This is a genomic window from Nocardia pseudovaccinii (assembly GCF_050942345.1).
Taxonomy (GTDB): domain Bacteria; phylum Actinomycetota; class Actinomycetes; order Mycobacteriales; family Mycobacteriaceae; genus Nocardia; species Nocardia pseudovaccinii.
Genome location: NZ_CP192074.1, coordinates 2,521,639 through 2,579,309, shown reverse-complemented (window position 1 = coordinate 2,579,309; position 57,671 = coordinate 2,521,639). Strand labels below are relative to the sequence as shown.

Genomic DNA, 57,671 nt, shown 5'->3' with positions numbered 1-57,671 from the left:
CGCAGGTGCCCGGCACACGCACTACGCGCCAGCAGATGACGTCGGTCGGTATCAGCGCTGGGACGCGGCATCCCTTGTGCCCCACCGGGCATCGCCCAGAAGCGAAAGGGCGCCCCCCGAAGACGAAGGGCGCCAGTGGAATTGGGCAGGTTACTCGAACGGGCCGATCCCGGTCAGCGGGTTGCCGCCGTGGAGCCAGTACCACGTGCCGATGGCGGCGGCCACGGCCAGGATGAGGACCACGAAGGAACCGTAGGCGGGGCGGGTGGCCCAGCCGCGGTTGCGGTCGAAGGACAGGCGGCCGGGTCCGGTCAGCAGCAGGACGACGGCGGTGCCCACGAGGATGGATTCCAGTTCCACACCGCTCTTGACCGAGGACTTGTACTGGAGGCCGGGGATCATGCCCTGCTTCCACAGCCACGCGTCGATGATCACCGCGAGCACCGCACCCGCGGCGAGCGGAGTGGCCAGGCCGAGGACAAGCAGTCCGCCGCCACCGACTTCACCGGCGATGACCAGGATGGTCGACAGGGTCGCGTGGTCCCAGCCGCCCGACGCCATCATGTCGCGGGTGTTGTCCAGCCCCTGGCCGTGGAACCAGGTGGTGAGCTTCTGCAGGCCGTGGTAGATGAAGGTGCCGCCGACGACGAGGCGCAGCACGAACAGGCCGAGGTCGAGAGTGCCGCGGCGGGCGTCGCCGTTGCGGCGGCGCAGCGGGCGGCTCGGCTCACCACCGGACGGGCTCACGGCGGGCGGAATGCTGGCATAGGAATAGGACGCGGCTTCGTTCGCCCTGGTCTGTTCACCGACCGAGGGGATCTCCGGATCGAGGCCGAGTTCCTCCTCGGTGCGCGGCACATCCTTGGCCGAATCGGGGCTGAGCGATGGGATATCGGAGGGCAATCTGGGCAGCACGCCCGTGGGTGAATCGTAGGGACTGGTCACGCCACGACCGGTGGACGACACCGCCGACTGCTCATCCGTGGGCGACGCCGCCCCCTCGGTTTTGCGCGCGGATGTGTCTTTGGGCTCTTCGGTCACGGTCGATACCCTATGCGGCCTTGCGCCCGCGTGGGCGGTCTCGATGCGACGGCGTGTCCGTTTATCGACCCGGAGCGGCACATCGGCCGCGGTTTCCGTAACGTCTGAACCATGAGTTTGGTTGTCGCGGGGCGTATCGCCCTGAGCCTGGCGCTCGGCTCCGTCCTGCTGGTCGGCTGCGCCCGATTCGACGATTCCGCCTCCAGCCCGTTCACACCCGAACCGACCTTCAACCCCGCCGAACCCAAATCGCCGCAGCAGAGCCCCTCGCAGCGCCCGCGCCCGACCGGCCCGTGCATCGATCCGGATCCGAATGTGATCACAACCTGCCTGGATTCCACCGCGGGCATCATCTCGCTCGGCGAGGATGCGCTGGTCACCGAGCGGCGCACCGGACGCATCTACAAGACCGTCGCGGTGGATCCGAGTGATCCGCAGTCGCCGCCGATCCTGGTGGGCCAGGTGGACGTGGACGGCTCCGGTGACGGCGGCATCTCCGATATCGCCCTCTCGCCGACTTATCGCGAGGACGGACTCATCTACGCCTACATCACCACCGGATCCGATAACCGGGTGGTGCGCATCGCGGAGAACGGGCCGCCGAAGACCATCCTCACCGGAATTCCGAAGGGGTCGGTCGGCAATCACGGTGCGCTGGAATTCATTTCGCCGACCGAACTGTTGGTGCTGACCGGCGATGCGGGCAATCCCGGTCTGGCAAGCGCGCCGTCGTCGCTGGCGGGCAAGGTGTTGCGGATCAATTCGCCGTCACCGGGAGCCAATGCGGAGGTCGTGGCGTCGGGCCTCGGCACGGCGGGCGATCTGTGCGACGACGGTAAGGACAGCGTCTGGATCACCGATCGCACCCCGACCGAAGATCGGCTGCAGCGCCTGGGCCGGGACGGATCGATCACCACCGCGTGGACTTGGCCGGATCGGCCCGGCGTCGGCGGCTGCGCGGCCGGACCCGATGTGGTGGCGATCGCGATGTCGGGAGCGAAGGCGATGGCGATCGCGAATCCGGATGCGAATACCCACGCGATCACCGCCACGCCGACGTTCACCGTGCAGGACAAATACGGCAGGCTCGGCGGTGCGGCAGCCGGTGCGGACGGCACCATCTGGGCGACCACCGTCAACAATGACGATAATCACGGACCGTTCGACGATCGGGTGATCAAGATCCCGCCGCCGTCGCAGGGCACCGGGCCGGACTAACCGCGCCGACAGCAAAGTGGGCGGGTTCCCTGGGGACCCGCCCACTGCGGCTCGTCGGGAAACCGCCGGTGCGGACCGAACTCAGGCGCAGGCCTCGAGCACGAGCTCACGCACGCGAGCCGCATCGGCTTGGCCGCGCGTCGCCTTCATGACGTCACCGACGATCTTGCCCGCGGCCTGTACCTTGCCCGAGCGGATCTTCTCGGCGATATCGGGATTGGCCTCGAGCGCCTTCTGCACCTCCGCCTGCAACGCGGTCTCGTCGCTGACCATGCCGAGGCCCTTGGTCTCGACGATCTTGGCCGGATCACCCTCGCCCGCGAGCACGAAGTCGACGACCTGCTTGGCGACCTTGTTGTTCACCGTCTTCGATTCGACGAGCTTGATCACCTCGGCCACCTGGGCGGGCGTGATCGGCAGTTCCTCCAGGGAAACCTCGCGCTCCTTGGCCTTTTCGGTGAGGTAGGCGACCCACCACGAGCGGGCCTCGTTGACCGGAGCGCCCGCATCGACGGTCGCGATGATGAGATCCAGCGCACCCGCGTTCACCAGGTCGCGCATGACCTCGGCGGACAGGCCCCAGTCGGACTGGATACGAGCGCGGCGCAGCCACGGGTACTCCGGGATGGTGGTGCGCAGCTGCTCTACCCAATCCTCCGCGGGCGCAACGGGTTCCAGGTCCGGCTCGGGGAAGTAGCGGTAGTCCTCGGCGGTCTCCTTGCGGCGACCTGGCGAGGTGGTGCCGTCGCTCTCGTGGAAGTGCCTGGTCTCCTGCACGATCGAACCGCCGTCGGCGAGAATGGCGGCCTGGCGGCGCATTTCGAAGCGAACCGCGACCTCGACGCTCTTGAGCGAGTTGACGTTCTTGGTCTCGGTGCGGGTGCCGAATTCCGTCGCGCCGATGGACATCAGCGAAACGTTGGCATCGCAACGCAGCGAGCCCTGCTCCATTTTGACGTCGGAGACCCGCAGCGACTCGAGGACCTCACGCAACGCGGTCACGTAGGCGCGCGCCACTTCCGGTGCCCGCTCCCCCGCGCCGGTGATCGGCTTGGTAACGATCTCGATGAGCGGCACACCCGCCCGGTTGTAGTCCAGCAGCGAGTGACTCGCGCCGTGGATGCGGCCGGTCGAGCCACCGATGTGGGTGGACTTGCCGGTGTCCTCCTCCATATGCGCGCGCTCGATCTCTACACGGAAAGTACTGCCGTCGTCGAGAACCACATCGAGGTGACCGTTGGTGGCGATCGGCTCGTCGTACTGGCTGATCTGGTAGTTCTTCGGCTGGTCCGGGTAGAAGTAGTTCTTGCGCGCGAACCGGCCCCACGGGGTGATTCCGCAATTCAGCGCCAGCCCGATCCGGATCGCCGACGCCACGGCCTGCTCGTTCACCACCGGCAGCGAGCCGGGCAGACCGAGGCACACCGGGCACACCTGGGTGTTCGGCTCCGCGCCGAACTCGGTCGGACAACCGCAGAACATCTTGGTCGCGGTGTTCAGCTCGACGTGAACCTCCATGCCGAGCACCGGCTCGAACCGGTCGATGACATCGGCATAGTCCATCAAGTCGACGGTGGGTGCACTCATAGTGATCAGTCTATTGACCCGCCCACCGCCCTCGCCAAGCGACCGCACCCGTCGACCGCCGTGTCTCGTCGGGAGCATCGGCTGGGCTGTCGCATCGCCGGAGCCGACCTCGCCAGCTGTGCGACACGGGACCAGCTGTGCGCACGAGACGAGCGGGACGACACGGGACCAGCGGGGCGGTTCGGCTAACGGGGTTGGGTGTGCTGGGTGAGCCAGGTGGTGGTGTAGGTGAGGACGTCAGGGGCGATGGTGGTTTCGATGCCGGTGTATTCGCTGGGCAAGCCGGAGTTGGCCGGTTGCATGAGGTGGTTGAGGTCGGGGAAGACGTGCACGGTGACGTCCGGGTCGGCGGCCAGGCGGTCGCGCATCGGTTGTTCGTTCTGGGTGGCGAGGACCTGCATGTCCTTGGTGCCGAAGAAGGCCAGGACCGGGATCCGCAGGGCGGAGAGGGCGGGGGCCGGGTCGTAGGTGATGAAGGACGCCATGTACGTGGTGTTGTAGGCGTCGAGGGTTTCCGCGGAGGCGCGCTGGTTCGGCGGGAGGGATTCGTTGTGGCGGTAGGCGAGGTCCTTTGCCGCGGCCAGGTCACCGGCGCGGATCAGGTTGGTCCAGTCGGTGATGTAGGCGACCTGATCATCGATTCGGGACTGCGTTGCACCCGCCGCGCTGGGCAGTGCGCGGTTCTGCTCGATCAGCACCTCCCAGCCCGGTACCGAGGGGCCCGCCATCAGGATCGCGAAGGCAACGCCGCTGTCCGGGCGCGATGCCACCAGGGGTGCGAGATAGCCGCCCTCGCTGTGGCCGAACAGTCCGACGCGTGCCGGGTCGATATCCGGGCGGGCGCGTAGGAAGCGCACGCCGGCGGCCGCATCCGCGGCGAGATCGTGGTAAGTGGCGTCGTCGAGTTTGCCGCTGGTACCGCCGACGCCACGATCATCGGTACGCAGTACGGCATAACCCGCGCGGGTGTAGGTGTCGGCCAGCAGCAGAAAAGGCTTGTGGCCCATGAGTTCTTCGTTGCGGTCCTGGGGGCCGCTGCCGGAGATCATCAGGATTGCCGGGAAGGGGCCGTTGCCCTCGGGCAGGGTCAGTGTGCCCGCGATGGTGATATCGCCGTTGCGGTAAGTGACGTCCTCGGAGCGGTAGGGGTACGGCGGTTTCGGCTCCTGTGGATGCGCGGACGTCCCGATCTTGCCGCGCTCGAGCGTCAACGGCAGGCTCTGGCCCGCTTGCCGGAACTCACCACTGATCCGGTTGGCATCCTTGTCCGATTTGCCGTCGAACACCGGATCACCCGGAGTGTCCGGAATCGTGAACGCCACTCGATCCGGTTCGGCGGAAACATCTTTCAGCGCCGCGCCGTTCACACCTTGCGACGGGATGTCGATGGTGGCGCTGCCGTTATCGGCGAAACTCACCCCCACCGCCAACGGCGCGCCGGGCACCTCGATGGACCCATGCCAATCCCCGGTCAACGACCGGGTCCGGCCCTTATCCGATGACGAACACCCCGCCACCAACGCAACGATCAGGACCAGAACCGAGACGAGCCATCGCCCAGTGCGCATGTCACAACATTACCGATCCGCGTGGACAATCCGGACGAACTCCGGGGCGCGCGGCCTCGCGGTCACGCCCGCCACACCGGCGCACGACCGCTCAGCGAACCGGCATCGTTGCGCGGCAACAACCTCCGCCCGCGCCTCGAACCGGCGTGACAATCGCTGCCATTCGCCCGAGCAACCGCCGCCCCGATCGCTCCCGCCAGCGGAACTCCGGGACGTAGGTTCAGGCCCCGCGGGCGTATCGAACTGCGGCGGCGATCGCGTCCATGTCGAGTTCGAGGGTGGGGTCGTCTTCTTGTGCCTCTTGGAATTCCAGCATGGCGTCCGACATGCCGCCGCGGCGCGCGATGGCGAGCAGTTCACGGCGCACGTATGCGCCGAGCGGGAGTTCGGCGGCGCGGGCGCGGCGACCGAACATGCCGAGGGCGTCGGCGGGCAGATCGTAGACCTGGATGAGGGTTACCGCATCGGAGTCGAATTGCGGGGTCAGATCGCGGCCCTGGGCTTCCAGGAATTCCACGATCGTGTCCACGGAAGTTCGCCGACGCGCCATTGCGATCAGTTCCTGACGGACCTGAGCTTCGATCGATATGCCCGCGATGCGAGCACGGCGGCGGAATACGGCGACAGCATCGGTGGGCAGGTCGGATACCTGGAGTTGAGCCACGACGACCAGAGTAGCTGTGCGACAAGGAATTCGGCAGGTCTCGATTGTGCAACAACCGCCGGAATCAGCCGAAAAATGCCTCGGCTTCGCGGTAGCGCTCGGCGGGCACCCGCTTGAGCTGCTTGGTGGCCTCGGACAATGGGACCAGATCGATGGAAGTGCCGTGCAGAGCAACCATTTGGCCGAATTGTCCGGCATGTACGGCTTCGGCGGCATGCAGACCGAACCGGGTCGCCAGCACCCGGTCGTACGGGGTCGGGCTGCCGCCGCGCTGGACGTGACCGAGCACGGTGGTGCGGACCTCTTTGCCGATGCGGCGTTCGATCTCGGTCCCCAGTTGCTGCGCGACACCGGTGAACCGTTCGTGGCCGAATTCGTCGATGCCACCCTCGAGCAGAGCGAATCCGGAATCCGGGGCCGGATGCGCACCCTCGGCGACCACGCAGATGAAGTGCTTATCGCCGCGCTGGAAGCGGCGCTTGATCATCGAGCACACCTCGTCCACGTCGAAGGGCACCTCGGGAACCAGCGTGAGGTGCGCACCCGCCGCCACGCCCGAGTTGATCGCGATCCAACCCGCGTGGCGGCCCATCACCTCGACCAGCATGACGCGCTGATGCGATTCCGCGGTGGTGTGCAGCCGGTCGATGGCCTCGGAGGCGATGGACAGCGCGGTGTCGTGGCCGAAAGTGACATCGGTGCAGTCGATGTCGTTGTCGATGGTCTTCGGCACCCCGACCACCGGGACACCCTCGTCGGACAGCCAACTCGCGGCGGTGAGCGTGCCCTCGCCGCCGATCGGGATCAGTGCCTCGATCCCGTTGTCGTCGAGGGTGCGTTTGATCTGGTCCAGTCCCGCACGCAGTTTGTCGGGATTGGTGCGAGCGGTGCCGAGCATCGTGCCGCCCTTGGTGAGCAGGCGGTCGGTGCGATCGTCGTTCTGAATGGTGATCTTTCGGTCTTCGAGTAGCCCGCGCCAGCCGTCCTGGAAGCCGATGATCGCGTCTCCGTAGCGTCCGTTCGCGGTGCGAACGACGGCACGGATGACCGCGTTCAGTCCTGGACAGTCGCCGCCTCCGGTCAACACTCCGATGCGCATGGCGCATATCTTGCACCGCTTCGCGCGATCGCGCGGTCGCACCCCCGTGAACACCGGGTAACGGCTACGACTCAATACACATAGACGATGGCGTTCTCGCCGCCGCTACAGGTTGCGAACTGATCACCTGCCGTGCAATTCATCGTGTAATCCCGATTGTTGATCGGGCTGTGCGCCATGACCGACCGATCGGTAATAGTGCTGTCACCACCATTCGCGTACGCCTTACGCACCTCCTCGGCGAAGGCGCAACTGGTGACGGTGGTGCCGATCGCGGACGAGGTGAAACGGCCGAGCGCCGGATACAGCTGGGCGCACGGTTTCGCACCGGCGGGCAGGTGCGCGGGCATGGTCGTGGTCGTCGGCCGACCGGAATGTTCGCTTGCGTTGTGCACCTGCCAGCCGACAATCCCCCCGATCGCCAGGACTACAAGCACCGCGCCGATCCAGACGATGCGCATCGATCGACGCGCAGGAATGGGTGTCGGATCCGGTGGATATGGTGCGTCGGATCGGGGCATCGGCATTCCGACGGTTCTCGACAGCGCCTCGGTGGTCGCGTCATGCGGCGGAATATCGCGGCGTATCGGATCCGATGAGTGCCGGGGCACGAGAGTCGGCTCGAGTCCGGTGATCTGCTGCGGCCCGCTGGTGGAGTGTGGCCCGATTTGCGATTGAGATCTGTTCGATTGTTGCGAACCGCTCCCTTGTGGCTGGCCGCCCGACTGCAGCCCACTCTCCGATGCCGGACTGCTCGTCTGCGAACCGCCCACCAATTGCGAACCGCCCGGCGACTGCGGTCCGCTCGTCGATTGCGAACCCCCGGCCCACTGCGATCCACCCGCACGCAGCGAACCACCTACCGATCGCGGCCCACCCGACCGGGAACCACTCGCCCGCGGCGAACCGCCCGACTGCTGCGAACCGCCCGCTTGATGCAGCCCGCCTGCCGACCGCGGACCAGCTGGCTGTTGCGCCCCGCCTGCCTGCGGCGCACCGCCCGCCCGGGGCGGGCCACCTGCCTGCTGCGGTCCACCAGACTGCTGCGATCCACCAGACTGCTGCGGACCCAGCTGCGAACCGCCTGGCTGCTGCACACCACCAGCTGACTGCGACCCGACCGACTGCCGCGGACCACCTCCCGGCAGCGATCCACCCGACTGCTGCGGGCCGCCTGCTGATTGCGACCCGGCTGACTGCTGTGGCCAGTTCGGCGACTGCCGATCGATCGTCGATTCCGGTCCGAAGGTCGGGAAGATGATGGTCGCTGGGGCGGGTTGTGGGTTGGCGATCTGGGCGGTGGGCAAGTCCGAGTTCGGGACGGACGATGTGCCCGATACCGCAGCTCTGGCTGCCGAGGCGAGTGCGCGGGCCGTTGGGTAGCGGTCGGCGGGTTCCTTGGCCATGCCGCGGGAGATGACCTCGTCCAGCGCGCCGGGCAGTCCGGCTCGTTTGGTGGTCGGACGGGGTGGTGGCGTCGAAAGGTGGGCTCGGATGAGCGAACTCATTCCGTCGGCAGGAAAAGGTTGTGTACCGGTGAGGCATTCGAACAGCACGCAGGCGAGGGAATAGACGTCGGCGGTGCCGCCGATCGGGGCGGTGTCGAATCGTTCCGGTGCGATGTAGCTGTAGGAGCCGATGGCTTGGCCGGTCGCGGTGACGCTGGGGTCGCGCTCGGAGCGGGCGATGCCGAAGTCGGCGAGGTACGCGAAATCCGAAGGGGTGACCAGGATATTGGCGGGCTTCACATCACGATGCACCAAACCCTCGGCATGCGCGGCATCCAATGCGGCCGCCACCTGTTCGATGATGCCGACCGCACGGGTGGGGCTCAGCGGTCCTTTGTCGCGCAGCACCGAGCGCAGATCGCTGCCCCGGACCAGCCGCATATCGATATAGAGCACACCGTCGATCTCGCCCCAGTCGTGAATCGGGATGACGTGCGGTTCGGCCAGCCGCGCGGCGACCCGGGATTCGTGCCGGAATCGCTGCTGGAACCGCGGATCGTCGGCCAGCGCCATGGGCAGCAGTTTGACCGCGACCACCCGATCCTTGACCGTGTCGTACGCCTCGTAGACCTCCCCCATCCCGCCGCGGCCCAGCAGTGCACGCAATTCGTAGGGTCCGAATCGCGTACCGGCCCGCGACTGCGTTTCATCCACCCCGTTACCTCCACCTCGCCGAACCGCGCCACGGTCGTGGTCCTGCGATCTCACCCGTTAGTCGGGATTCTCGGGTGCCACCGTTACCCGGTCAAGTGTGCGCGCCCACGGGGCCGCCGCGCGAACCCGCGGGCGCCGACTCGATCGGGATCAGGAACAGCTGCCGCCGGAGAATTCGTCGAGGTGCTGGGAGATCACGGTGGCGAGCCGGTCCAGGATGTTCGTTCCCTCGGAGAGGCTGCCCGAATCGGGTTGGATGGCAATGGCGATCGCGATCTGACCGCCCGGTCCCTGGATCAGGCCGAATTGGCGGACCAGATAGGAGCCGGAGGTGTCGGGCCCCCAACCACCTTTGAATTGCGCGCCCTTGAGTTCGCCGAGGCCCCAGCGCTGACTCGACGTGATCTGTTCCATCAGATCGATCACGTCCGAGCTCTGCGATAGGCATGGCAGCCGGGAGGCGAACCGAACCTGTTCGGTGAGCGCCCAATCCGCCTGTCCGAATGCGGAGGCATCGGAGCGCGTCTTGGTGGCGGGCACCGTGGTCTTGGTATCGCCGCCCTCGCGCAGCACTGCCTCGACCGCCTTGGCCGCCTCCTGGCCGGTGCCGAGCGACTGCCAGAGCGTATCGGCCGCGGCGTTGTCGGACTGGGTGATCGCCGCCGTCGCCGCGTAGCTCGAACTCGTCGAACTCTTGCGCTGCGAAGCGATGACCAGCGGTACCTTCATCGTCGACCAGGCGGGTCCGGTGGTCCAGTCGCCGAAGGTCACCATCTTCTCGCCGCCGACCGGCATGATCGCCATGCCCAGCTTGCCGTGCACACTCAACTGCAGTTCCTGGAAACCGGCGGCCAGTGTGCCCGGCACAGTGACGGATAGGTGCTGCTGATCGGTGTGCGCCGCGGCCGCGGTGATACTGGGCTCCGCAGAGTACTTGTCGGCGTCCGTGCCGCATCCGGCCACCATGAGGAGTCCGGCCAGCGCGGTAACGCCGACCGCTTTTCGCAGGCGCCGGGATAGCTCAAAATACATACTTCGACACATTCTCGTTTCGAACTCCCCCGCGTTTCGATGTCAACACGGCGTCCCGACACCGTACTTGGCATCGACACCGACCGCCCACCGCAACCGCGCCCACGCCGCCGAACCCCGAACAGCGACAACGGCTTACAGCGTGGTCAACCGGCATGTACACCGTAATGCGTCCGCTTTGCGCCACTGGTAGTCCATGACCGCGCGCTGCCACCCTCATCCGCGAACTCCTTGTGTTCATCGCCTCGCAACGTACTCGACAAATCCGACACCGCCCACTTTTCCTGGTACCAGGGGTACTGCGCGCCTTGAAGGGACGGGCGTGTCACCCTGGCGCAGGGGCTCGAATGCGGCGCAGGATAGTTCGATGGAGCTGACTTCGGTACACATCGATAAGCCGGACGATCTCAACGTCATCATCGGGCAGGCCCACTTCATCAAGGCGGTCGAGGACCTGCACGAGGCACTGGTCGGGATCAGTCCGCATCTGCGGTTCGGATTGGCATTCTGTGAGGCGTCCGGGCCGCGGCTGATCCGGACCTCCGGCAATGACGACGATCTGACCGAGCTCGCCACCAAGAATGCCGTCGCGGTCGGCGCAGGACATTCGTTCATCGTGTTCCTGCGCGAGGGCTATCCGGTCAATGTGCTCAATGCGGTACGGCAGGTCCCCGAGGTCTGTGGAATATTCTGCGCCACCGCAAATCCGGTCGAGATATTGATTGCCGAGACCGAATCGGGACGCGGAATTATCGGAGTCGTCGACGGGGGCGCACCGCTCGGCATCGAAAGCCCCGCCGACAAAGAAGCCCGCAAAAAACTACTGCGCCAAATCGGATACAAGCTGTAATACCCGCCGCCTCGATAGAGGCTGCCCGCCCTCGCCTGCGGCAAGCTTGGTCCTGGGATCTGGACACTCGATCACCATGTATCGGTGGCGGCAAATCTCGCCGAGAGCGCCCCGCCACCAATACATTCTCGGCTAATTGTCAGTCGGGGGACCGAGGACGCAGTGGGTGCGGGTGTAGATGGTGGGCATGCATTCGTTGCCGTGGAACCACGAGCATCGGATTGAGCAGGGAGCTGCCCGCGGTGAGTTCCAACGCATCCAGTGCGCCGTCCGATTCCAGCCAGGCGGCCACCTGAAATGACTCCGGGAGTGAAAGACCGTCGCGCACACCGTCTTCCATATTCAACTTCGCGGTGACAGCCAAGTGGTCGCCGACGGCTTCGCGCACCGCTACCGCGACCTCGCGGCCAAGCCGGGCGCGGTCGGCCGGGGATCCGCCGTAGCGATCCTTGCGCCGGTTCAGTAGGGGGCTCAGGAACGAACTCACCAAGTAGTTGTGGCCGAAGTGGATTTCGACCGCATCGAAACCCGACTGCCCGGCGAGCCGGGCGGCATTCGCGTAATCGACTATGACCGAGGCGATTTCGGACAGGTCCGGAACGTGCATGGGGCGCATACCGAGACATCGTCGTACCGCTCGGTCAACAAGAGTCGCTCGGCCGCCAGCAATCGCCGCTCGCGTGTGGCCGCCGCAGCTGCCTGTTCCACAATGATTGCAGTCAACCCCGTTCCCAGCATCGGTTCAATCATTGATTGAACCGATGATTGCCGACTACGGGAGGCCTAGCATGGGAGCTACCTCTAGAGCTCCACGCGAGGAGAAGTGACCAGCTCAGGACGGGAGCATGATGAGCCAGCGCGTCACCTACCGGAGAATCTATGAAACGCCGATTCCGTCGGATGGCACCCGCGTGCTCGTCGATCGGGTCTGGCCGCGCGGGATCCGCAAGGAAGACGCGCACCTGGACGAGTGGATGCGTGACATCGCACCGTCGACCGAACTGCGCAAGTGGTACGGGCACCAGCCCGAGCGCTTCGCCGAATTCCGTCGCCGCTATCTGGCCGAGCTGCGCGATACTCAGCACCGCGACGCCGTCGCGCAACTACGCGACATCGCCCGCGAACATCCGGTGACGTTGTTGACCGCCACCCGCGACGTAGACCACAGCCAGGCCGCCGTCCTGGCGAACTGGATTGCGGCAGAGGCGAATTCGCCGGACTGACGCGTCTGGACCTAGCCGGCGTTACGGGCGGTGCCGCGGTGAGCGGGCATGCTGGTGGGATCCTCCGGCCACGCGTGCTTGGGGTAGCGACCGCGCAGGTCGCTGCGGACCTGCGGCCAGCCGGTGCGCCAGAACGAGGCCAGATCCGCGGTGATCGCGACGGGGCGTTGGGCGGGTGAGAGCAGATGCAGCACGATCGGCACTCGCCCGTCGGCCAGCGACGGTGTCCGCGTCCAGCCGAAGACCTCCTGCACCTTGACCGCGAGCACCGGCGGGTCGGTCGAGTAGTCGAGACGGACGCGACTGCCGGATGGCACCGGCAGGCGCTCCGGCGCGAGTTCGTCCATGCGCGCGGCATCGGGCCACGGCAGCAGGCGACGCAGTGCCTGTCCCGCGTCGATGCGTTCGAGGTCGGCGCGGCGTCGCGCCGTCGCGAGTTCGGGGCCGAGCCAGGCGTCGGCATCGGCCAGCAGTGATTCGTCGTCGACCGGCGGCCAGGGGGCGCCGAGTGTGCGGTGCAGGAAGTCGAGGCGCTGGCGGTGGACTACTGCATCGGAATCCCAGTGCAGCAGAGTGAGTCCGGTCGAATTCAGGCCGCGTCGCACTGCCGTGCTGAGCAATTGGCGATCGGGATCACGAATCTGCCGCTCCGACAACATGATCGCGCCCAATCGTTCGACCCGCCGGGCAACCACATCACCGTCTACCCAGTCCACCTCGTCCGCAATCTGCAGCAGACTCGATGCCGCACGCCGGGCGAGCTTTTCGTCGGCGACCGCGGCCGACCGGATCCGCCCGTCGGAACGCCCCGGATCGCGTGTCGCGACCGCGACGGCCAGCCATTCCGCATCACCCAATCCGGAACCCGGCGGCAGGGTCACCGCCGTGCCACCCGCCATCAGATAGCTCGACGAGCCAGGACCACGTCGCCGTGCCAGTCGTTCCGGATGTGCCAGTGCGACAACGAAAGCCGGATCGTCGTCGCCATCCGTCGCGTCGACCAACCGCGACAGACGCTCGACCTCCCGCCGCCAGCGCGGCGGACGCTCACGCCGCAACGCGCGCAGACCGGCCACGAGATCGACACCGGGCACGAGGGTGTCGTCGTCGAGTACCGCGACAACTTCCGCCGCCGCCCGGGTGCCGACCTCGGCGGCACCGTCGAGCAGCGATCGCGCCAATCGGGGATGCAGTCCGACTCGTGCCATGTGTCGGCCACGCTCAGTGACCTCGCCCGCTCCGGTCACAGCTCCCAACGCGCGCAACACATCTCGGCCAGCGGCCAATCCGCCCTGCGGCGGTGCATCCCACCACGCCAGGCCATGACCATCGGGGGTGCCCCAACACGCGAGCTCCAATGCGAGACGCGTCAGATCCGCCGTGCGAATCTCCGGCTCCGGATAGGCAGGCAGGGTGCCGTTCTCGTACTCCGGCCAGCAGCGCCATACCTTTCCCGGAGCCTCGCGTCCCGCGCGCCCAGCCCGTTGTTCGGCGACAGCAGCCGAAACGCGAACTGTCGCAAGGCCGGACAACCCGCGTCCCCGATCGATGCGCGGTACTCGAGCCAAACCCGAATCCACGGCGCGTACCCCCGGCACCGTCAAACTCGATTCGGCCACAGCGGTGGACAACACGACGCGCCGCCGCGAGCCCGGCCGCAACGCAATATCCTGCCCGGCAGCGGAAAGCCTGCCGTGCAACGGAACCAGATCCACGTCTACATCCGCCAAAAGATCCATGGTCCGGCGGATTTCGGCTGCTCCGGGCAGGAAGACCAGCACGTCCCCGTCGCCCCCGCCGAGCGCCGCCCGCGTGGCGCGGGCCACCTGCGCTTCGCGCCGTTCCCTCGGCAACGACGGAACATACGTCGTCTCCACTGGATAGGCCCGCCCCTGCACTTCCACCACTGGCGCACTACCCAGTAGCGCCGAAAGACGTTCGGCCGCAACCGTTGCCGACGTAGCGAGCACCCGCAGATCCGGCCGCAACCCGGCCCGCGCATCCAGCAGCAACGCCAACAGCAGGTCCGCGTCGAGATGCCGCTCATGACATTCGTCGAGGACGACGACATCCGCGCCCGCCAACTCGGGATCGCCCTGCAACCGCCGCACCAGCAACCCGGAGGTGACGACCTCGATCCGGGTCCGGGCACTGACCCGCCGATCTCCCCGGACCGAATACCCGACCGTCTCCCCCACCGACTCACCCCAAAGCGCGGCCATCCGCCCCGCCGCCGCTCGCGCCGCCAAACGGCGAGGCTCGGCCACCACCACTCGCCCGAGATTCGCCAACGCCAGCGGCACCAATGTCGTCTTCCCAGTTCCCGGCGGCGCGACCAATACGGAGGTACCACCCTCGGTCAATGTCGCGACAACGCGATCGAGCGCGTCACGCACGGGCAGATCAGGAAGCTCGGGCAGTTTCATTGCCAACCAGTCTGCAGCCCGGCACGAAGGGACCTGAACCTCGCCCCGTGGGCGGTGCCGCGCAGCCATCGGTGCACGACGAACCCGATCGGGAACCGGGAATTCTCGACGCGAGCACCTGCGCTGACGAACACGCGCCGACCAAGCACGCGCCTGCAACGTGTTGTGCTGGGATTACGGCGCCCTCAGCATCCAGACGCCCAGCCGGATCCCTTACCGATGCCCACACCCACCGCTCCAACGGCGCATTTTGGTCCGATTCCGACGAAATACCTTGTGCGGCAACACTACCAGCGCTCACATAGGGGTTCGCTACGATAGAGATGTGCGGATCGGAGTAGGGCTCTCCACCGCGCCGGGAGCGTGGCAGGCAGGAGCGGAAGCCGCAGCGCACGCCCGCGATCAGATCGCGGGCGAGACGCCGTCGCTCGCTGTGCTGCTGGCTTCACGTGCGCATACCGACGATGCCTCGGCGGTCCTCGCCGGAGTCCACGAGACGGTCCAGGTGCCCGCACTCGTCGGATGTGTGGCGCAGGCGATCGTCGCCGGCCGCCGTGAGATCGAGGACGAGCCAGCGGTGGCGGTATGGCTGGCATCCGGATTGCCCGCCGCCGAGACATTCCAGCTCGACTTCGTCCGCACGGCGACCGGAGGGGTACTCGCGGGCTACCGCTTCGACAAGGCCGCACGCGACTTCCACCTGCTGCTGCCCGACCCGTTCTCGTTCCCCGCCGACATTCTGCTCGAGCACCTGAACGCCGAGCTGCCCGGTACCACCGTGATGGGCGGGCTGGTGAGCGGCGCGCGGGGGCCGGGCGGCTGCCGACTGTTCCGCGACCGCGATGTGGTGACCTCCGGCGCGGTCGGCGTGCGGCTGCACGGACTGCACGGTGTCCCCATCGTGTCGCAGGGCTGCCGACCGATCGGCTATCCGTACATCGTCACCGGCGCGCGTGGCGCGCTGATCACCGAGTTGGGCGGCCGACCGCCGATCGTGCGGTTGCGCGAGATCGTCGAGGTGCTGCCACCCGACCAGCAGGAACTGGTGACACACGGGTTGCAGATCGGCATCGTGGTCGACGAGCATCTGGCAGTACCCGGGCAGGGCGATTTCCTGATCCGTGGTCTCCTCGGTGCCGACCCGTCGAGCGGCGCGCTCGAGATCGGCGAGCTCGTCGAGGTCGGCACGACCGTGCAGTTCCAGGTCCGCGACGCGGTCGGGGCGGACGAAGATCTGCGTGCGGCCCTCGTCCGAGTGGGTTCGGACCTGCCAGGACACCCGGCGGGTGCGCTGCTGTTCACCTGCAACGGACGGGGGCGCCGGATGTTCGGGGTCGCGAACCATGACGCCGCCCTGATCGAGGACCTGCTCGACGGCATACCGCTCGCGGGCATCTTCGCCGCGGGCGAGATCGGTCCCATCGCCGGCCGCAATGCGTTGCACGGATTCACGGCATCGATGGCGGTATTCGTCGAATGAGCGTCGACCTGCGGGTCTACGCCGAGCTGAACGATTTCCTACGGCCCGACGAGCGGTACACGGTGCTGCGTCGACCGTTCCGTCCGCACCAGAGCGTAAAGGACGTCATCGAGGCGGCCGGCATCCCGCACACCGAGGTCGACCTGGTTCTGGTCAACGGGCAACCGGTCACCTTCGGCCAGCGCCCCCGCGAAGGCGATCGGATCACCGCCTATCCCGTATTCGAGACACTGGACATCGGCCGGGTTACCAGGGTGCGCCCACACCCACTGCGCGAGCCGCGCTTCGTCGCCGACGTGAATCTCGGCGGCCTCGCCAAGCTGATGCGGCTGATGGGCCTGGACGTGCACTGTCGGTGGGACGCCGACGACGCCGCACTCGCCGAGCTGTCGGCGGCCGAGCACCGGACCCTGCTCACCCGCGACCGTGGACTGCTGAAGCGGCGCAACGTAACTCACGGCGTGTACGTCAGATCGGACCAACCGGTCGATCAGACCGTCGAGGTGATCCGCCGGTTGGATCTCGTCGAGCACTTGGCGCCGTTCACCCGCTGCCTGCGCTGCGGTGGCGCCGTTGTCGCGGTCGCCAAAGCCGAGGTCGAAGATCGGCTGCAACCGCTCACCCGCCGCCATTACGACACGTTCCGGAAGTGCCGCACCTGCGGGCGGATCTACTGGCAGGGCTCGCACCAGGTCCGGCTCAGCGCCACGGTGCAGGCGATCCGCAGCCGCCTGCACCAATCCTATCTGTGTCAATAGACCGAAATCAGCTCCGAGGCAACCTGTTTCAGTTCGGAATGGCCGATCTGCTCGTCCGGCAGCTCGCGCACTGGAACCGGCCGAATGCTACTGGGTCTTCAAACCAACGAATTGACAAAGACGACCGGACTCGGCTTCCGGAGAGTGTTGCGGTGGCTGGTTGCGGTTGGCATTATTGGCCACCGTATGCCGTTGGTTTCCGATTCCGCGTATCACAGCCTCGAGGGCTTGTCCGTTGGTGATGCGCTGGGCGCTCAGTACTTCGTACCAGGCCACTCCGTCACCGATCTGCTCGCCGGACGAACACCGGCGGCGCCGTGGCAGTGGACCGACGACACCGAGATGGCCTGCTCGGTATACACGCAAGTCCGCGGCCGGGGCTGTGTCGACCGGGACGCGCTCGCAGCCACCTTCGCCGATCGCTGCGAACCCTATCGTGGCTACGGTGGCGGCACAGTCGTTGTGCTGCACGAGATCCGCGACGGACGCCCCTGGAAAGAAGCAGCCGCAGCCGCTTTCGGCGGACGCGGATCATGGGGAAACGGGGCCGCGATGCGGGTCGCCCCACTCGGGGCGTACTTCGCCGGAGACCTGCCCCGAGCAGCAGCACAAGCCGCGCTGTCCGCCGAGGTCACCCATCGGCACCCGGAAGCGATCGTGGGTGCGATGGCGGTCGCCGCCGCGGCGAGCCACGCTGCGGCAACTCACGGAAAAGGCTGCACACCAACTGAATTACTGCACGTCGTAGAGCCGTATCTGGTTGACGGGCGGACCGCGGACGGTATCCGGCGAGCTCGAAAGCTGCTCGGCCGATCGGTAGCCGAAGCAGCCTACGAACTCGGCAACGGCGCACAGGTCAGCGCCCAGGACACGGTGCCGTTCACGCTGTGGGCCGCCGCCACGTTTCTCGATGACTATCCGGCCGCTGTCACCGCCTGCATCCAAGCCGGAGGGGACGTGGACACCACAGCCGCGATCGTCGGTGGAATCGTGGCAGCACACACAGGGATCGGAAATCGAGGCTCGATACGCGGAATACCGCAACAGTGGTTGTCGGCGCGTGAGCCGCTACCCGCATGGGCGACAGACTAACGCCGGTCGACAGCGACGTGAGCCGCCCGGAGATGCTGGCAAGCTCTGAAAGGCGCCATCGGACATGCTGCGAATTCGACCTGATGGTCCGATCTGCAGGCAGCTCGGCGAGCGCTACACCTACTGGGGCCGCGGCCCATTCACGCGATACGCGGCGGTTGCTGTCTGCACGAACGACCGGATCAAGGGGTTGGTGTCACCTTCGTTCCAGACGACCACCACGCGGCTCGGCGCCATATCGACCAGCGGGACTACGGCCAGTCCCTCGGGCATGGTGTGCCCGAGGGGGGTCATGCCGACGGTGCCGTTCCAGAGCACGGCCTGCACGCATTCCTGGACGACCCGCACCACCGGGCCCGCACGCGTCTTGCCTCCATTCCAATAGGTCTGCCAGATGGGGTCGGTGCCGTCGGGGAACTGGAACCAGCGGCGGTCGGTCAGGTCGGCCAGCTTCAGGTGATCGCGGTGGGCCAGCGGATCGTCGGCGCGCAGGACCGCGCCGACCGGGTCGGCGCGCAGGACACGTGCGGCCAAGGCGGTTTCGTCGAATGGTGCACGGGTCACCGCAACGTCGACCAGTCCGGCCTTCAGCCCGCAGGTGGGGTCGGTGAGATCGGTGTCGCGGATGCGGATGTCGACACCGGGGTGCTTTCGGCGGTAGGCGGCGGCCAGCCTGGTGACGCCGGGGTCGGTGCCGTCGCCCAGGATGCCGACGGTGAGGATCGAGGCTCCGGCCGCCGCGGACACCCGCGCGCTGACGCGGTCGGCCTGATCGAGCAGGGCGCGCGCCTCGTCGAGCAGCACCGCCCCGACTCGGGTGAGACCGACGCCGGTGGGTGATCGGTCGAACAGGGAGGCGCCGACTTCTGTCTCCAACTGCTGGATCGCGCGGCTCAGCGGCGGTTGGCTCATGTGCAGCCGGACGGCGGCACGACCGAAGTGGCGCTCCTCAGCGACGGCTACGAAGTAGCGCAGAGTACGTAGCTCCACGCTGGCACGATACCCGTTCGGTATCGGCATCGCGGAACAGGTCCACCTGACCGGCGAAGATCACAGGGTCACCCTCAACATCACACTTCTTCTCCTAGCCGCCGTGAGCATTTGGCTGGCGACCATCTGGGTGTGTTTTCCAGCGACGACGCAAAGTGGTGACAGATCGCTACGTGACCGGTCACCACCGCACGAGCGATGAGCGAACGTCTCTGGGACTGCCCGAGCTCAACGTTCTCCGAGCGTTTCCACGAGGGCCGAGGCGATGAGGGCCACGGCCCGATCATCGTCGTGCGCCAGTTGCCGCAGGGTGTCCAGCGCGATGGTTCCCGGCATCTCGGCGAGTGCCTGGGTCAGTCGGATCCGCACCGCCGAGTCCGTTGTGTGTGCGGTGAACTCGTCGACCAGCGCTCTCATGATCCGGTCCGCCCACTTCGCGTCCCGCGCCAGCGTTCCCAAGAGCTCGGCCGCCTCGACATCGTTCGGACCCTCGACCACCGTGCCGACAAGTTCCGGCACGGCCCGGGTCACACCCCGCGCACCCAGCGCGAGCGCAGCATGTCTACGGACCGTCGCGTCCATGTCCCCGAGCGCGTCCGTGAGCACCGCGGTCGCCTCGTCGCCCGGCAGCTCGGCGAGCGCCAGGACCGCGCGCCGCCGGACGTCTACATCCTCCGAGACCATGCCGGATGCCACGCTCGCCACACCGTCACCGCCAGCCCGTGCGAGGGCCCACCGCAGGGCCCCGGCAACGTTCGGATCGGATTCAGTGAGTACCGCCTCGGCCAACAGCTCGGCGGGCACGTCCTCGACCGAAGCCAGGACGGCCTGCTGCCGCCGGGCGGCACTCTGCGAACCGAGTCCGTGCAGCAGCTCGACGATGCGCAAGACGTCTTGCCAGTCGGCGGGCTCGGTCGCATCGACCGTACGGAGCCGGTCGAGGAGTTCTCGCTCCCGGTTCAGTCTTTCCTCGGTCTTTCGGATGAGGTCGCCGACCAGTCCGGACGGGGTGAATCCGGGACCGTCGAGAGCGCGTCCGATCTGACTCAGTGACAGCCCCAGGGACCGCAGCCCCTCCACATGGAAGATCCGCCGGATGTCTTCGGGAGAGTATTCGCGGTAGCCACCCACGGTGCGACCGGTCGGTCGTACCAGACCGAGGGAGTCGTAGTGCCTGAGCATCCGGGCGCTCACCCCCGAGCGACGCGCCACCTCGCCGATCAGCACGCAGTTGTCTCCGCCCGGTCCGGACCGAGCGCGACGACCCGTCTCGCCGCACCGACGGCGAGGTCGAATCCGGCATCCGGGTCATGCAGGAGTCGCTCCGTGGCGCTCGCGTGCGCACGCACCGTCGGGTCGTGACTTGCCAGCGCCTTTAGGAGGACCGGCTCGACTACCTCGCCGAGCGCAATGAGGGCACGGCTCAGACTCAGTCGTACCTCCCGGTCACCGCGGCCGAATTGCGTGGCCAGCTCCGCGGCCAGCCCCAGCTCGTCCCCGTCGGGCACGAGAACGACAGCGGCGCGCCACGCACTCCGCGCGACCTCGTCGTCGGCGTCGTGCAGCAACGACCGTGTGATTGCGGGCCATGCGTCCCTGTCCCCGATCTTGGACAGCGTATGCAGCGCTTGGCTCCGGGCCGGTGCGCGTTCGGAACGGAGTTCCGCGCGGAGTTTCGGAACCGTGATCTCCGGCGGCAGACGGGTCAGCGCCCATGTGAGCATGTCGCGCACAAAGAAGTCCGGCTCGATCGCGCAGCGTTCTACGAGCGCGTCGACGAAACCGGGCTCGGGATGCGTGCCGACTGCCAGAGCCGCCTCGAGCCGCGTCGACGAGTTCGCAGCCGCCAATGCGTCGAGCAGTCGCGTGTCCTGTGGGTTCCTGTGTGTCGAGTTGATGGGGACCACCTCCGACAGCCAGTGAAGGCCTTCACACAGTGACAATGTCAAGTTCACGGGCGATACGGGCAGCGGGGCGGTACGTCGACGCACCATCAGGTCGGCACCGATGGCTGGTACGCGGCCGTCGCGGCAGCGAACACGGCCAACAGCGATCACCTGGCCGAGGAAGAACGCGAGGGCCGCACCGACTTTCGCCGACTGGCCGGGCTGCCGCGCCGCCATCAGCTGGCCGTCGCGTTCGCCGCTTACGAGGCGCGCAACTACGCAGGCGTCCAGCCCGTGGACAGGGATCCCGTCAGCTACGTCCGCGAAGCGGAGAAGAAGCCGCGGACCGCTGCGAGCGGATCGCTGAGTGTCGGCACCCTGAAGCGGAACTGACCCGGAACACCGGCCGTGGGCTCGGTCGTGCCCGCTGGACAGCTCTGTTTCTCACCGGAGGCCGAGCGCTGCCGAGCACCCTGCCCAAGGACCCCAGCCTCGAGCGGCGAGTACCTGCTCGGCGACGGCGATCTGCTGCTCACGGGTTGCTTTGTCGGCAGTCTGCGCATACGCGGCACCGCCGTATGCAGCCCATGTGCCCGGCGAGAATTGCAGGCCGCCCTGAAACCCGTTGCCCGTATTGATACTCCAATTACCGCCCGATTCACACGCGGCGAGGCTGTCCCATTCTTGATCGGTGGCGGCGGAAGCTTGGCCGACATATGCCATACCGGCTCCGCCGATGATCGCGCCGGTGGCGACGATCTTCTTGAGTGGGGTGCCCAGAGAGCTCATATCGCAGTTCCTTTCGAGTCAGCAAACCTATACAGGTGTCCAAGCATGAAAGGTGATCACTGGATCTTTTGGGGCCGTTCGAGTGTGGGCTGGGCATGGTGAGTTGTAGTGATAGTCCTCGATATCGTGTCCACATCGAAATACAGACCGATACGTAAACCTATTGGCAGCTGTCGGTCGGTCGAAAAGCTGTGGCGACCGACCGGATGAATGATGGTGCGCACGCGCGGAATGCCGACGACGGGTCACGGGCCATAAAATCCCTCCATTGGCAATGGATCGAACAACAAGTTCACGAAATTATCGGAAACCCGCTACAGGCCACGAAATCCATTCAGCCGCAACAGGTCGAACCAAAAGATCGAAATTGACAGGTGTCCGACGATTACCTACGGTTCAATCGTCGATTCTCACCGACCGCATTCGAAACCGTACGAGACAGGTGGCTGTCCGGGACTGCTCGCGCAACATGCATTCGGTGGTGGCGACGCGGCGCACGATCAATGGGCGACCACGTCCTCGCCGAGGAATCCACCTGACTGGTACCGCCACAGCTGCGCGTAGGTTCCTTCCGCGGAGAGCAACTCCTCGTGTGTCCCCTCCTCGACGATTCGCCCCTGGTCGAGCACCACCAGCCGGTCCATTCCGGCCACAGTGCTCAGCCGATGCGCGACGACCAGCGCCGTACGCCCTTGCATCAACTCCCAGAGCGCTTGCTGCACAAGCAATTCGCTTTCCGAGTCGAGGGCGCTGGTGGCCTCGTCCAGGAGCAGGATGGGCGCGTCCCGGATGATGGCCCGAGCCAGCGCGACCCGCTGACGCTGGCCCCCGGACAGTTTCACGCCGCGCTCGCCGATGAGCGTTTCCATACCCTGCGGCAGCGCGTCCGCGAACTCGGTGACGTGCGCGGCCTTGGCGGCCCGCAGGATCTCCTCGTCCGTGGCGCTCGGGCGTGCGAACCGGATGTTCTCGCTCAGGGTCCGGTGAAACATGGCCGGATCCTGTGGCACGTAGGCGATCAGACTGCGCAGATCCGCCTGCCGCAACCGGGCTATGTCCTGCCCGCCGATGCGTATCGTGCCGGATTGGATATCTATCAACCGCAGCAGCAGTTGGGTGATGGTGGTCTTGCCACCACCGGACTGTCCGACCAGGCCTACTTTGGTGCCGCTGGGCACGTGCAGATCCAATTCGTGGAACAGCTGTCGCGCACCCTCATACGTGAAGTTCACTGTCTCGAACCGCACGTCGAAGCCCTTGGGCCGCAGTGGTTCCGGATGTTCGTTATCGATCACCTTCGGTTCGTCCAGAAGCAGTTCGGTAAACTGCGCCGCCTCGGTGAGCACGGTCTCCAACCGCCGGTAGATCTGGTTGAACCGGAACATGATCCCGGTGGCGTTGAAGTAGTAGGTGAATGCCACCACGATGGCCTCGACCCCCGCATCCCCGCCGCTGAGGCCCAATGCGATCAGGAGGCCGATCACGTTGGTGAGCGCCACCAGCGGCGCCACCAGCGTATCTATCCGCAGGTTCGCGTAATCCCAGGAGCGCAACGACTTTCGCCGCGACGAGGCCACTCTTCGCTGATGCTCGGCCGCCTCCTGTGGTTCGGCAGCGAAGGCGCGCACCACCTGCATATTGGCCAAGCTGTCGGCCAGATGCCCGGAAACCAGCGCGATGGCGGCCTCGCGGTCGTCCACCAGCTTCTGGCGGCGCTGGATCAAGGGCATGATGACCAGCGCGGTCACCACGATCATCCCCATCAGCACGGCGACCAGGGCGGGGTTGTAGCGCCACAACACAACCGAGGCGAACAGCAGCGGCACCAGTGCCGCCAGAATCTCGAAGGCGAGGGTGTCCACGAACTGTTCGAACCGAGCCGCGAAGCTGAGCGAGCGCTTCGTCAGCGAACCGGCGAAGTTGTTGTGGAAGAACTCCGCGTCCTTGGCGAGCAACTCGTCCATGGCAAACACATACAGGTGCTCGATTCCGTAGGCGTCGACTCGGTTCAAGCAGTGAATCCCGATGCGCCACAGCAGTTCCGCGAGCAGCAGGGTGCCGCCGAAGGCGAGGGTATACGAAGCCAGAGCCCCGAAACCCGTATCCCCGGTCACCGCGACCCGGCCGACCATCATGGCGACGATCAGCGGTGCGATGTACAGGTTGCAGATATTGCCGAGCGCTGGCCCGAGCAGCGCCGGAATCGTTATGGCCTTGCGAGAGGCCATTTCTCGGCCATAGAAACGCAGCACCAGCTTTACCGCCGTCGCGCGTGAACTCATGCTCCCCCTCGTCTCGAATTGAACGAGCGACACAGGTGATCAATGATCCCGCGTCCAGGCGGATTACGGCCAGCGAATATTCGCTGCGGTCTCCGTGTCAGTGGACGGGACTGATGCGGGAACACGTACTGTCCCAGGCCGTCGGGTTCTCCACCGGCATCAGGCCGATACGATTTCCCTCACGGCCCTGATCCGAGCCGGCCCACCCCACAGTCACGACAGTCGGTGGCGTCCGCCGCCGAATTGGGGAACCATTGGTCTCAGCGCTAGCACGACCCTTCAGGTGTGGCCCGTCCGCAATCGAAGGAGGAGTCATGGGCAGGGAACGGAACCACAACGGTCAGCCAGATTTCGAAGCGCTGTACCGTGACGCGTCGCCGGAGCAGGATGCTCCCGAGTTGATCCCCTGGGACATCGGCGGCCCACAGCCGGTGGTGCAGCAGTTGGTGGCCTACGGCGCTGTGCGGGGTGAGGTGCTCGACCCCGGAACCGGCCCGGGACATCACGCGATCTACTACGCATCCAAGGGCTACTCGGCCACCGGGATCGACGCGTCGCCGGCGGCGATCGAGCGGGCCGAGCGCAACGCGGAGCGCGCCGGGGTGAGGGTGGACTTCGAGGTGGCCGATGCCACCAGACTCGAGGGCCTGGAGAATCGGTTCGACACTGTCGTCGACAGCGCCTTCTACCACGTGTTCCTCGATGACGAACAAACCCAGACCCAGTACGCGCAGGCCCTGCACCGGGCCACTAAACCGGGGGCGCGACTGTTCATGTTCGAATTCGGCCGCCACAACGTCAATGGCCTTCAGCCCGAGGGGTTACCGGCGGAGAATTTCGACCGGGTGCTTCCCGCCGCCGGGTGGCGCATCGACCACCTGGGAACCACCACTTACCAAGCCACCTTCAGCCCGGAGACGTTCACCCATCTCACCAAGGAGATGAGCGGCGACTCCGGATGGGCCGAGCGGATGAAGCCGATGCAAGAACAACTCCAGATCATCGCGCCGTTGCTGAAGAACAACCGGGTGCACCTGCCCGTATGGGCCGTGACCGCCACCCGCCTCGACTAGGTTCCGTGCCGAAGTGATGAGGGCGTAGCCGTCACCCCGGGGACAACCGTGGTTCATACGGGGTGTCCAGGATGTGCGGTGTGGCGGGAGCGAACGGACACAGCCTGGCGGGCAGTATCGCCTGTGCCGTGGTGTCTGCGGTGCTGTTCGCCGTCGCTGCGGCATTGCAGCATGGCACCGTACGGCAGGCGGCGACCGCGGAGCCGAGCGGCGTGCGCGTACTGGCGGTGGGTCCGCTTGCGCGCCGGATACTGACCAGCCGGCGAGGACAGCCAGCCCGGCGGGGTGAAACCCGTTGTGGTCAGGCCCATCTCGTTCATGACCGTGATGGCCTGCCGAAGTCGGGCGTCGGCCGCGGCGACGTCGAGCGCGGCGAATTCGGCGGCGCCGCGTGCCACCATCCGGGCGACCGCGCGGCGGGCGAACGAACCCTCCTTCGGGGCCCGGTGTTCCCAGCCGTGCAGCATGATCTCGTCGCCGTGAGCGCGGCGCTCGCGCAGGAATTTTCCGTAGTCGGGCGCGTCGGCCAGGCTCGCACCCCGCCATGGACCCGGGATCACCAGGATCGACACCGGGATGCCGAAGGCGTCGGCGTCGGCGCACCAGCGCGCGGTTTCCCGCTCGGAGGCCGGAGCAACATCATGGACACTCACCACCAGTCGTGCAGGCACGGGCGCAGGTTAGCAACGAACAGTTGCGGCCAACTGAACAGCAGGGATGCGTTGCCAGGCGAATCGGGACCTGTGGTGATCATCGGGTGCGAACACAGATACGCGGTCCTGCGGTGCGACGCTACGCGACCTTCGTATAGGTCAGGTCGAAGTCCGTCTTCCAGGTCCCTCGGTCCTCGGCCAACTCCCAGCGACCCAGGATCGTCGCACCGTCGTCGGAAAATCTGCCGGTAAATCGCTGTGCGAAGGGCTCGCCGTCGCGCTGCAACGTCCAGATGCCGTCGGTCAGGGTCATCTCGTAGATTCGCTGAACGTCCCGGTCGTCCGTGTAGAGCTGGTAGTAGGTGTCGCTCATTCCATCGCAACCGATGACTGCGACACCGTCGGGAGCCTCGGGCAGGTCGATATGCCAGCGCTGAACCAACAGCGGTGTGCCCGTGAGCCATTCGAAGGTGACCCGGCCCGCACCCGGCCACGGCGGCCCGCCAGGAGGTCCGGCCCGCATCGTCCATTCCCCGACGAAGACCTCCAGGCGCCTGCGTGCCGATTCGTTGGTCGACTGGTTCATAACGCTCTCCTCTCCGGTGGATCACTGATGTCGACGCCGCGAGATGCTCGATCTCATCGGTGATCCAGGCGGCAGATGAAAGGAGTCGAGGGACGAGCGCTCGGGCGTGCGGGCATCGGACTGTGACGACAATCACAGATGTCATGGTGTCGAGAATATTGCGCCAGCTCCGTCCCAGGGGCACGAGCGGCCACGACGGGCCGCCTGACGCAGGAGGAACGATGATCTACCGGATGGATCACGTCGGCGTTGTGGTCGAAGATCTCGCGGCCGCCATCGCGTTCTTCGTCGAATTGGGCCTGGAACTGGAGGGCGAGACAGCAGTCGAGGGTGAATGGGTGGATCAGCTCGTCGGGCTGGACGGCGTTAGAGCGGACATCGCTGTCGTGCGGACCCCGGACGGCCACGGCCGGGTCGAGCTGTCGACGTTCCACGCACCGGTGGCCACCAGCAGTGCGCCGAAGGCGCCGATGAACACCCCGGGCATCCCTCGCCTCACTTTCGTCGTCGACGCCGTCGACGACACCCTCGACCGCCTGCGCGCCCACGGCGCCGAACTCGTGGGCGAGGTGGCGCGGTACGGGGACAGCTACCGGTACTGCTACGTTCGCGGCCCCGAGGGCATCATCATCGGGCTGGTCGAGGAGCTCAACTGACGTAGGCTCCAGATGGCGCGGATCTTCCCGCTTTACGACGAGTACGCACGGAAGACCGAGCGCGAAATCCCGGTCGTCCTGCTCACTCCGCAGGACTGACCTTGGCAACCGCCGCGAACGCCAGTTCGATCATGGGTGGCGTTGTGGCGGTTCGTGGTGGTGCTCATCGCGGCGGCGGCACTGTTGTGTTCGCGGACATCAGAATTGGGCTAATCGACCTCGTTCAAGTGCACTGTCACGCTGACGCGGCCCCTGTCATCGCGGCGGGCAACAGCATGCCCGGACCTTTCGACGCCGTCCAGCTTCAGCGAGATGGGGCCACCCGCGCCGAGAAAGTTGCGCCACCACCTCTTCTGGTCCGGCATAGCGACCGCGATGGTGACCTCGTCACCAGAACGTCGAAAGCCCACCGGTGTGCTGATGGTGCGTCCGGAACGTCGGCCGACATAAGTGATCTCGGTGATCGCCCGGCTCACCCGAGGCCCGATCCATGGCGCCTTGGTCAACGCCATGACACCCGCGTTGAATCCGGCCGCGACAGGCCCCAACACCGCTTTGAGCTCCATCGCATCTCCTGATCGCCGAACGGGTATCGCCCACCAAACTAGCGGACCGCCGCGCGCTCGGCAGGGCAGCGATGGCGGCACGAAGAAATGCGCAGCACTGAATCCCACTGCGGCACTGATGAAATCACCGTAGTTGAAACGTACGTCGGCGTCGATTCCGCCGCCGCAGTTGTACCCGGCGGCATAGAGCATGTTGGCCGGAACCACTGTCGTCGTCGGCGTCGTCGCCTCCTGGATCACCGCCGCCATCAGCGACGTCGCCGCCGGCGTCGTAGCGATCGCCAGCAACACCGCCGGAGTGCTGGCATCCTCGCCCAGCTCAGTGCTGGATCAGGCCGCCGACTGGAACAGCAGCGACGTGGCCAGTTGCCGGAACAGTCCGAGCCAAGGCAAGACCGATGTCGACCAGCGATGATCTGCGCAGATGAGCGACGTCGGGGATAGGTGTCCAGACCGACTCGGCGGTCTCGCCGTCGGGCTCGGGCCGCAACCGGCCGCCGATGATACGAACCCCGTAGAAGATGCCGACATTCTGGTGTGGCAGCGGTCCGGGCACACGGCATTCCGCCGCTGGGATAACCCTCGAGTCCACACCCAGCAAGCGCTCGACCACCGCGTCACAACCGGTCTCCTCCCCGACCTCCCGGGTCACCGCGTCGAACGGATCCTCCCCGTGCTCGACTCCACCGCCGGGAAGAGTCCAGTTCGACTCGCCCTCTGGCGGTACATAACGCGCCAGCAGCACCCGCCCGCCCTCGATGCACACGGCGTAGGCCGCCAGCCGGAAACTCATCCGTGCACCGTATTCCGGCCGGTTTCGGCGGCCACTGGCGGCGTCCGTCAATAGTCGAGGGCATGTTCCGGTTGACAGACGTGCATGGGAGACGGCAGATACCGGACGATGGCGTCCAGGAGCGGGGCGATGTCGTCACTCCATGGCGCCGCATCACACAGGACGGGCACGGCGTCGCCGATGCGCGTGAGGCAGCGGATGCGCTCGTGCAACTGTTCGGGTGGGATCTCTCGCAGGTCGGGGATGGCGTCCGGATCCGGCACGTCCTGTTCCATCACCGTGGCCACGAGGTCGCGGTACCACTGCTCGGCGACTTTCCAATGGTCGCCGTAGAATTCGACGGCCATCGGTTCGAGCGCCCACATCGGGACCAGATCGATGACGCCTTCGAAATCGGTGCCGATAGGAATCTGCAGCGCCAACGGCACCGCCCCGCGCGTCTCGGTGATCGCGCGGACGCAGCGGTCGAAGTCGGCAGCGGGATGATCGAGTCCGGTCACCAGACACAGCCGTGCGACCTGATGGTCGTCGGCAAGCCGCAGAATCGTCCCGAGTCGCGGGGTGCTCTTCACGGCAGCGTTCACGACCGCGATTACCCCGTCGGCTACCCGGATCGACCGCTCCAGGTCCGCGATGGGCGCGTGGCTCGACAGCTCGGCGATATGGATAGTGTGATCGACGCAGTCCGTCACCCAGCGGACCGTGGCCGCCGCCGTGCCGGACCCGGTCCTGGCGAAACGACGGAACAAGCGGTGGACGACCCGGGTCGTCTCGTCGGAGTCCCCGATGATCGTGACGTTGCGGATCGACTGCGGGTCAATGGCTTTGGTGCCCATCGGCGTTGCGGTACTCCAGGTCGACTCGAGGGTCTCGTCGCGTCCTCGATCCGCACTCACCGTACCTCCGCGCGGATATCGCCGGAGCGGATTTCCGCCCCAAAATAGAACGTGTTCCTATAACGTCGGGTTTGTGCAGAAAGAACAACGGCCCGCGGTGGCAGATTGGTTCACTGCGGACGACGGCGCGGTACGTCTCGTGGGAACTCGCTGCGATGTGTGCGGCACACCGTATTTCCCGCGGAACACGCTGGCCTGTCGCAACCCGCAGTGTGCGAGCCCGAAGGACGGCTCCGAGCTGGTCGAGTACCTGTTCTCCACGCGTGGCCGGATCTGGTCATACGCGGATGCCCGGTACAAGCCGCCCCCGCCCTATGTCTCGCCCGATCCGTTCGAGCCGTATGTCGTCGCGGCGGTGGAACTCGAGGTCGAGCAGATGGTGATTCTCGGGCAGGTCGTGCGCGGCCTCACGGTAGACGACCTGGCCGTCGGCATGCCGGTCGAACTGACCCTCGGCGTGCTGTACGAGGACGCGGAAGCGGAGCACACGGTGTGGATGTGGAGGCCGGTCGATGCCTGACAGGAATGATCGCGACATCGCCGTCCTCGGTGCGGGCATGCACCAGTGGGGCAAGTGGGGGCGAAATTTCGTCGAATACGGGCTGGTCGCGGCGCGCGCGGCACTGGCCGATGCCGGGGTGGACCACCTCGACGTCGGCTACGTCGCCGGTGCGGACACGATCCGCAACGGATACCCCGGATTCGTCTCCGGTGCGACATTCGCCCAGGCGTTGGGCTGGTCGGGTGCGCGGATCTCGAGCAGCTACGCCGCCTGCGCCTCCGGTGCGCAGGCCATCGCCAATGCGCGCGCCCAGATCCTGGCCGGGTTGACCGATGTAGCGCTGGTGATCGGCGCGGATGCCGCCCCGAAAGGCTTCTTCCAGCCGGTCGGCGGTGAACGCCGCGACGATCCGGACTGGTTGCGCTTCCACCTGCTCGGTGCCACCAACCCCATCTATTTCGCGCTCTATGCCCGTCGCCGGATGGCGCTGCACGGTGCCACGCTCGACGATTTCGCCGCGGTCAAGGTGAAGAACGCCAAGCACGGCCTGAACAACCCGTACGCCCGTTACCGCAAGGAAGTTTCGGCCGAGGAGGTCGCGGCCTCGGCGATCGTCTCGGACCCGCTGCGGCTGCTCGACATCTGCGCGACCAGTGACGGTGGTGCGGCACTGGTGCTGACCTCGATGGAGTACGCCCGCCGCCACGGCGTCACCGACCCGGTCCGGATCCGGGCGCTGTCGACGGTCACGCCGACGTTCCCGAAAACCGTCCTCGACCTGCCGGATTTCGCGACGGACTCCGCCGTGGCCGTCGAGCCCCCGCCGCACGCGTTCCGTTCCGCCATCGCGCACGCCGCGTACGAGGAAGCCGGACTCGGGCCCGCCGACCTGTCCTTCGCGGAGGTCTACGACCTCTCGACCGCTCTGGAGTTGGACTGGTACGAGGACATCGGGCTCTGCGACACCGGCGGCGCCGAGGAACTACTGCGCAGCGGCGCAACGACTTTGGGTGGTCGTGTACCGGTGAACCCCAGTGGTGGGCTTGCCTGCTTCGGTGAGGCGATCCCCGCGCAGGCGATCGCTCAGATCTGCGAGCTCACGTGGCAATTGCGCGGCCAGGCCGACAGCCGCCAAGTGGAGAACGCCCGTGCAGGCATCGCGGTGAATCAGGGCCTCTTCGGCCACGGCTCGGCAATCATCGCCACCCGCTGAACCGAGGCCGATCCACGCTGCGCGATCAAGCCGTGGTCGCCGGTTGTTGGATCGGCCGCCCGCCAAGTCGAACTCGACCACAATCGACTGGAACAGTTGCGTGACACGCTCGGCCTGAGGCGCGGCGGCCGTCTCGACGACCCTGAGAACAACCGGTTCGGTTCCCGTGAGCTGGGCGCGGGCGGGGACGCTAAGAACTGGCCGAGCTGTGGCGCGGCGGCGAAAACCAGTGGTCCATCAGCGTCGAGGTCATGCCCGATGCCCTGGTAGACAGCACCGACGTGGACAAATGGCAGGAAAAGTTCGACACCGCCGCCCGGTCTGTCGGTCTCGGCGTTGTCGAGATCCGCGGATTTCCGTGACCTTTTGCGCCTGCTGATGGCCATACTGTCGCACGGACAGGGGCTGTCCCGAACGCCCCTTCAGGTGTGGCGGGGTGGAGTCTGTGTCGACCGGATGCGCAATGATGTTGTCCCGTGGGTGATTACACGTTGGTCTTCGACCGGGTTCGGGGTTCGCTGCTGGGTGGGGCGATTGGTGACGCGCTCGGGTGGCCTATCGAATTCTTGCAGCTGGCCCAGATTCGCCGACGCTACGGAGACGAGGGAGTGCAAGGTTTTCTGCCTCAGCATGACGCGGATGCGCCGCAACAGATTACCGACGACACCCAGATGACATTGTTCACCGCGGAGGGTCTGTTGCGGTCCGTTCCGGGTGTCGACCCGGTGCCAGCGGTGCGCAGGGCGTATCTGCGGTGGTTGCAGACCCAGACACCGGATGCTCCCGTACTGGACAGTGATGGTTGGCTGGCGAGTCTGCCGTTTTTGTATGCGGCGCGGGCACCGGGGAATGCCTGTATGTCCGGGCTGAACAAGCAGGCACTGGGGTATCTCGCTCCAGGCATGCTCGATGAACCCGGTCCGGTGAATCCGGGGTCGAAAGGTTGCGGCACGGTGATGCGGTCGGCACCGTTCGGACTGGCCGGTGCGGGCCCGGACCTCGCGTTCACCACGGCTGCTCGCAGCGCGCAGCTGACCCACGGGCATCCCACGGGATATCTCGCCGCAGGAGCGTTCGCGGCACTGATCGATCGTGTTGTGAGCGGTATCGAGCTGCCGATTGCTGTGCAGCAGACCATTACTCAGCTCGCCGCACTCCCCGCAGGGGCGGAAACCGTGGCGGCACTGACCCGCGCTGTCGAACTGTCCGAGGGCGTGGCGAGCGCTGAGAAGGTCGAGCAGGTCGGCGCGGGATGGATCGCCGAAGAGTGCCTGGCGATCGCGGTGTACTGCGCTTTGTTCGCGGTCCGGACCGGCGATGTCCGCGCAGCGCTGCTGTTGTCGGTGAACCATTCCGGTGACTCCGATTCCACCGGCGCGGTCGCGGGCAACCTGATCGGCGCCGCCCATGGCGTGTCCGGGCTGCCGATGGAGTGGGCATCCGCGGTCGAGGGTCGCGATGTGCTGGTCCAGGTCGCCGACGACCTCGTCCTGAACTACTTCGTCGGCGACCGGTCCGCCTTGAACAACCGGTACCCGTTCGACGAGGGACTGTAAGGGTCGTTCATGTGCGAACGGGCTCGAAGGCGATAGGCGATGTCCACGATCCCCCCGAACCGGCATACGGTTCCGCTCTCGGGAGCGGTTCGTTTTCGGTCCGGCAACGACAAGCGACGCGACGCACTCGTCGTCCGACCGCACATCGAAACCGCCTGTCGCCGCACGTCAATAGATGTAGACCACCGCGTTTTCACCGCCGGTGCAGGTCACCAACTGTCCCTCCGCGACGCAGTTCATGGTGTAGGTCCGGCCGGTCACCGGACTGGCTGCCACTACCGAGCGCGATGAGCGCGAGACGTTCGTGGCGGCGGATTCGGCGTAGGCCTTGCGGACCGCTTCCGCGAAACCGCAGCTGGTGACCGAGGACCCGGTGGCCGACTGGGTGAAGCTGCCCGCGACGGGTTGGCCGTTCGTGCAGTTCGTCGCGCCCGCGGGCAGGGTGACCGAGGTAGGTGCGGCCTTGGTGGTCGAGGTCGACGGCGATGTGCTCGAACCGCCTGCGGTGCCGATGGCGGCCGTCGTGGTCACCTGCGCACCTGCCTGCACATTCGAACTCCCGGATTTGCCGGAGCCGAGCACCTGCCAGCCGATGGCACCGCCGACCGCAAGCACCACGATGACGAAGACGGTGACCATGATCGGCAGCATGACCGATCGATCCCGCTGATACGGATCCGCGGCGGGATCCTGTGCGTAGTAATCGTTTTCGTAGTCCGGTTCGGCATAGCCCTGCGGCGAATACTCAGCCGGTTGGGGCGACGGCCGGTACGGGTTGGGCGCCGCATGGGCAGGACCGCGCGGCGGCTCGAATGGCGGTGTGCCGGAGAAGGGTTCCGGCAACGGGACCCGGCGCGTCTCCGGAGCAGACGAATCCTGTTGCGCGCCATACTGTTCCGGATACTGCCGCGCCGGGTATCGAGCCTCCGGGTACCCCGCTTCGGGGTAATGCGACTCCGGATACCGCTGAGTGGCCGGAGCCGCCGGATCACCCGGGTACCGCGCTGACGGCAAGTGCTGTGGAAACTCCGGCGGCGACTCCTCGTACAAATGCGCATCCGGGAACGGCCGCACCTGCCGACCGACCCCGGGCGACCCGAACGACGGACCGGCGGGCTGCTGCGGCGGCAACGGCGTGAACTGCAGGTCGGCGGGTGAGACCACCGTCGGCCCGGTCGGATGGATCACCGCCGGAATCGTTCCCGTCGACTCCGCGGGCGAGGCCGGACCGCGGTGCACCACAGCCTGATCCGACGGTCCGCGCGACGGATCGGGCGGCCGCACGATCAGTGTCGGCGTATTGGCGGCGGGCGCGGTGCCGAGTACGGCCCTGGCCGCGCGCGCCAGATCGGTCGCGGTCGGGAAGCGATCGGCGGCCTCCTTGGCCATGCCGCGGGCGATCACCTCGTCCATCGCCGCAGGCACGCCCGGTCGCTGCACGCTCGGTCGTGGCGGCGCCTCGGTGAGGTGCGACCGGATCAGCCCACTCATGCTCCCGGACGGGAACGGTGTTGCTCCGGTGAGGCATTCGTGCAGTACACAGGCGAGTGAGTAGATATCGGCGCGACCGGTCACCGGTCCGGAATCGAATCGCTCCGGGGCCATGTAGGTGTAGGAGCCGATGGCCATGCCCGCCTGGGTGACCGCGCTGTCGCCCTCGATATGAGCGATGCCGAAGTCGACCAGGTAGGCGAAATCCGCCTCGGTGACCAGGATGTTGGCCGGTTTCACATCGCGGTGCACGAGTCCGTCGGCGTGCGCGGCGTCCAAACCGGCCGCGATCTGCTCGATAATGCCGATCGCGCGCTCGGCGCTCATCGGCCCCTGATTGCGCAGGATCTTGCGTAGATCGGTGCCGGGCACCAGCCGCATATCGATGAACAGCACACCGTCGATCACGCCCCAGTCGTGGATCGGGATGATGTGCGGTTCGGCCAGCCGGGCCGCCGCCTGCGATTCGCGGCGGAAGCGCACCTGGTAGACCGGGTCCCTGGCGAGTTCGTCGGACAGCAGTTTGACCGCGACCACGCGGTCCTTCACCGTGTCGTACGCCTCGTAGACCTCGCCCATACCCCCTTTACCGAGCAACGCTCTGAGCTCATACGGCCCGAACCGACTGCCGACTCTCCATCCAGGTCCGTCCACCCCGTCATTCCTCCACATCCCGGGCAAAGATCGCCCATCACCAGCTCCGGGTATGCGCGATCCGGCTGCCCGTCAACCCGTGGATTGTCCTGGTGCGACCACCCCGTGGTCAAACGCAAACACGATCGCGGCAGCCCGATCCCGCAGCTCCAGTTTGCCGAATATATGTCCGACATGGCTCTTGACGGTGACTTCGGAGATGCCGAGGTCGCGTGCGATCTCGGCATTGACGCGCCCGCGCCCGATCAATTCGAGCACCTCGTACTCGCGTGCCGTGAGTTCGGAGAGTCGGCTGTCGTCGCGGGTGACGGCGGGGCGAACTGTCCGATATGCCGAGAGCACCCGACCGGTGACCGACGGGTCCAACCAGGCTCCGCCGACGGCGACTGTGCGAACGGCTCGGATGAGATCTTCGGCGGGCGAATCCTTCAGGATGAATCCGGCCGCTCCGGCCCGCAATGCTCCGGAAAGCAGCTGGTCGTCGTCGAAGGTGGTGAGCACCAGCACCGGCGGCGCACCGTCGCGCGCACGCAGCATGCGCGTCGCGTCGATGCCGCCGACGCGCTTCATGCGCAGATCCATCAGCACGACATCGGGTCGATCGGCCGCTATCGCGGCGGGTACCTCGTCGCCGTCGGCGCATTCGATGACCACGAAACCGTCGCGCCGCCGCAGGATGCGCCGCAGCCCACCGCGGACGAGTTCCTGATCGTCGACGACCAGCACGGTGACCGTCTCCTCGGCCGCAGCCCCTGTCGTCACGCGCCCTCCCCCACCGCGCCGTCGCGCCGCATGTCACGCACCGCACTCGCGGCCCCATGGATCACGTCGGGCAGTCCGCACGACATCGACCAGGCCCGCGCGCCGCTCAGCGGAAATTCGGCTCGCACCGTCCAGCCGTCGTCGTATGGCCCGGTCTTGATGCGGCCACCGAGCAGTTCGGCGCGCTGGCGCATACCGGACAGTCCCATCCCGCCGCCGAGATCCGGCGGCAATCCCTTGGGCAGCGAATTGTTCACGATGAGCCGGGCCACCGACGAGTCCACCTCCAACAGCACGGTCGCGGTCGCGCCGGGCGCATGCTTGATCACATTGGCCAGGGATTCCTGGCCGATCCGATAGAGCGCCAGCCCGACCGCCGCGGACACCGCGGACAGATCCTCGGTACGGGTATAGCGAACATCCAATCCGGCCCCGGCGAAATCACCGACCAGATCATCGATATCGCGGATACCGGGCTCCGGCACGAGTTTGGACGGCCGGGCGTCGAGCAGGCCGATGGTGCGGCGGATATCGGCCATGGCCTGCCTGCCGAGTCGCTCGGCGTCGACCAGTGCGTCCACCGCTTCGTCCACGTCACGGTCGGTCTGCAGGGCGTGCCGGGCGGCGGTCAAATGCAGCAGGGTGATGCTCAGCGAATGCGCGATGACATCGTGCACCTCGCGCGCGATCCGGCTGCGCTCCGCGTCGGCGGCGCGTTCGGCCCGGATCTGCTGGCTCTGGCGTTCCTGATAGAGGAATTTGCGCTGGTACTGCAGCATCACGCCGACCAGCCAGCCGAGCGCGATCCCGACGATGTACATCTGCAGGCCCTGCAATCGCTGACCCGACGCACTCCACATCAGGTGACCGGCCGCGTCGAAGGCCATCAACTCGAGCACCGCGACGATCGCGAACAAGGCGCTGAAGCGTTTTCGCACGATGGCCGCGACCTCGCCGACCATCACCACCAGGATGAACGGGGAAAGGTCGGACGACACCGGCTGGGTGAGCATGATCGCCGTCGCGACCAGGCCGGAGACCGCGAGCAGGATCGGGCTCGGCGTCACACCGAAGAAGCAGAACAGCGGCACCGAGACGAAGACCAGGACGAGCGCCAGAATCGGCAGCGCGGTCGGAAAATATTCGTGGCGCTGAATGACCGCGCCGACACCGACCACAAGCAGAGCCGCATCGGCGCTGATCATCACCGAGGGCGGGTAGTCGAACGGCAGCTCTTCGAGATTGCGGCGCAGGACCGCGACCGGGCTGCGCACGAAGGCCACGAACCGATCCCGGACGCGCCCACTCTCGCGGAACGGTATCGCCGGTTGGGCGCCCGCCGACGATGCGATGGCGTGGGTCACATCCATCCTGTAAGGCTAACCGCCTGGTCGGGGCCTGTGCATCGTGCTCGGAGCGGGCTGCCGCTCCTACCGCGGTAGGAGATCGATTCGCGTCCCTGGCACGAAGACACCGTATTTCGTCGTCCGTAGCGTGAGATCTACCAAATCACGGAAGGGCATATGCGATGTCCGATCATTTCGAGCGACCTGCAAGCAATCGCTACGGCGATCATTTCGAGCGACCTGCAAGCAATCGCTACGGCGATCATTTCGAGCGACCCGCAAGCAATCGCCACGGCGATCATTTCGAGCGACACAGCAGTCGCAACGGATGGGAAGATCACCACCGCCGCACCGAGATCGTGCACACCGTGCTCACCCGCGCGGCCATCGATCCGGCCAGCCCCGACCTGTTCACGGAGATCCCGGAACTGGACCGGTTGTTCGGCGGACCGGAGGGCCTCTTGCTCGCGTTGCGATATCGGTGGAATATCCATCTCGACGCGAAATTGGACCAGGCACTGGTGCAGGGCCAATCCGCGGTCGAGGCCTATCTCGAACTCGCCGCCGAACAACCGGTCCTGCGCGCCGTGCTCGACGCACAGTATCGCCGCCGAGTTCAGGCGGCCGAGGCGATGGCGCGATAACGCGCAGGTGCGACACTGCGGTGCGCCACAATCGACCAAGATCGAATAGTTGAGAAAGAGGGTGGGGGACCGCCATGTCGGACCAGGCCATGCTGGAACTGACGGATATCACCAAGGAATATCGCGTCGGCGAACAGGCGGTGCGCGCACTGGACGGCATCAGCCTGCGCATCGAATCCGGTGAATTCACCTCGATCATCGGGCCGTCCGGCTCGGGTAAGAGCACGCTGTTGCATCTGCTCGGCGCACTCGATACCCCCGACTCCGGGTCGATCCGCTTCCGGGGTGAGGAGATCGGCGGCCTCGACGACGAGCGGCAGTCCGAATTCCGCCGCCACCGTGTCGGTTTCATCTTCCAGTTCTTCAATCTGCTGCCGACCCTCACCGCCTGGGAAAATGTCGCCATTCCGAAGCTGTTGGACGGCACCGGATTACGCAAGGCCAAACCGCGCGCGCTGGAACTGCTCGACCTGGTCGGGCTGAGTGAACGCGCCGCCCATCGGCCCGCCGAATTGTCCGGCGGTCAGATGCAGCGCGTCGCGGTGGCGCGGGCATTGATCATGGATCCGCCGCTGATCCTGGCCGACGAACCGACCGGCAATCTGGATTCCAAGACCGGTGCGTCCATCCTGAAACTGCTCGGCGATATCGCGGGCAACGGAAATTCGGTGGTGATGGTGACCCACGATATGGGCGCTGTCGAATACTGCGACCGCGTGATCACGTTGCGTGACGGTCAGATCGGCTCCAATGACAAGGTCGATATCGCCATGCGGACGGTGCGCGCGTGATCGGCGCGGCCTGGGATCGGCTGCGGCTGTTCAATATCGGTGAACTGCTCGCCCACCGCGGCCGCACCCTCATGTCACTGGCGGTGATGTCCATTTCGGCATCGCTGCTGGTCGCGGTGTTCAGCATCTCCGGTTCGGTCACCGGTTCGGTGGACCGGCTCACCCACAGTCTCGGTGGCAATGCCGTTCTGGAGGTCACCGGGATCACCGACGCGGGCTTCGATCAGCAGGAACTGCAACGCATCGCGACCACACCCGGCGTCGACAAGGCAGTGCCGATGTTGCGCGCACAGGTCGGATCGGGTGCCGATAAGGCGCTGCTGATCGGCGCCGACACCAGCATTACCGCACTCGGCAGCGATCTGGGCGGGCCGATGGCCGCGCAGGCGAGCAAATTGCTCACCGTGCCGAACGGTGTCCTGGTCGGATCCGGGATGGGACGCACCGAAGGTGAACATTTCACGCTCGGCTCTGGAACCGTCACTGTCGCAGCGGTTCTCGACAAAAAAACCTCCAAGCAGCTCAACGGTGGCCACATCATTGCCGCCCCGCTCGGGCTCGCGCAGAAACTCACCGACCGCGTCGGGCGGCTGGACTCGATTCAGATCATCGCGGCCGACGGCACCGATGTCGACCAGTTGCGCGAGACGCTGACCAAGGTGGTCGACGGACGCGCCGTGGTCGCCGATCCCGGGCTGCGCACCGCACAGGCCGGTGGCGCCATCCAGATCGTGCGGTACTCGACGCTCATGGCCTCGGCGGCCGCCCTGATCGTCTCGGCATTCCTGATCTACAACGCGATGAGTATGGCGGTCGCCCAGCGCAGGCCGGTGTTGTCCATGCTGCGGGCGATCGGCGGCAAGCGCGGGCCGATGGTGCGTGACCTGCTGGTCGAGGCGGCGCTGCTCGGCGTGCTCGGCGGGTTGGGTGGCGCGGTGGTCGGCGCCGCCATGGGTGGTGTCGCGATCGGCAAACTTCCCACCGCCATCATGCAATCGGTGGAGGCGCGCACCGAATACATGGTGCCCGGGTACGCGATTCCGATGGCGATCGGCGCCTGCGTGGTGGCCAGCGTGCTGGCGGCTGCCATCGCGGCGCGCCAGGTGTACAAGGTCGAACCGATCGAGGCGCTGGCGCCGGTGGGGGTGGCGCGCACCGATACGACGAGTGCGGCGCTGCGCTGGACCTCGATCGTGCTCGGCGCCGGCCTCATCGTCAGCGCGATCGTCATTGCCGAAGCCGATCTGGGCCGCATATCGCTGGCGTCGATCTCGATGTCGTTCGCCGGGGCGGTGACGCTGTGCTTCACCGCCACCGGACCGATCGTGCGGGCCGCCGCGGCGATCGCCGGACGCTTCGGCGCACCGGGCACGCTCGGGGCCACCACCCTCGAACGCGCACCGCGACGGGTCTGGGCCACCGCGATGACGGTGATGATCGGCGTATCCGCCACCGTCGCGATGGGCGGGGGCTCGCGCAATATGGTCGATTCGGCCACCGCCTCCTTCGCGGGCTTCAACGACACCGATCTGTTCGTCAGCACCAGCTCGATGGAGCAGTTCCCGACGGGTCCGTTGCTGCCCAACGGATTACGCGAGAAGATCGCCGAAGTGCCCGGTGTCAGGGAGGTCGGGCCCGCACAGATGGCCTTCGCCACCCTCGGCACCGGGCGGGTGATGTTGCAGGGATATCCGAGCGAGGCGGACGAATCCGAGACCGGCTCGGTGAGTCGAGAAGTCATGGCCCACTTGGCCACCGGGGAAGGGGTGGCGATATCTCGGGATGTCGCGCGATCGCTCGGTGTCGGCGCCGGGGCCGAATTGACCATGCCGACCCCGACCGGCAACCACACCGTGCGGGTGCTGGACGTGATTCCGTATATCTCGGCCATCTCGGGTGTGGTCGTGATGAATCTCGACCAGATGCGCGCGTGGTATCAGCGACCGGGTGAAACCGTGCTCTCGGTGCATTTCCAACCGGGCGTGGACAAGTCGGCGGTGCAGGCCGCGGTGCGGCGCGTGGTGCCCGTGGATATCCACGTCGACACCGGCGCGCAAGCGGTCGTCGCCATCTCCTCCAGCCTGCGGCAGGGCTCGGCGATCAGTTACGCCATCTTGTGGATCGTGGTGTTGGTGGCCACCGTGGCACTGCTGAATACCCTCATGCTCTCGGTCCTGGAACGCCGCCGCGAACTCGGTGTACTGCGGGCCATGGGCACCAGCCGCAAATTCCTGCTGCGCTCGGTGCTCGCCGAGGCCGTCGGCATCGGATTCATCGGCGCGGCAATAGGTCTCGCGGCTGGTGCGGCGATCCAATATCTGGCGACCGTCGCCGTCGGGCACGCGCTGACCATCGACATCGCATACCAGCCGAGCCCGATGCTGCTGGTCTACGGCACCGCCGCACTCGCATTGGCGCTGCTCGGATCGATTCCGCCCGCGTTGCGGGCGGCCCGGATGCCGATCGTGGAGGCGTTGGCGGTCGACTGAGTATCGGGTTGCCGCATTGCGTGCGACAGTCCGATCGGCTTGTTCGGCAGGGTGATACGGCCGTGCATGCACCGCGCATGGTGAGCGGGCATGGTGATCGACTCGTCCCAGCGCAGCGTCGTCGAGTCAGACTGCTCGCGCGGTCCCAACAGCAAATGTGCCCAGCTCGGGTTGGTTGCTCGGTCCGAGCGACACCAGGTGGGCTGGTTGCGAGTGGCGCGATCAACATCCAGATTTCCGAGTCGGCACCAATTCAGCTGTCCAGCAGGCAATTACAGCGGTGCTGCGTCCCACCAGGCAGTGAGTGCGTCCTGGGCCGTCGGTGTCGGCGGGACGGTTTGCACTCCACCGGCGGTGCCGTGGTTGCTCACGTACACCAGGAAGTTCGAGCGGACCGGGTCGGATTCGAAGCTCACCACCAGTTTGGCGGTGTGGTAGAAGGGCTGGAGGGGGCCGGGTGGGTCTTCCACGACCCAGCGGTGAGTGTTGACCGGGATTCCGCTTTTCCTACCGGCCGTCGCGACATTGGCGGGCAGCGCCTGGACCACGGCTCGGGCGTCGGCGGCGGAGGCGTATTCGAGGATGGTGTAACTCATCTGCGTGGTGGCCTGGGTTTCGCGATGGCATTCCCATGCGGTGACCCAGGGGCTGGATTTCAAGGGTTCGTCCTCGATCCCCAGCGGCTCCCCGGCCTCCGATGCCATGCAGCGCGCGTCTTGATAGGCCTCGCCGAAATCGTCCTTGCCCTGCGGCACCAGATTCGGGAAAAGCCTGCGGCTCTTGGCAAGTACATCGGACGGAGCGGCCGCCGTCGTGGCGGTAACGGGTGGCGGCACGGCGGCATCGGGCGGGCCTTCCGACTCCCAGCCGACGACCACGAGCGTGCCCATTACGGCGATCACCGCGACCACGATGCCGACGGCGATCCAGCCGGCCAGCACGGCCGTACTCCGGCCATGGTCCGGAGTCGGTTGCGGGCCAACGGCATTCGGCCCGAAGGGGGGTGGTGCCGCGCCAGGCGACAGCGCGGACGGCGGCTGTTGCGGCGGCTGACCCGGAATCGGTGGTCCCGGAATCGGCTGGCCCGGAATCGGCGAGCCCTGCGCCGCTGGGGCCTGCCCCGGTTGGCCCTGTACCGGCACGCCCTGTATGGGCTGGCCCTGCGCCGGTTGCCCCTGCACCACAGGCCCCTGTGCGCCCTGCTGAGGCGGAGCCGCCTGTTGCGATGCCGCCGGATATGCCGCCGCTTGCGCTGCCCCCGGCTGAGGTGGATACGCCGCAGCCTGTGGTGCCCCCTGCGCCGGTGGCACACCCGGCTGCGCAGGCGCCAACGAGTACCCCGCGGCCTGCGGTGTCCCCTGCGCGGGTGGCCCCTGCGTCGCTGGTGCACCTGGCTGCGGCGCCGCTTGCTGCGCAGGTGCCGCAGGGTAACCCGCGGCCTGCGGCGCCCCCGACGCCATCGGTTGCTGTAGCGGTGGATAGGCCTGCGGCGCAGCACCATATCCAGCGGGCCCGACCGCCTGCGTGGACTGCGCCAAGGCCCCTTGATCAGCGGGCACACCGAACCCCGGTGCGGGTGGCGCGGATCCGACGGCCTGTCCCGGATACACCGGTGGGAAGCCGGGATTCACCTGCACGGCAGCAACCTGAGGAGCGGTCAATGCCTTGCGGGCCGCGGCGGCGAACTCGACACATGTCGCGTACCGATGTTCGGGACGTTTGGCCATCGCCTTGGCGAGCACCCCGTCCAGCGCGGGATTCAAACCCTGGCGGCGGGTTGCCAATGGCGCGGCGACATGTTGCAGATGCCCGCGGATGATGTCGTTCGGATCGGGCGCGTCGAATGGCGCCATGCCGGTGAACAGCCAGTACAGCGCGCACGCCAACGAGTACTGATCGGTGCGGTTGTCCAGCTTGGCGCCGGTCATCTGCTCGGGCGAGGCGTAGGACAGGGTCGCGCTGAACATGCCGGTCTGGGTCAGGTGCGTGGAGTCCTCGCGCAACCGGGCGATACCGAAGTCGGTCAGGAAGACCCGCTCGCCCTGCCCACCGGTGGAACGAGCCAGCAAGAAGTTGGCGGGCTTCACATCCCGATGCAGCACCCCCATGCCGTGCGCGTAATCCAGTGCCGCCGCGACACCCTCGATGATCTGCACCGCCCGCTCCGGCGGCAGTGTCATCGGGTCGACGGTCGCCGCGTCGACGCCGTCGATGTACTGCATGGAGATCCAGAGCTGATTGTCCTCGGAGCCGCGGTCGTAGACGGCGACGATATTCGGGTGGTCCAGATGCGCGGCCAGATCGGCCTCCCGATCGAAGCGCGCACGCACCTCGGCGTCGGTGAACAACTCCCGATTCAGCAGCTTCAGCGCTGTCTGCTTACCGAGGCGGGGGTGTCTGGCCAGGTACACCGAGCCCATGCCCCCCTGGCCGAGCAGCCGCTCCACGGTGAACCCGGCGAACACCTCACCGCTGTTCAGCAACGCGACCCCCTTCAGGTGACTGCGGCCCTCGGACATCGGTCGTCCGAGCGCGTAAACAGAGTTGTGAGCCTACCGGGTAGCCCCTTGGCCACGCTGTTTCGAATTCTCCGGGAAAATCGGCGAAACTATCAACAGGGCGTCAGCACCGGGTCGGCTCCTGGCATGATTCGGTGCTGATCGCGCGACGTCCGGTCACCGACCGGGCGGGTGTGACGAGGATGTTTTTCGCACCGCCGATGGAACAACGGGTGTCAGGTTGTGGTGGCGCGGAGAACGCGGCGGTGAGGTCTACAAGAACGATGGTGAATTATCGGGTGGCGCTGCGCGGCGCGGCACTCACGGTTTTGGTCACGCTCACCTCCTGTTCCCTCTTACCCAGCACCCACAACGCACCCGCGGAGCCGACGCTACCCGTCGAACGGCCCGGATCCTGGCATCCGGGCTGGTCGATCTCGCGGCCCGATTCGCTGGCCGCCGATTTCACCCAACTGCAGCCGAATCTGCCGGGGCAGGTCGGGATGGCCATCATGCCGGTCGGCGGCGGCCGGATGACCATCTTCGGCGACTGGACCAGCGGCATCGCCTGGTCCACCATCAAGGTGCCGCTGGCCATCGCCGCGCTGCGGCACGACCCGACCGGTGTCGTCGAATACGCGCACGAGGCGATCACCGTCTCGGATAACGATGCGGCCGAAGCACTCTGGGAGTCGCTCGGTGACGGCGAAGAGGCCGCGCGGGCCGTTCAGGAGGTCCTCGACGAGGCAGGCGACGCGCTGACCAACGTGTACGGACCGAAGACCAGCATGGACTACATCGCATTCGGCGCGACCGAATGGACGCTGGCCAATCAGGTGCGCTTCGCCTCGCAGCTGCCGTGCCTGCCCGAGTCCGGCACCGTGGTCGAGTTGATGGAACAGATCACGCCGGAACAGCGCTGGGGCCTCGGCACCATCGAGGGCACCGAATTCAAGGGCGGCTGGGGCCCGGACGACGAAACCGGCGTCTACACCGTCCGTCAGTTCGGCATCGTGCCGACCCGATCCGGCGGTGTCGCGGTCGCGCTTGCGGCACAGGCGGATTCGGGCACCTTCGAGGATGCGACCGCCCTGCTCGATCGGCTGGCCCGGCTGCTGTCGCGACACCTCGACGATCTCAACGGCGGTAAGTGCCAGCAGCAGCCGCGCTAACCCGGGGTGACCAGTCCGGATTCGTAGGCGAGTACCACCGCCTGCGCGCGGTCGCGCAGATTCAACTTCGAAAATACCTTGGAGACATGGGTTTTCACGGTCTGCTCGGCGACGAACAGCGCGGTGGCGATCTCGGTATTGGACATGCCCTTGGCGATCAACTCCAGCACCTCGCGTTCACGCGGAGTCAGTGACGCCAGCGCGGGTGTGGGTTTGACGCGGCTCGCACTGCGGCGGCGGGTGACATCGGCGATCAGTCGGCGGGTGACCGTCGGGGCGAGCAGGGCCTGGCCGTCGGCGACCACACGCACCGCGCGCACCAACTCCTCGGCGGGCGCGTCCTTGAGCAGGAATCCGCTGGCGCCGATGCTCAACGCCTCGTAGACGTAATCGTCGATATCGAAGGTGGTCAGCATGAGGACCCGCACCGGCGGGTCGAAGCCGGCGGCGAGGATGGCGCGCGCGGCGTCGAGTCCGTTCATCTCCGGCATGCGCACATCCATCAGCACCACATCCGGGCGCAGCCGCTTGGCCTCGGCGACGGCGACCTTTCCGTCCGGCGCGTCACCGACCACGCTGATATCGGATTGGGCGGCGAGCAGGGCGCCGAACCCCTGACGCACCATGGCCTGGTCGTCGGCGATCAGAACAGTAATTGCCACCAGCAGAGCCTATCCGCCCACTCCGGCCGGACAAGTCGGGTGCCACATGCGTCACATTCAGGTGCACGGCGAGTTCGAGCGTACCCGGCGAGTTGGCCACGTCCATTCGAAATCAATTGCACTGTAAGAATTTTCGTGGAGCAATACGCTCAAACGTCTTCGGCGGCAGTCGCCGTGGCGATCATCACCGGGTCGAGAGCCGACCCGGACGCCGGAGTGATCGGCAGCCGGGCTCGGACCTCGAAACCGCCGTCCGCACGCGGACCCGCCGATACCTCGCCGCCGACCGCGAGCGCACGCGCCCGCATGCCCGCGATGCCGTGACCGCCGTTGCCGACCGGTCGCGCGACGGTAGCGCTCAGCGCGTTGCCGACGCTCAGCTGCAGTGCGTCGGCGCCGATCACGATCGCTACCTGCACCGGTGCGCCCGGGGCGTGCCGGGAAGCGTTGGACAGCGACTCCTGGACGATCCGGTACAGCGCGAGGCCGACCGAATCCGGGACCGGATCCAGCAGTCCGTCGACGGTCCAGTCGATGCGCACACCGGCGCGGCGGGCGCCCTCGAACAAGCCGAGCACATCGGCTGCCTTCGGTTGCGGTGCGTGTTCGGGCAGTTGACCGTCGCTGCGCAGCACACCGAGCATGCCGCGGATCTCGTTCAATGCCTCGCGGGCGGTCGCACCGATGGATTCGAATTCCGCGCGAGCGGCGGGAGTCACGCCCTCGACCCGATAGGGCGCGGTCTGGGCCTGCACCACGACCAGGGACATGTGGTGGGCGACGACGTCGTGCAGGTCGCGGGCGATGCGGGCCTTCTCCTCCAGGATGGCGCGCCGGGCCCGCTCCAGTTCGTTCTCCTCCTCCTGGGCCAGCAACTGTTTGCGCGACTGCACCAGCCAGCGCACCAGCATCGCGAACAGCACGACGGCGGCGAAGGCGATCGGCCAGGCCCACGCGCCGCCGGAGATGTCACCGTCGCTGGTCATCGTGGTGGCCAGCAGCAGCGAGGTGGCACCCCAGGCGACCGCGACGATCGGGACCGCCGCGCGCAGGGCCACCGCGAACAGCAGCGCGAACAGGCACAGGATGTGCACGACCTGGATCGGGATCTCATTGTCCGGCTGATTCGGGATGGCCAGGGCGATGAGCAGGGCCGAACCCGCGGATATCGCCCAGCCCAGTGCCGGGTTGAGCCGGATCAGCAGGATGGGGAACGCGGCGAGTGCGGCGATGAACGGCTGCACCGCGACCGGTACGTCATGGGTGAGGTGCAGTGTCGGCCACGCGACGGCGTAGAAGATCACCGCGAGCAGCACGGTGAACGCGTCGAACCACATCCGCGCGTTCATTCCCTTGATCCCGCTACGACGTTTTTCCCTCATGGCTACGACAGTAGGAAGCCCGAGCGGTCTTGGTCCTCATACCCACGGGTGAATTCCGGTCCGATACCGCAGTAGGAGGACTCGCACGCGCTCCCCCGGCGGCACGGGCCGGGAAACCGCTCCGCGGCGTGAGGTGGCGTAGCGGGATGGATTCCTACCGTCGAGCACCATGAGCACACCGACCATCGATGCCGGCGCCCGAACCCGATCCATCGCACGACGCTGTGCCGCACTCACAGCGGCCGCACTGACCACCATGGCGGCCACCATCATGCTGGCGCCCGCGACGCATGCCGCCACCGTCGAGCGGCCGGTGGAGAATGCGTCGGCCGGTGCCGCGGTGGTCGGCCTGACCTCGGGCGGGCCGGGGTCGGTCGATGTGATTCCCGCCGATTTCGCGGAGCGGTTCGGGTATCGACCGGCTGTTGTCGATGGGCTGCTGGTCAATCCGGTTGGGGATTGCTCGTCGCCGGTGACGTTGCCCAGTGAGTTCGAGACCGCTTGCAAGGCACACGATTTGGGTTATGACCTCCTGCGTTATGCGGACGCGCAGGGTCAGCCGCTGAGCGGGTGGGCCAGGCAGGCGCTGGATGCGACGCTGGCCGTGCATATGCACGAGGCGTGCGCGGCTCGGGACGACGGGTTCTCGCGGGCACGGTGCAATGCGATGGCGAGCATTGCGGACACGTTCGTCGATCTGAATTCGCGGCGGCAGGACTATGGCGTGCCGATTGCCGAATCCGGCTTCGGGGAACAAGATTCCGGGAACAGCGGGTGGATCGTCGGTGGCGGTCTGGCCGGGCTCGGGGCGGCCGGGTTCCTGCCGTCCGTCCGGCGGCGGCTTACCGATGTGCGGGATCGACGTCGTTCTTCGGTACGAGCTTCGAATCGTATCGGCGCTCTGGGGGTTCAGGCATGAGCACGTTGACCGCGACCAGACCGGTTTCTCCCCGGAACGATTCGGGTTATTCGCCCAGCTCGAGCACTTCACCCGGACCGGTAAATCGCTGGAAAAGGCACGTCGCCAAGGGATTTCACCGTGGCGTGCGGCCGCGAATCGGCACAACGCTCGGAATCGGACTCGGCACCACGGTATCCCTGGCCCCGAGCCTGCTTCCGCGCACACCGAGTGCCCAGGCGATGTCGACCGGGCTGCTCGCAGCAGTTGCGCTGGCCGTCGCCGGGGTTCTTCGGTTTGCGTTGCGGCGCTGGGATTTCGACATCAACCGGCGGATGGATCGATTCCGCACGCCGTTGCTCGGCGTGGCCGTGCTCGCGATCGTCGGCATGGTCGTGCAGGGAACCCATTGGCAGAACCGGTTGCGTGCCGCGATGGATACCGCGCCGATCGGTCCGGACTATTGGCTGCGCTGGGCGCTCGCATCCGTAGCGATCGTGGGGGTTGTCGCCGGAATCGTCCGCGCAACTGGATGGCTCGCGCGCAAGCTGGGTTCAGTGCGCAGTGTCGCCATGGGGGTGGCGGCGGTGTCGGTGCTCTACCTCGTCGGGGTACCCGCGGTTGTCGATTGGCGACGCAGTACCTATGCCGCCGCCAATGCGACGATCGATCCCACACTGGTGCAACCGGTTTCGTATGTTCGGTCCGGAAGCGCCGAATCCGCGGTCAGCTGGCCTTCATTAGGCGCGGAGGGACGCAAGTTCGTCACCGGATCGCCCGCGGGACCGATCCGGGTATACGTCGGACTCGACTCCGCACCCGATCTCGATTCCCGCGTAGCTCTGGCCATTCGAGAGCTGGAGCGGTCCGGCGGATTCGAGCGGTCGAATATCGTGCTCGCGGTGCCGACCGGGTCCGGATGGATCGATGCGAATGCGGTTCGCGGGTTCTATGAACGCTTCGGCGGTGATGTCGCACTCGTCGGGATGCAGTACTCCTACGCCCCCAGCTGGGTGACCTTCGTCTTCGGACGCGACGATGCGGTCGCGTACGCGCGAGCACTGTTCGATGCCGTGGAACGCCACATCGGCACGCTCGACCACAAGCCCGAGCTCTACGTCTACGGGCAGAGTCTCGGCGCGCTCGGCGGGAGCTCGATATTCGCCGACGACGCCGACCAGGACCGTCGGACCTGCGCGGCGCTCTGGGCGGGCCCACCCGCCGGTCAGGTGCACCGGGCGGGCGCGACGGTATTGGCCAACAGCTCGGATCCGGTGGTGCACTGGTCGCCGTCGCTGCTGTGGCGCGCACCCGAGCTCCGCGATGTTCGGGTGGATGCGCCTGTGCCACAGTGGCTTCCGGTGATCAGCTTCCTGCAGACCAGTGCGGATCTGCTCGCCGCACTGAACGCGCCGCCGGGCCACGGTCACCGCTACGGCACCGATCAGGGCACCGCGATGGGCGCCTGCTGACCCGCGACTTTCCTGCTGAGAGGCTTGATCGGCTATAGAACATGTTCTAATTTGCTAACCATGTCCTTTGTCATCGATGCCACCGTCGAAATCGACGCCCCCGCCGAACTGGTGTGGCAGGTGATCACCGACCTGCCCCGCTACGGCGAGTGGAACCCCTTCTGCATCGAATGCCGCAGCACCCTCGTCCCCAGCGAGCCGATCGATATGCTGGTCGCGCTCTCCGGTTCCAGCCCGCGTCGCCAGCGCGAATGGATGGTCTCACACACCCCGGGCACCGAACTCAGCTACTCGATGAAGCCGGTCCCCCTCGGCGCCCTGCACAGCCTGCGCTCACACCGCGTCACCGCACTCGGCCCCGACCGCACCCGCTACGAATCCCACTTCGAACTCGGCGGCTGGCTGCACCCCTTGGTCGTAGCCGCCCTCGGCAAAAACCTCCGACGCGGCTTCGCGGGCATGACCGAAGGCATCCAAAAGCAAGCCGAATCCCTCCGCGCCAACTGACTGCACGCGACACTGCCCGCACGCCCCGCTGATCCAAAACCCACTGCGCGGTTGCCGCACACCTCCCGGGTACGTCGCAAACCGACATGCCGCCCGACTCGCCGAGCCCCGTCCGCGAAGATGTGCGGGAGCGCGCGGATCGACTATTTCGAGTTCGATCCCGAACACTGATATCCGAGCCACGCTCGAACGAAGGTGTGTGCGGGCGGGTGTGGTCGGGGTCTCTTCGGGGTAAAGGCGGGGTGGGGGAATGCGGGTTCGGGTCGGGTGGTTGTGTGGACCGTCCGATGAGCGGATCGGATCCACTGCCACAGAAGGGGTTTCGTCGTGCGTACAGTTCGTGCCCTGGTAGCGCTGCTGCTGGCGCTATTGCCCGCCACCGTCGGCACCGCGGACGCGAATCCACCGAAACCATTCATTTGGACGACGGTCTGGGCGACCTCGGCGCATCAGCCGAGCAAGGCATTCGTGGCCAATTGGGCGGAGAGCGGATTCACGAATCAAACGGTGCGCCAGGTAGTTCGGGTCAGTGACGGTGGTCTGACCACTCGGGTGCGGCTGACCAACCGCTACGGGACGACACCGCTCGCGGTCGCGGGCGCGACGATCGCCCGCAGCGCCGCCGACGGCGCGATCGATCCGGACAGCGTGCAGAATCTGACTGTCGGCCTCGCCCCGTCGTTCCGCATCGCACCGGGCGCCGATCTCGTGACCGATCCGGCCATGCTGTCGCTGGCGCCGCTGGAGTCGGTGACCATCACCCTGTACCTGGCCGAACCGACCGGCCCGGCGACCCAGCACGCCCAGTCCTTCGCCACCACTTACCGGGCAAACGGCGACCACCGCGCCGACGCGACCGCCGCTGCCTTCACCGAGACCAGCCAATCCTGGTACTACCTGACCGGCGTCGAGGTCGCGAATGTCGCGCCGCCGCGCTCGGCATTGGTGGCCTTCGGCGACTCGATCACCGAAGGCGTCGGCTCCACCGGTAATTCCGACAATCGCTACCCGGACGAACTCGCCGAACGCCTGGCCGCGGCAGGCATACCGCGTGCCGTACTCAACGAGGGCATCGGCGGCAATCGCGTCACCGTGGATTCCAGCTGGCTGGGTGACAGCGCCCGGACCCGATTCCGGCACGACGTGCTCGACCAGCCCGGCGTCGGGACCGTGATCATCCTGGAGGGCACCAACGACATCGGCCTAAGCTCCGGCGTGACCGCCGTGGACACCGTCGTCGACGTCTCTCCCGAACAGCTCATCACCACCTACCGCGAGTTGATCGGCCAAGCCCGCGCCGCCGGACTCCGCGTCCTCGGCGCGACGCTGCCCCCCTTCGGCGATTCGCCCTACTTCAACGATGCGGCCGAAAACAAGCGCCTGGCGGTCAACGAATGGATCCGGACCGGAGGCGAATACGACGCCATCGTCGATCTCGACGCCGCACTCGCGGACCCGACCGATCCGCACCGCCTGGCCCCCGCCTATGACAGCGGCGACCACCTGCACCCCAATGACGCCGGGTACCGCACCATGGCCGCAACCGTAGACCTCACCGACATCCGCTGACCCGCCCACGCCGAATCAGCTTGTTCCACTGCCCTTTCGTGAGCTGTCGGATCCGAGTGCGGTGCCGGGCGCATTGTCGCGTTGTGTCGCATCGACGACATCGGACACCGTTTCGGCGAATGCCCGGATCAGTGGGCTCCCCGCGGCGGTGCGCCTCACCAGCGCCCAGCGGGAGGGCGCGGCATCGCGGATCGGAACGAATGCCAAGCCCGGCCACGGGTAGTAGTCCGCGACGACCTCGGGACGCACTGCCTCGAAGTCACCGTGTCGACCATCTGCTGCCAGGTGGCCATCACCGGGCCACGTGCGATCGGTCGGCCCGACGGCATTTAGAAGGGTTGATGGTCTCCTCCATGTGATGCGGTACCCGCTACGACCGTGCAGTCGCCGAGATCTTCCAGACCGATCGAGTCACGTCGGGCGAAGGGATGGTGGCCGGGGCCGATGCGTTGCGACCGTTCAAGGGACGGTGGTCAAGACGCGAGGTGGGACAGGGCGGCTTCGAGGGTGGCGTCAGCGTAGGACTCCGTCAGGCCGGGCAGTCCCAGGGACCAGCGGGATTGGATCGGACCGAGCAGCAGATCGATCGCGAACTCTGTATCGAGATCGGAGCGCAACTGTCCGGCCCGGACAGCAGCGGCCAAGCGTTCGGCAATGGCCGCACGCTGTGGAAGCAGGAGTCGCTCGCGGTAGGCGTCGGCGAGTTCCTGATCCTGTTGTATCTCGATGTACATCGCCCGCAGGAAGGCCTCGAAACTCGGATCGGTGAGCTCGGCGATCGCGCCGCGGAGCAGTTCACGCAGGTCCGCGCGGATATCGCCGGTATCGGGAAGTACGAGACCACCCGGGCCGGAATCGAGTTCGAGCATCGCGTCGAACACGACGGCCCCCTTCGACGGCCACCAACGGTAGATCGTCTGCTTGCCGACCCCGGCGCGGGATGCGATGGCTTCGACGCTCAACTTCGCGTAGGGCAGCTCACGGATCAGTTCGGTGGCGGCGCCGAGAATCGCAGCGCGGGCACGTTCGCTGCGCCTTGCTGCGCTGGGGGTTTCGGCCATGATGAGACTTTACCAAGCCGCGAGACGAAACGTCTCGTCTTGACAAGACCGAGTCAGGTTGGCATGGTCGTCAAACGAGACGGATCGTCTCGCGACGAAAGGATCGACAATGACCAGAACCTGGTTCATCACCGGCGCGAACCGCGGGCTGGGGCGGGCGTTCACGCTCGCCGCGCTCGCCGGTGGCGACCGCGTTGTCGCGACCGCTCGCGATCCGCGATCGATGGCCGATATCGACGACGACCGATTGACGGTGCTGCCCTTGGATGTTCGCGACCGCGACCGCGCGATCGCCACGGTGGACAAGGCATTCGCGATCGCGGGCAGTATCGAGGTGATCGTGAACAACGCCGGATACGGTCTGGTCGGTGCGGTCGAGGAACTGACCGAAGCCGAGATCCGCGCCCAGATGGATACCAATTTCTATGGCGCACTGTGGGTTTCGCAGGCCGCAGTGCCGCATCTGCGCAAGCAGGGCGCGGGGCATATCGTGCAGATCTCGACCATCGGCGCGGTCGGCAGCCTGCCGCTGTTCAGCATGTACAACGCGAGCAAATGGGCACTCGAGGGTTTCGGCGCGTCACTCGCGGATGAGTTGCGGCCCTTCGGAATTCACGTCACGCTGGCCCAACTCGGCGGTTTCGATACCGATTGGGCGAAATCGAGCATGAAGTTCGCGACGGCGCTCCCGGTGTACAAAGAACTGCGCACCGGCATCCTGGGCATGCCGGACTACCCGGACCCGACCACCCCATCGCCGGAGACAGATGCTGAGTCCGAGTGGGTCGAAGCGGCCCCGGAAGTCGCTGCGGCGGAACTGATCGCGCTCGTGAATACGCCGAACCCACCGGTGCGCAAGGTAATCGGCCCCCGCGCACACCAAATGGTCGCGATGGCACTGGATCAGCGCCGGAAGGACTACCTCAGCGACCCCGAGTTCGTCTGGCCCGCATAAGGATGTCCTGAGCGCCCATTCCCGTCGAGTTCACGCGGAATCACGCATGATCGGGACAGGAGTGGGCACTCAGGTCAATACTTCTCAGGCGACCGGACCCCGCGCGGCCTCATACGCCGCACCGACGCGGTACAACCGATCATCGGCAAGCGCGGGAGCCATGATCTGCAGCCCCACCGGCATGCCGTCGTCCTTGCTCAACCCGGACGGCACCGACATCGCCGGATGCCCCGCCAGGTTCGTGGGCAGGGTGCACAGGTCGGAGAGGTACATCGCCAGCGGATCGTCGACCTTCTCACCCAGCTTCCACGGGGTGAACGGGCTGGTCGGCGAGACCAGGACGTCGACCTGCTCATAGGCCTTGTCGAAGTCGCGGGCGATCAGCGTGCGCACCTTGAGCGCCTGACCGTAGTAGGCGTCGTAGTATCCGGCCGACAGCGCGTAGGTGCCGATCATGATGCGACGCTTGACTTCCGGGCCGAATCCGGCGGCGCGGGTCGCGGCCATGACCTGCTCGGCGCTGTGGTTGCCGTCGTCGGCGACGCGCAGTCCGTAGCGCATGGCGTCGAAGCGTGCCAGATTCGAGGACACCTCGCTCGGCAGGATCAGGTAATAGGAGGCGAGCGCGTATTCGAAGTGCGGGCAAGACACTTCGACGATCTCGGCGCCCAAATCCTTCAGCACACCGACGGCCGCATCGAACGATGCGATGACGCCCGGCTGGTAGCTGTCGGAGTGCAGTTCCTTCACCACACCGACTTTCACGCCGCGCAGATCGCCCGTGGCGCCCTGGCGTGCCGCGGCGACCACCGGCGGCACCGGCACATTGCGGGAGGTGGAGTCGCGCGGGTCGTATCCGGCGACCACCTCGTGCAGCAGCGCGGTATCGAGCACGGTGCGACCACACGGACCACCCTGATCCAACGATGACGCACACGCGACCAGACCGAACCGGGAGACGGTGCCGTAGGTCGGCTTGGTGCCGACGGTCGCGGTCACCGCGGCAGGCTGCCGAATCGACCCACCGGTATCGGTGCCGATCGCCAGCGGCGCCTGATGCGAAGCCAGCGCGGCCGCCGAGCCACCGCCCGAACCACCTGGAATCCTGGTGGTATCCCACGGATTCCGGGTCGGACCGAAGGCCGAGTTCTCGGTGGAGGAGCCCATCGCGAACTCGTCCATGTTGGTCTTGCCGAGGATCGGGATGCCTGCGGCGCGCAACCGGCTGGTCAGCGTCGCGTCGTACGGTGCGACCCAGCCCTCGAGGATCTTCGAGGCACATGTGGTCGGCATATCCGTGGTCGTGAAAACGTCCTTGAGCGCCAACGGAACTCCGGCCAGCGGCGACGCGGGCGCATCGCCCGCGGCGAGTGCGGCGTCCACCGCTTCCGCCGCGCTGAGCGCCTCGTCGCCTGCCACGTGCAGGAAGGCGTGGTACTCGCCGTCGACGGCGGCGATCCGATCCAGATGCGCCTGGGTGACCTCCACCGAGGTCACCTCGCGGCCGTGGATCTTGGCCGCCAACTCGGCGGCAGCCAGCACTGTCAGGTCGGTCATTCGCCCTCTCCCAGGATCTGCGGAACCAGGAACCGCTGGTCCTCGACCGCGGGGGCGCCCGAGAGCGCCTCATCCGGGGTGAGGCACGGGATGACCTGATCCGGACGCGTCACATTCGTCGCCGGATTCGGCGACGCGGTCGCAGGCACATCGGCGGCGGCGACCTCGGAGATGGTCCGCACGTGACTCAGGATCGAATCCAACTGACCGGCGAACTGATCCAGTTCGGCTTCGGACAGGGCGAGCCTGGACAGCCGGGCGAGGTGTGCGACCTCGTCGCGGGAGATGGCGGGCACCGCGGACCCCTTTCGGCATGATTGAGCTTGGTGAACGGCCACCGAACAGCCTAGCGACTCCCCACTGCACAACTTTCACAGGAGCCGCGCATGCAACGACACACCCCACCGGCTAGCGTGACACGCCGCTTCCGCGCTAATTCGCGCTGTGGCATCCGTCACCGGCCGTACTTCGAGTCGATAACTCGGACTTGTGGGTGTAAGTATTGCGTGACCCGGGTATTCGTTTCAGAGCCTCGGCCGCCAAGGAAAGGAACGCGCGTGTCTTACCTGCTCCGCGTGCAACTTCCGGATCGACCGGGAAGCCTCGGTGCGCTTGCGCTCGCACTGGGCTCCGTCGGCGCCGACATCCTCTCCCTCGACGTGGTCGAGCGGGGTGCGGGATTCGCGGTCGACGATCTCGTGGTCGAGGTGCCGCAGGGTGCGCTACCCGACACATTGATCACCGCCGCCGAATCGATCGGCGACGTGCACGTGGACTCGATCCGCCCGTATTCCGGTGTGCTGGACACCCATCGCGAACTCGAGCTGATCGATCAGGTCGCCAGCGCCCGCGACGATCGGCTACAGGTGCTCGTCGACGGAGTGCCGCGAGTGCTGCGCGTCGGCTGGAGCACGATCATCGACATGGGTCCGCAGGGCGCCTACCGCGTAGTCGGCAGCCAGAGTGCGCCGCAGACGCAGGCGGGTTCGGCGCCGTGGATGCCGTTGGAGAAGCCCGCCGTCCTGGATCCCGAGGGCGACTGGGTGCCGCAGATCTGGCGCGATATGGACACGAAGCTGGCCGCCGCGCCGCTCGGAAATACCGGCAAGGTGCTGCTGCTGGGACGTCCTGGCGGGCCCGACTTCCGCCCGTCCGAAGTGGCGCGACTCGGTTATCTCGCGGGGATCGTCGCGACCGTCCTGGGCTGAGGATGCTCGAATACCGACCGCCGCGCCGGTCGGTGCTGTCGGATATTCAGGCTGGGAGATCCAGCCGTAGCACCGACAGCCACTCGCCCGCATCGGTCTTCCAATCCCGTTCCGGCGCAGGGACGAAACCGAATCGGTCATAGATCCGCCGCGCGTCGGCCATGGCGGGCATCGTGGTAAGCACCACGGCGGCAAAGGATTCGGCCTGTGCGGTCTCGATGACGGTGCGCACCAACGCCGTTCCCGCACCGAGCCCACGCGCCGACTTCGACACGGCGAGCATCCGGAACTCCAGCTCCCCCGGTCGGGCGATCTCGGCGTACGGCGTTCCCGGCCGAGCCACCGCCAGCGAACCGACCACCCGATCGTCGTGCACCGCGACCAGCACCTGCGCCGTGCCCGCGCGATGGGTGATATCGGCGAGTTCGGTGACATACGGGCTGCCGGGGCGCACATAGCCCTCCCCTACGTAGACCTCGACCGTCAGGTCACCGACTGCATCGTATTCGTCCGGGCGAGCGTCGCGAACGACGACCTGGGAGTCCTGCACATCCATACCGGCATCCTCCCACCGCCCAGGCAGCCACTCCCAAACAACCCGGTCGGTCGACCGGACTCGCCGCGGAGGCCGCCGAATCGATGCGGGACCGGCCCGGAGACACGGTCCCGATCGACAAGACTCGCCGCGCACGTCCGTCGACACGAGGCAGGCCCGCCCCAGAGACACCGTCCCGATCGACAAGACTCGCCGCGCACGTCCGTCGACACGAGGCAGGCCCGCCCCAGAGACACCGTCCCGATCGACAAGACTCGCCGCGCACGTCCGTCGACACGAGGCAGGCCCGCCCCAGAGACACCGTCCCGATCGACAAGACTCGCCGCGCACGTCCGTCGACACGAGGCAGGCCCGCCCCAGAGACACCGTCACAATCGACAAGACTCGCCGCGCAAAACCGCCGACTCTATGCAGGGCCGCCGCCGAAACACGGTCCGTCGTGGAAGTCGCTCGGTGGGATGCCATTGGCCGAGCGACGGCGGGCGGTCAGGAACCGAGCCCCGGACGCGCGCCCGGGTGCGAGATCTGCCAGCGTTCCGGTTTGCCGGACGGGTAGACGACCGGGATCAGATCCCCGATGGCAGGCCAGTTGTTCACGTCCCACACCAGGCGGCCGTAAACCACAGTGCCAGGCACCGATGGGCCGGTCAGGCTGCCGGTAATGGTCACATACTGCTCACCGGTCGCGTCGGGCCGCGGGCTCACCCCGGTGACATACAGCGTCCCCGTCTCCGGATTCGACAGCCTGACACCGTTGCGGCCACGCAGGTAGAGCATGACCATCGCCACCAGCGCGCCGACCATGATCACCAGCATCGCGAACTGCACCATGGCACCCATGCTATTGGTCCAGGCACGCGAACTGCCGCCCTGCCAAACGCGGCGGCGACCAAGTCCGGCGCGCACGCTCAACCGGGATCACGAACGGCACCGTGCCCACCCACGCTCCATCCGGGCCGCTACAGCGGCACCACAAGGCGCGACAACGACCGAGTCGGCGCGCACGCCCACCGGCACCACGAACCGCACCATGCCCCACCCGCACTCCGTCCGGGCCACTACAGCGGCGCCACTAGACGCGACAACAACCGAGTCCGGCGCAGGTGCTCACCGGGATGCAGGTGCTCACCGGGATCACGAACGGCACCGTGCCACCCGCACTCCGTCCGGGCCACTACTGCGGCACCACAAGGCGTGACAACAACCGAGTCGGCGCGCACGCCCACCGGCACCACGAACGGCACCGTGCCACCCCCGCTCCGTCCGGGCCACTACTGCGGCGCCACTAGACGAGTAAGTCCGAAGTCCCGGCGTTGCCTGGACATGGACGGAGGGCGCCGAAGACCATTGTGTGAC

51 protein-coding genes and 2 pseudogenes (1 of these 53 running past the window's edge) are annotated in these 57,671 nt (G+C 66.7%); 22 read left to right on the top strand and 31 right to left on the bottom strand.

The features are described 5' to 3' along the window. Positions 1–150: 150 nt before the first annotated feature. A complete protein-coding gene (locus tag ACQPZ2_RS11695; RefSeq protein WP_433525558.1) occupies positions 151–1,041 on the bottom strand; it encodes a DoxX family protein in 891 nt (296 codons plus the stop codon). Between the two features lie 111 nt (positions 1,042–1,152). Here ACQPZ2_RS11695 and ACQPZ2_RS11690 point away from each other — a divergent pair, with 111 nt between their 5' ends. Next, entirely contained in the window at positions 1,153–2,259 is a 1,107-nt protein-coding gene (locus ACQPZ2_RS11690) for a PQQ-dependent sugar dehydrogenase (RefSeq protein WP_433525557.1), read from the top strand. An 81-nt stretch (positions 2,260–2,340) separates the two neighbouring features. On the opposite strand, the gene gatB is transcribed toward ACQPZ2_RS11690, so the two are convergent. The 6 genes from gatB to ACQPZ2_RS11660 all read right to left on the bottom strand — a co-directional run bounded on the left by gatB (position 2,341) and on the right by ACQPZ2_RS11660 (position 10,371). Then, positions 2,341–3,846, bottom strand: a complete 1,506-nt coding sequence (gatB, locus tag ACQPZ2_RS11685; RefSeq protein WP_433525556.1) for an Asp-tRNA(Asn)/Glu-tRNA(Gln) amidotransferase subunit GatB — start codon at positions 3,844–3,846, stop codon at positions 2,341–2,343. A gap of 185 nt (positions 3,847–4,031) precedes the next feature. Beyond that, positions 4,032–5,414 carry an alpha/beta hydrolase family protein gene (locus tag ACQPZ2_RS11680; RefSeq protein ID WP_433525555.1) on the bottom strand — a complete coding sequence of 461 codons (1,383 nt, stop codon included), beginning with the start codon at positions 5,412–5,414 and terminating at the stop codon, positions 4,032–4,034. A gap of 220 nt (positions 5,415–5,634) precedes the next feature. After that, entirely contained in the window at positions 5,635–6,078 is a 444-nt protein-coding gene (locus ACQPZ2_RS11675; RefSeq protein ID WP_433525554.1) for a hypothetical protein, read from the bottom strand. Between the two features lie 64 nt (positions 6,079–6,142). After that, positions 6,143–7,177: an ATP-dependent 6-phosphofructokinase gene (locus ACQPZ2_RS11670; RefSeq protein WP_433525553.1), complete on the bottom strand. Its 1,035-nt coding sequence runs from the start codon at positions 7,175–7,177 to the stop codon at positions 6,143–6,145. Positions 7,178–7,248: 71 nt separating this feature from the next. Then, positions 7,249–9,339 carry a protein kinase domain-containing protein gene (locus ACQPZ2_RS11665; protein ID WP_433525552.1) on the bottom strand — a complete coding sequence of 697 codons (2,091 nt, stop codon included), beginning with the start codon at positions 9,337–9,339 and terminating at the stop codon, positions 7,249–7,251. 150 nt (positions 9,340–9,489) lie between these two features. Then, positions 9,490–10,371 (bottom strand): serine hydrolase, encoded by an 882-nt coding sequence (locus ACQPZ2_RS11660; RefSeq protein ID WP_433525551.1) that lies wholly within the window; start codon positions 10,369–10,371, stop codon positions 9,490–9,492. Positions 10,372–10,738: 367 nt separating this feature from the next. Between ACQPZ2_RS11660 and ACQPZ2_RS11655 the strand changes: the two genes are divergently transcribed. Next, positions 10,739–11,221 (top strand): adenosine-specific kinase, encoded by a 483-nt coding sequence (locus ACQPZ2_RS11655; protein WP_433525550.1) that lies wholly within the window; start codon positions 10,739–10,741, stop codon positions 11,219–11,221. Between the two features lie 214 nt (positions 11,222–11,435). Here ACQPZ2_RS11655 and ACQPZ2_RS11650 read toward each other — a convergent pair. Next, positions 11,436–11,843: pseudogene (locus tag ACQPZ2_RS11650) on the bottom strand (NADH:flavin oxidoreductase); the annotation flags it as partial. Positions 11,844–12,066: 223 nt separating this feature from the next. Here ACQPZ2_RS11650 and ACQPZ2_RS11645 point away from each other — a divergent pair. After that, positions 12,067–12,444: a DUF488 domain-containing protein gene (locus tag ACQPZ2_RS11645; protein WP_433525549.1), complete on the top strand. Its 378-nt coding sequence runs from the start codon at positions 12,067–12,069 to the stop codon at positions 12,442–12,444. An 11-nt stretch (positions 12,445–12,455) separates the two neighbouring features. Here the strand turns inward: ACQPZ2_RS11645 and hrpB are convergent, their stop codons facing one another. Further along, the gene (gene hrpB, locus ACQPZ2_RS11640) at positions 12,456–14,870 is read right to left on the bottom strand and encodes an ATP-dependent helicase HrpB (RefSeq protein ID WP_433525548.1); all 2,415 of its coding nucleotides are present in this window, start codon (positions 14,868–14,870) and stop codon (positions 12,456–12,458) included. A 325-nt stretch (positions 14,871–15,195) separates the two neighbouring features. Between hrpB and ACQPZ2_RS11635 the strand changes: the two genes are divergently transcribed. From ACQPZ2_RS11635 to ACQPZ2_RS11625, 3 genes are all read left to right on the top strand, one after another. Then, positions 15,196–16,350: an FIST signal transduction protein gene (locus ACQPZ2_RS11635; RefSeq protein WP_433525547.1), complete on the top strand. Its 1,155-nt coding sequence runs from the start codon at positions 15,196–15,198 to the stop codon at positions 16,348–16,350. Next, positions 16,347–17,108, top strand: coding sequence for a Mut7-C RNAse domain-containing protein (locus tag ACQPZ2_RS11630; RefSeq protein WP_433525546.1), 762 nt, complete (start codon positions 16,347–16,349; stop codon positions 17,106–17,108). The genes ACQPZ2_RS11635 and ACQPZ2_RS11630 overlap by 4 nt, the downstream gene beginning before the upstream one ends. 186 nt (positions 17,109–17,294) lie before the next feature. Continuing rightward, entirely contained in the window at positions 17,295–18,200 is a 906-nt protein-coding gene (locus tag ACQPZ2_RS11625; RefSeq protein WP_433525545.1) for an ADP-ribosylglycohydrolase family protein, read from the top strand. 120 nt (positions 18,201–18,320) lie between these two features. On the opposite strand, the gene ACQPZ2_RS11620 is transcribed toward ACQPZ2_RS11625, so the two are convergent. The 5 genes and pseudogenes from ACQPZ2_RS11620 to ACQPZ2_RS11600 all read right to left on the bottom strand — a co-directional run bounded on the left by ACQPZ2_RS11620 (position 18,321) and on the right by ACQPZ2_RS11600 (position 24,147). Next, complete coding sequence (locus tag ACQPZ2_RS11620; RefSeq protein ID WP_433525544.1) at positions 18,321–19,190, bottom strand: LysR substrate-binding domain-containing protein; 870 nt, start codon at positions 19,188–19,190, stop codon at positions 18,321–18,323. A 228-nt stretch (positions 19,191–19,418) separates the two neighbouring features. Further along, positions 19,419–20,417: a MerR family transcriptional regulator gene (locus ACQPZ2_RS11615; protein WP_433525543.1), complete on the bottom strand. Its 999-nt coding sequence runs from the start codon at positions 20,415–20,417 to the stop codon at positions 19,419–19,421. Further along, positions 20,411–21,097, bottom strand: coding sequence for a HEAT repeat domain-containing protein (locus tag ACQPZ2_RS11610; RefSeq protein WP_433527395.1), 687 nt, complete (start codon positions 21,095–21,097; stop codon positions 20,411–20,413). Before ACQPZ2_RS11610 ends, ACQPZ2_RS11615 begins: the two co-directional genes overlap by 7 nt. A gap of 429 nt (positions 21,098–21,526) precedes the next feature. After that, positions 21,527–21,865 (bottom strand): annotated as a pseudogene (locus ACQPZ2_RS11605) (transglycosylase family protein); the annotation flags it as partial. A 500-nt stretch (positions 21,866–22,365) separates the two neighbouring features. Beyond that, positions 22,366–24,147, bottom strand: a complete 1,782-nt coding sequence (locus tag ACQPZ2_RS11600; RefSeq protein ID WP_433525542.1) for an ABC transporter ATP-binding protein — start codon at positions 24,145–24,147, stop codon at positions 22,366–22,368. A gap of 314 nt (positions 24,148–24,461) precedes the next feature. On the opposite strand from ACQPZ2_RS11600, the gene ACQPZ2_RS11595 reads away from it, so the two are divergent. Then, positions 24,462–25,220, top strand: a complete 759-nt coding sequence (locus tag ACQPZ2_RS11595) for a class I SAM-dependent methyltransferase (protein WP_433525541.1) — start codon at positions 24,462–24,464, stop codon at positions 25,218–25,220. Between the two features lie 53 nt (positions 25,221–25,273). Here ACQPZ2_RS11595 and ACQPZ2_RS11590 read toward each other — a convergent pair whose 3' ends face one another. Then, entirely contained in the window at positions 25,274–25,891 is a 618-nt protein-coding gene (locus tag ACQPZ2_RS11590; RefSeq protein WP_433525540.1) for a DUF2334 domain-containing protein, read from the bottom strand. Positions 25,892–26,012: 121 nt separating this feature from the next. Next, positions 26,013–26,459 (bottom strand): hypothetical protein, encoded by a 447-nt coding sequence (locus ACQPZ2_RS11585; protein ID WP_433525539.1) that lies wholly within the window; start codon positions 26,457–26,459, stop codon positions 26,013–26,015. Between the two features lie 221 nt (positions 26,460–26,680). Here ACQPZ2_RS11585 and ACQPZ2_RS11580 point away from each other — a divergent pair, with 221 nt between their 5' ends. Then, complete coding sequence (locus ACQPZ2_RS11580; RefSeq protein WP_433525538.1) at positions 26,681–27,115, top strand: VOC family protein; 435 nt, start codon at positions 26,681–26,683, stop codon at positions 27,113–27,115. Between the two features lie 209 nt (positions 27,116–27,324). Here the strand turns inward: ACQPZ2_RS11580 and ACQPZ2_RS11575 are convergent, their stop codons facing one another. From ACQPZ2_RS11575 to ACQPZ2_RS11565, 3 genes are read right to left on the bottom strand one after another with little or no spacing between them, the layout of a single operon-like run. Next, positions 27,325–27,972, bottom strand: coding sequence for a hypothetical protein (locus ACQPZ2_RS11575; RefSeq protein ID WP_433525537.1), 648 nt, complete (start codon positions 27,970–27,972; stop codon positions 27,325–27,327). Positions 27,973–28,000: 28 nt separating this feature from the next. Next, positions 28,001–28,474, bottom strand: a complete 474-nt coding sequence (locus ACQPZ2_RS11570; RefSeq protein ID WP_433525536.1) for an NUDIX hydrolase — start codon at positions 28,472–28,474, stop codon at positions 28,001–28,003. 47 nt (positions 28,475–28,521) lie between these two features. Continuing rightward, the gene (locus ACQPZ2_RS11565; protein ID WP_433525535.1) at positions 28,522–29,370 is read right to left on the bottom strand and encodes a GTP-binding protein; all 849 of its coding nucleotides are present in this window, start codon (positions 29,368–29,370) and stop codon (positions 28,522–28,524) included. 73 nt (positions 29,371–29,443) lie between these two features. On the opposite strand from ACQPZ2_RS11565, the gene ACQPZ2_RS11560 reads away from it, so the two are divergent. The 3 genes from ACQPZ2_RS11560 (at position 29,444) to ACQPZ2_RS11550 (ending at position 32,641) form a co-directional block, all read left to right on the top strand. Further along, on the top strand, positions 29,444–29,890 hold the full coding sequence (locus ACQPZ2_RS11560; protein ID WP_433525534.1) for a Zn-ribbon domain-containing OB-fold protein: 447 nt from the start codon (positions 29,444–29,446) through the stop codon (positions 29,888–29,890). After that, a complete protein-coding gene (locus tag ACQPZ2_RS11555; protein WP_433525533.1) occupies positions 29,883–31,085 on the top strand; it encodes a lipid-transfer protein in 1,203 nt (400 codons plus the stop codon). Before ACQPZ2_RS11560 ends, ACQPZ2_RS11555 begins: the two co-directional genes overlap by 8 nt. Positions 31,086–31,561: 476 nt before the next feature. After that, entirely contained in the window at positions 31,562–32,641 is a 1,080-nt protein-coding gene (locus ACQPZ2_RS11550; protein ID WP_433525532.1) for an ADP-ribosylglycohydrolase family protein, read from the top strand. Between the two features lie 168 nt (positions 32,642–32,809). Here the strand turns inward: ACQPZ2_RS11550 and ACQPZ2_RS11545 are convergent, their stop codons facing one another. From ACQPZ2_RS11545 to ACQPZ2_RS11535, 3 genes are all read right to left on the bottom strand, one after another. Beyond that, entirely contained in the window at positions 32,810–34,711 is a 1,902-nt protein-coding gene (locus tag ACQPZ2_RS11545; protein ID WP_433525531.1) for a protein kinase domain-containing protein, read from the bottom strand. 147 nt (positions 34,712–34,858) lie between these two features. Then, a complete protein-coding gene (locus tag ACQPZ2_RS11540) occupies positions 34,859–35,512 on the bottom strand; it encodes a response regulator (protein ID WP_433527394.1) in 654 nt (217 codons plus the stop codon). Between the two features lie 32 nt (positions 35,513–35,544). Further along, positions 35,545–36,918 carry a sensor histidine kinase gene (locus ACQPZ2_RS11535; RefSeq protein ID WP_433525530.1) on the bottom strand — a complete coding sequence of 458 codons (1,374 nt, stop codon included), beginning with the start codon at positions 36,916–36,918 and terminating at the stop codon, positions 35,545–35,547. A 158-nt stretch (positions 36,919–37,076) separates the two neighbouring features. Between ACQPZ2_RS11535 and ACQPZ2_RS11530 the strand changes: the two genes are divergently transcribed. The 3 genes from ACQPZ2_RS11530 to ACQPZ2_RS11520 all read left to right on the top strand — a co-directional run bounded on the left by ACQPZ2_RS11530 (position 37,077) and on the right by ACQPZ2_RS11520 (position 40,818). Then, positions 37,077–37,538, top strand: coding sequence for a hypothetical protein (locus ACQPZ2_RS11530; RefSeq protein ID WP_433525529.1), 462 nt, complete (start codon positions 37,077–37,079; stop codon positions 37,536–37,538). 74 nt (positions 37,539–37,612) lie between these two features. Further along, the gene (locus ACQPZ2_RS11525) at positions 37,613–38,329 is read left to right on the top strand and encodes an ABC transporter ATP-binding protein (RefSeq protein ID WP_433525528.1); all 717 of its coding nucleotides are present in this window, start codon (positions 37,613–37,615) and stop codon (positions 38,327–38,329) included. Beyond that, positions 38,326–40,818, top strand: a complete 2,493-nt coding sequence (locus ACQPZ2_RS11520; RefSeq protein WP_433525527.1) for an FtsX-like permease family protein — start codon at positions 38,326–38,328, stop codon at positions 40,816–40,818. Before ACQPZ2_RS11525 ends, ACQPZ2_RS11520 begins: the two co-directional genes overlap by 4 nt. 272 nt (positions 40,819–41,090) lie before the next feature. On the opposite strand, the gene ACQPZ2_RS11515 is transcribed toward ACQPZ2_RS11520, so the two are convergent. Further along, the gene (locus ACQPZ2_RS11515; protein WP_433525526.1) at positions 41,091–43,337 is read right to left on the bottom strand and encodes a protein kinase domain-containing protein; all 2,247 of its coding nucleotides are present in this window, start codon (positions 43,335–43,337) and stop codon (positions 41,091–41,093) included. 263 nt (positions 43,338–43,600) lie between these two features. Between ACQPZ2_RS11515 and ACQPZ2_RS11510 the strand changes: the two genes are divergently transcribed. Beyond that, the gene (locus ACQPZ2_RS11510; protein ID WP_433525525.1) at positions 43,601–44,488 is read left to right on the top strand and encodes a hypothetical protein; all 888 of its coding nucleotides are present in this window, start codon (positions 43,601–43,603) and stop codon (positions 44,486–44,488) included. On the opposite strand, the gene ACQPZ2_RS11505 is transcribed toward ACQPZ2_RS11510, so the two are convergent. Together ACQPZ2_RS11505 and ACQPZ2_RS11500 are read right to left on the bottom strand one after the other, a co-directional pair. Beyond that, complete coding sequence (locus ACQPZ2_RS11505; protein ID WP_040693694.1) at positions 44,485–45,150, bottom strand: response regulator; 666 nt, start codon at positions 45,148–45,150, stop codon at positions 44,485–44,487. The two genes, ACQPZ2_RS11510 and ACQPZ2_RS11505, sit on opposite strands and share 4 nt — an antisense overlap. 149 nt (positions 45,151–45,299) lie before the next feature. Beyond that, the gene (locus ACQPZ2_RS11500) at positions 45,300–46,532 is read right to left on the bottom strand and encodes a sensor histidine kinase (RefSeq protein ID WP_433525524.1); all 1,233 of its coding nucleotides are present in this window, start codon (positions 46,530–46,532) and stop codon (positions 45,300–45,302) included. A gap of 169 nt (positions 46,533–46,701) precedes the next feature. Here ACQPZ2_RS11500 and ACQPZ2_RS11495 point away from each other — a divergent pair, with 169 nt between their 5' ends. The 4 genes from ACQPZ2_RS11495 to ACQPZ2_RS11480 all read left to right on the top strand — a co-directional run bounded on the left by ACQPZ2_RS11495 (position 46,702) and on the right by ACQPZ2_RS11480 (position 50,978). Beyond that, on the top strand, positions 46,702–47,451 hold the full coding sequence (locus ACQPZ2_RS11495; RefSeq protein ID WP_433525523.1) for a hypothetical protein: 750 nt from the start codon (positions 46,702–46,704) through the stop codon (positions 47,449–47,451). 125 nt (positions 47,452–47,576) lie between these two features. Beyond that, positions 47,577–48,902: an alpha/beta-hydrolase family protein gene (locus ACQPZ2_RS11490; protein ID WP_433525522.1), complete on the top strand. Its 1,326-nt coding sequence runs from the start codon at positions 47,577–47,579 to the stop codon at positions 48,900–48,902. A 60-nt stretch (positions 48,903–48,962) separates the two neighbouring features. Beyond that, positions 48,963–49,409, top strand: a complete 447-nt coding sequence (locus ACQPZ2_RS11485; RefSeq protein ID WP_433525521.1) for an SRPBCC family protein — start codon at positions 48,963–48,965, stop codon at positions 49,407–49,409. A gap of 327 nt (positions 49,410–49,736) precedes the next feature. Further along, positions 49,737–50,978, top strand: coding sequence for an SGNH/GDSL hydrolase family protein (locus ACQPZ2_RS11480; protein ID WP_433525520.1), 1,242 nt, complete (start codon positions 49,737–49,739; stop codon positions 50,976–50,978). 15 nt (positions 50,979–50,993) lie between these two features. Here ACQPZ2_RS11480 and ACQPZ2_RS11475 read toward each other — a convergent pair whose 3' ends face one another. Next, the gene (locus ACQPZ2_RS11475) at positions 50,994–51,227 is read right to left on the bottom strand and encodes a hypothetical protein (protein ID WP_433525519.1); all 234 of its coding nucleotides are present in this window, start codon (positions 51,225–51,227) and stop codon (positions 50,994–50,996) included. Between the two features lie 224 nt (positions 51,228–51,451). After that, positions 51,452–52,039, bottom strand: coding sequence for a TetR/AcrR family transcriptional regulator (locus tag ACQPZ2_RS11470; protein ID WP_433525518.1), 588 nt, complete (start codon positions 52,037–52,039; stop codon positions 51,452–51,454). Between the two features lie 109 nt (positions 52,040–52,148). Between ACQPZ2_RS11470 and ACQPZ2_RS11465 the strand changes: the two genes are divergently transcribed. Continuing rightward, positions 52,149–52,994 (top strand): SDR family NAD(P)-dependent oxidoreductase, encoded by an 846-nt coding sequence (locus tag ACQPZ2_RS11465; protein ID WP_433525517.1) that lies wholly within the window; start codon positions 52,149–52,151, stop codon positions 52,992–52,994. Positions 52,995–53,078: 84 nt separating this feature from the next. On the opposite strand, the gene gatA is transcribed toward ACQPZ2_RS11465, so the two are convergent. Together gatA and gatC are read right to left on the bottom strand one after the other, a co-directional pair. After that, complete coding sequence (gatA, locus tag ACQPZ2_RS11460) at positions 53,079–54,551, bottom strand: Asp-tRNA(Asn)/Glu-tRNA(Gln) amidotransferase subunit GatA (RefSeq protein WP_433525516.1); 1,473 nt, start codon at positions 54,549–54,551, stop codon at positions 53,079–53,081. After that, a complete protein-coding gene (gene gatC, locus ACQPZ2_RS11455) occupies positions 54,548–54,847 on the bottom strand; it encodes an Asp-tRNA(Asn)/Glu-tRNA(Gln) amidotransferase subunit GatC (protein ID WP_040693716.1) in 300 nt (99 codons plus the stop codon). The genes gatA and gatC overlap by 4 nt, the downstream gene beginning before the upstream one ends. Before the next feature lie 261 nt (positions 54,848–55,108). Between gatC and ACQPZ2_RS11450 the strand changes: the two genes are divergently transcribed. Next, positions 55,109–55,759, top strand: coding sequence for an amino acid-binding protein (locus ACQPZ2_RS11450; protein WP_063042991.1), 651 nt, complete (start codon positions 55,109–55,111; stop codon positions 55,757–55,759). 46 nt (positions 55,760–55,805) lie between these two features. Here ACQPZ2_RS11450 and ACQPZ2_RS11445 read toward each other — a convergent pair whose 3' ends face one another. Then, a complete protein-coding gene (locus tag ACQPZ2_RS11445) occupies positions 55,806–56,315 on the bottom strand; it encodes a GNAT family N-acetyltransferase (RefSeq protein ID WP_433525515.1) in 510 nt (169 codons plus the stop codon). Positions 56,316–56,801: 486 nt separating this feature from the next. Continuing rightward, the gene (locus ACQPZ2_RS11440; protein ID WP_433525514.1) at positions 56,802–57,146 is read right to left on the bottom strand and encodes a hypothetical protein; all 345 of its coding nucleotides are present in this window, start codon (positions 57,144–57,146) and stop codon (positions 56,802–56,804) included. Between the two features lie 520 nt (positions 57,147–57,666). Between ACQPZ2_RS11440 and ACQPZ2_RS11435 the strand changes: the two genes are divergently transcribed. Further along, on the top strand, positions 57,667–57,671 hold the 5' end (the start) of the coding sequence (locus ACQPZ2_RS11435) for an IS982 family transposase (protein WP_433523944.1). 889 nt of this gene lie beyond the right edge of the window; the window shows 5 of its 894 coding nt (coding positions 1–5); its start codon is at positions 57,667–57,669; its stop codon lies off the right edge, out of view.

What these genes read in the sequence shown, in the direction of transcription:
- ACQPZ2_RS11545 (WP_433525531.1), bottom strand. Translation starts at nt 34,711, where the DNA reads ATGGGCGAGGTCTACGAGGCGTACGACACGGTGAAGGACCGCGTGGTC.
- ACQPZ2_RS11670 (WP_433525553.1), bottom strand. Translation starts at nt 7,177, where the DNA reads ATGCGCATCGGAGTGTTGACCGGAGGCGGCGACTGTCCAGGACTGAAC.
- ACQPZ2_RS11465 (WP_433525517.1), top strand. Translation starts at nt 52,149, where the DNA reads ATGACCAGAACCTGGTTCATCACCGGCGCGAACCGCGGGCTGGGGCGG.
- ACQPZ2_RS11690 (WP_433525557.1), top strand. Translation starts at nt 1,153, where the DNA reads ATGAGTTTGGTTGTCGCGGGGCGTATCGCCCTGAGCCTGGCGCTCGGC.
- ACQPZ2_RS11595 (WP_433525541.1), top strand. Translation starts at nt 24,462, where the DNA reads ATGGGCAGGGAACGGAACCACAACGGTCAGCCAGATTTCGAAGCGCTG.
- ACQPZ2_RS11485 (WP_433525521.1), top strand. Translation starts at nt 48,963, where the DNA reads ATGTCCTTTGTCATCGATGCCACCGTCGAAATCGACGCCCCCGCCGAA.
- ACQPZ2_RS11570 (WP_433525536.1), bottom strand. Translation starts at nt 28,474, where the DNA reads ATGAGTTTCCGGCTGGCGGCCTACGCCGTGTGCATCGAGGGCGGGCGG.
- ACQPZ2_RS11525 (WP_433525528.1), top strand. Translation starts at nt 37,613, where the DNA reads ATGTCGGACCAGGCCATGCTGGAACTGACGGATATCACCAAGGAATAT.
- ACQPZ2_RS11440 (WP_433525514.1), bottom strand. Translation starts at nt 57,146, where the DNA reads ATGGTGCAGTTCGCGATGCTGGTGATCATGGTCGGCGCGCTGGTGGCG.
- ACQPZ2_RS11660 (WP_433525551.1), bottom strand. Translation starts at nt 10,371, where the DNA reads ATGTATTTTGAGCTATCCCGGCGCCTGCGAAAAGCGGTCGGCGTTACC.
- ACQPZ2_RS11445 (WP_433525515.1), bottom strand. Translation starts at nt 56,315, where the DNA reads ATGGATGTGCAGGACTCCCAGGTCGTCGTTCGCGACGCTCGCCCGGAC.
- ACQPZ2_RS11655 (WP_433525550.1), top strand. Translation starts at nt 10,739, where the DNA reads ATGGAGCTGACTTCGGTACACATCGATAAGCCGGACGATCTCAACGTC.
- ACQPZ2_RS11515 (WP_433525526.1), bottom strand. Translation starts at nt 43,337, where the DNA reads ATGTCCGAGGGCCGCAGTCACCTGAAGGGGGTCGCGTTGCTGAACAGC.
- ACQPZ2_RS11530 (WP_433525529.1), top strand. Translation starts at nt 37,077, where the DNA reads ATGTCCGATCATTTCGAGCGACCTGCAAGCAATCGCTACGGCGATCAT.
- ACQPZ2_RS11470 (WP_433525518.1), bottom strand. Translation starts at nt 52,039, where the DNA reads ATGGCCGAAACCCCCAGCGCAGCAAGGCGCAGCGAACGTGCCCGCGCT.
- ACQPZ2_RS11555 (WP_433525533.1), top strand. Translation starts at nt 29,883, where the DNA reads ATGCCTGACAGGAATGATCGCGACATCGCCGTCCTCGGTGCGGGCATG.
- hrpB (WP_433525548.1), bottom strand. Translation starts at nt 14,870, where the DNA reads ATGAAACTGCCCGAGCTTCCTGATCTGCCCGTGCGTGACGCGCTCGAT.
- ACQPZ2_RS11625 (WP_433525545.1), top strand. Translation starts at nt 17,295, where the DNA reads ATGCCGTTGGTTTCCGATTCCGCGTATCACAGCCTCGAGGGCTTGTCC.
- ACQPZ2_RS11535 (WP_433525530.1), bottom strand. Translation starts at nt 36,918, where the DNA reads ATGGATGTGACCCACGCCATCGCATCGTCGGCGGGCGCCCAACCGGCG.
- ACQPZ2_RS11630 (WP_433525546.1), top strand. Translation starts at nt 16,347, where the DNA reads ATGAGCGTCGACCTGCGGGTCTACGCCGAGCTGAACGATTTCCTACGG.
- gatA (WP_433525516.1), bottom strand. Translation starts at nt 54,551, where the DNA reads ATGACCGACCTGACAGTGCTGGCTGCCGCCGAGTTGGCGGCCAAGATC.
- ACQPZ2_RS11510 (WP_433525525.1), top strand. Translation starts at nt 43,601, where the DNA reads ATGGTGAATTATCGGGTGGCGCTGCGCGGCGCGGCACTCACGGTTTTG.
- ACQPZ2_RS11585 (WP_433525539.1), bottom strand. Translation starts at nt 26,459, where the DNA reads ATGAACCAGTCGACCAACGAATCGGCACGCAGGCGCCTGGAGGTCTTC.
- ACQPZ2_RS11580 (WP_433525538.1), top strand. Translation starts at nt 26,681, where the DNA reads ATGATCTACCGGATGGATCACGTCGGCGTTGTGGTCGAAGATCTCGCG.
- ACQPZ2_RS11495 (WP_433525523.1), top strand. Translation starts at nt 46,702, where the DNA reads ATGAGCACACCGACCATCGATGCCGGCGCCCGAACCCGATCCATCGCA.
- ACQPZ2_RS11500 (WP_433525524.1), bottom strand. Translation starts at nt 46,532, where the DNA reads ATGAGGGAAAAACGTCGTAGCGGGATCAAGGGAATGAACGCGCGGATG.
- ACQPZ2_RS11645 (WP_433525549.1), top strand. Translation starts at nt 12,067, where the DNA reads ATGATGAGCCAGCGCGTCACCTACCGGAGAATCTATGAAACGCCGATT.
- gatB (WP_433525556.1), bottom strand. Translation starts at nt 3,846, where the DNA reads ATGAGTGCACCCACCGTCGACTTGATGGACTATGCCGATGTCATCGAC.
- ACQPZ2_RS11680 (WP_433525555.1), bottom strand. Translation starts at nt 5,414, where the DNA reads ATGCGCACTGGGCGATGGCTCGTCTCGGTTCTGGTCCTGATCGTTGCG.
- ACQPZ2_RS11600 (WP_433525542.1), bottom strand. Translation starts at nt 24,147, where the DNA reads ATGAGTTCACGCGCGACGGCGGTAAAGCTGGTGCTGCGTTTCTATGGC.